At 69.6% G+C, this 56,262-nt stretch carries 56 protein-coding genes, 2 tRNA genes, 1 rRNA gene and 1 riboswitch; of the genes, 31 read left to right on the top strand and 28 right to left on the bottom strand.

Annotation, left to right across the window (positions count from 1 at the left end; genetic code table 11):
• Positions 1-105: 105 nt before the first annotated feature.
• Genes BLR04_RS36045 through BLR04_RS36035 form a run of 3 tightly spaced genes read right to left on the bottom strand, consistent with a single transcriptional unit; the run spans position 106 to position 3,307 of the window.
• The gene (locus BLR04_RS36045; RefSeq protein WP_090773662.1) at positions 106-453 is read right to left on the bottom strand and encodes a VOC family protein; all 348 of its coding nucleotides are present in this window, start codon (positions 451-453) and stop codon (positions 106-108) included.
• 4 nt (positions 454-457) lie between these two features.
• Positions 458-1,246, bottom strand: coding sequence for a helix-turn-helix domain-containing protein (locus BLR04_RS36040; protein ID WP_090773661.1), 789 nt, complete (start codon positions 1,244-1,246; stop codon positions 458-460).
• A gap of 3 nt (positions 1,247-1,249) precedes the next feature.
• The gene (locus tag BLR04_RS36035; RefSeq protein ID WP_090773660.1) at positions 1,250-3,307 is read right to left on the bottom strand and encodes a prolyl oligopeptidase family serine peptidase; all 2,058 of its coding nucleotides are present in this window, start codon (positions 3,305-3,307) and stop codon (positions 1,250-1,252) included.
• 281 nt (positions 3,308-3,588) lie between these two features.
• Here BLR04_RS36035 and BLR04_RS36030 point away from each other — a divergent pair, with 281 nt between their 5' ends.
• Together BLR04_RS36030 and BLR04_RS36025 are read left to right on the top strand one after the other, a co-directional pair.
• Entirely contained in the window at positions 3,589-4,095 is a 507-nt protein-coding gene (locus BLR04_RS36030; RefSeq protein WP_090773671.1) for an HNH endonuclease, read from the top strand.
• Positions 4,096-4,137: 42 nt separating this feature from the next.
• Entirely contained in the window at positions 4,138-4,971 is an 834-nt protein-coding gene (locus BLR04_RS36025) for a GNAT family N-acetyltransferase (protein ID WP_090773659.1), read from the top strand.
• On the opposite strand, the gene BLR04_RS42915 is transcribed toward BLR04_RS36025, so the two are convergent.
• Together BLR04_RS42915 and BLR04_RS41080 are read right to left on the bottom strand one after the other, a co-directional pair.
• Positions 4,929-5,327: an SbtR family transcriptional regulator gene (locus tag BLR04_RS42915; protein WP_425413470.1), complete on the bottom strand. Its 399-nt coding sequence runs from the start codon at positions 5,325-5,327 to the stop codon at positions 4,929-4,931. The two genes, BLR04_RS36025 and BLR04_RS42915, sit on opposite strands and share 43 nt — an antisense overlap.
• A gap of 4 nt (positions 5,328-5,331) precedes the next feature.
• Entirely contained in the window at positions 5,332-5,529 is a 198-nt protein-coding gene (locus BLR04_RS41080; protein WP_176903455.1) for a TetR/AcrR family transcriptional regulator, read from the bottom strand.
• 84 nt (positions 5,530-5,613) lie between these two features.
• Here BLR04_RS41080 and BLR04_RS36015 point away from each other — a divergent pair, with 84 nt between their 5' ends.
• Entirely contained in the window at positions 5,614-5,817 is a 204-nt protein-coding gene (locus BLR04_RS36015; protein ID WP_090773658.1) for an FmdB family zinc ribbon protein, read from the top strand.
• A gap of 726 nt (positions 5,818-6,543) precedes the next feature.
• Here BLR04_RS36015 and BLR04_RS36010 read toward each other — a convergent pair.
• The 4 genes from BLR04_RS36010 to BLR04_RS35995 all read right to left on the bottom strand — a co-directional run bounded on the left by BLR04_RS36010 (position 6,544) and on the right by BLR04_RS35995 (position 11,334).
• Positions 6,544-7,602 (bottom strand): serine hydrolase, encoded by a 1,059-nt coding sequence (locus BLR04_RS36010; RefSeq protein WP_090773657.1) that lies wholly within the window; start codon positions 7,600-7,602, stop codon positions 6,544-6,546.
• A 70-nt stretch (positions 7,603-7,672) separates the two neighbouring features.
• Complete coding sequence (locus BLR04_RS36005) at positions 7,673-8,173, bottom strand: helix-turn-helix transcriptional regulator (protein WP_176903454.1); 501 nt, start codon at positions 8,171-8,173, stop codon at positions 7,673-7,675.
• 197 nt (positions 8,174-8,370) lie between these two features.
• A complete protein-coding gene (gene ilvD, locus BLR04_RS36000) occupies positions 8,371-10,209 on the bottom strand; it encodes a dihydroxy-acid dehydratase (RefSeq protein ID WP_090773655.1) in 1,839 nt (612 codons plus the stop codon).
• A gap of 309 nt (positions 10,210-10,518) precedes the next feature.
• Positions 10,519-11,334 carry a thioesterase family protein gene (locus BLR04_RS35995; RefSeq protein ID WP_090773654.1) on the bottom strand — a complete coding sequence of 272 codons (816 nt, stop codon included), beginning with the start codon at positions 11,332-11,334 and terminating at the stop codon, positions 10,519-10,521.
• Between the two features lie 71 nt (positions 11,335-11,405).
• Here BLR04_RS35995 and BLR04_RS35990 point away from each other — a divergent pair, with 71 nt between their 5' ends.
• The gene (locus BLR04_RS35990; RefSeq protein ID WP_090773653.1) at positions 11,406-12,107 is read left to right on the top strand and encodes a TetR/AcrR family transcriptional regulator; all 702 of its coding nucleotides are present in this window, start codon (positions 11,406-11,408) and stop codon (positions 12,105-12,107) included.
• Between the two features lie 58 nt (positions 12,108-12,165).
• On the opposite strand, the gene BLR04_RS35985 is transcribed toward BLR04_RS35990, so the two are convergent.
• A complete protein-coding gene (locus BLR04_RS35985; protein WP_245740907.1) occupies positions 12,166-12,942 on the bottom strand; it encodes a nuclease-related domain-containing protein in 777 nt (258 codons plus the stop codon).
• 318 nt (positions 12,943-13,260) lie between these two features.
• On the opposite strand from BLR04_RS35985, the gene BLR04_RS35980 reads away from it, so the two are divergent.
• On the top strand, positions 13,261-13,545 hold the full coding sequence (locus tag BLR04_RS35980; protein ID WP_143022363.1) for a hypothetical protein: 285 nt from the start codon (positions 13,261-13,263) through the stop codon (positions 13,543-13,545).
• Positions 13,546-13,552: 7 nt separating this feature from the next.
• Complete coding sequence (locus BLR04_RS35975) at positions 13,553-13,915, top strand: DUF5130 family protein (RefSeq protein ID WP_090773650.1); 363 nt, start codon at positions 13,553-13,555, stop codon at positions 13,913-13,915.
• Here BLR04_RS35975 and BLR04_RS35970 read toward each other — a convergent pair.
• The 3 genes from BLR04_RS35970 to pepN all read right to left on the bottom strand — a co-directional run bounded on the left by BLR04_RS35970 (position 13,912) and on the right by pepN (position 19,006).
• Positions 13,912-14,862: a hypothetical protein gene (locus BLR04_RS35970; RefSeq protein ID WP_090773649.1), complete on the bottom strand. Its 951-nt coding sequence runs from the start codon at positions 14,860-14,862 to the stop codon at positions 13,912-13,914. The genes BLR04_RS35975 and BLR04_RS35970 overlap by 4 nt on opposite strands.
• Positions 14,863-14,917: 55 nt before the next feature.
• Positions 14,918-16,291: a serine/threonine-protein kinase gene (locus BLR04_RS35965; RefSeq protein WP_090773648.1), complete on the bottom strand. Its 1,374-nt coding sequence runs from the start codon at positions 16,289-16,291 to the stop codon at positions 14,918-14,920.
• A 177-nt stretch (positions 16,292-16,468) separates the two neighbouring features.
• On the bottom strand, positions 16,469-19,006 hold the full coding sequence (pepN, locus tag BLR04_RS35960; protein ID WP_090773647.1) for an aminopeptidase N: 2,538 nt from the start codon (positions 19,004-19,006) through the stop codon (positions 16,469-16,471).
• Between the two features lie 86 nt (positions 19,007-19,092).
• On the opposite strand from pepN, the gene BLR04_RS35955 reads away from it, so the two are divergent.
• Together BLR04_RS35955 and BLR04_RS35950 are read left to right on the top strand one after the other, a co-directional pair.
• Entirely contained in the window at positions 19,093-19,713 is a 621-nt protein-coding gene (locus BLR04_RS35955) for a mycothiol-dependent nitroreductase Rv2466c family protein (RefSeq protein ID WP_090773646.1), read from the top strand.
• 124 nt (positions 19,714-19,837) lie between these two features.
• On the top strand, positions 19,838-21,241 hold the full coding sequence (locus tag BLR04_RS35950; protein WP_090773645.1) for an aldehyde dehydrogenase family protein: 1,404 nt from the start codon (positions 19,838-19,840) through the stop codon (positions 21,239-21,241).
• Between the two features lie 43 nt (positions 21,242-21,284).
• On the opposite strand, the gene def is transcribed toward BLR04_RS35950, so the two are convergent.
• Entirely contained in the window at positions 21,285-21,770 is a 486-nt protein-coding gene (def, locus tag BLR04_RS35945) for a peptide deformylase (RefSeq protein ID WP_090773644.1), read from the bottom strand.
• A gap of 89 nt (positions 21,771-21,859) precedes the next feature.
• Between def and BLR04_RS35940 the strand changes: the two genes are divergently transcribed.
• Positions 21,860-22,327, top strand: a complete 468-nt coding sequence (locus tag BLR04_RS35940) for a ribose-5-phosphate isomerase (RefSeq protein WP_090773643.1) — start codon at positions 21,860-21,862, stop codon at positions 22,325-22,327.
• On the opposite strand, the gene BLR04_RS41075 is transcribed toward BLR04_RS35940, so the two are convergent.
• Complete coding sequence (locus BLR04_RS41075; protein ID WP_176903453.1) at positions 22,306-22,470, bottom strand: hypothetical protein; 165 nt, start codon at positions 22,468-22,470, stop codon at positions 22,306-22,308. The two genes, BLR04_RS35940 and BLR04_RS41075, sit on opposite strands and share 22 nt — an antisense overlap.
• A gap of 41 nt (positions 22,471-22,511) precedes the next feature.
• Positions 22,512-23,738, bottom strand: coding sequence for a GNAT family N-acetyltransferase (locus tag BLR04_RS35930; protein ID WP_090773641.1), 1,227 nt, complete (start codon positions 23,736-23,738; stop codon positions 22,512-22,514).
• Positions 23,739-23,856: 118 nt separating this feature from the next.
• Here BLR04_RS35930 and BLR04_RS35925 point away from each other — a divergent pair, with 118 nt between their 5' ends.
• Positions 23,857-24,972, top strand: a complete 1,116-nt coding sequence (locus tag BLR04_RS35925) for a PP2C family protein-serine/threonine phosphatase (protein ID WP_090773640.1) — start codon at positions 23,857-23,859, stop codon at positions 24,970-24,972.
• Positions 24,973-25,083: 111 nt separating this feature from the next.
• Here BLR04_RS35925 and BLR04_RS35920 read toward each other — a convergent pair whose 3' ends face one another.
• Positions 25,084-25,680, bottom strand: coding sequence for a response regulator transcription factor (locus tag BLR04_RS35920; protein WP_090773639.1), 597 nt, complete (start codon positions 25,678-25,680; stop codon positions 25,084-25,086).
• A gap of 142 nt (positions 25,681-25,822) precedes the next feature.
• Between BLR04_RS35920 and BLR04_RS35915 the strand changes: the two genes are divergently transcribed.
• Entirely contained in the window at positions 25,823-27,127 is a 1,305-nt protein-coding gene (locus tag BLR04_RS35915) for a M50 family metallopeptidase (protein WP_090773638.1), read from the top strand.
• 31 nt (positions 27,128-27,158) lie between these two features.
• Here the strand turns inward: BLR04_RS35915 and BLR04_RS35910 are convergent, their stop codons facing one another.
• The gene (locus BLR04_RS35910; RefSeq protein WP_176903452.1) at positions 27,159-30,497 is read right to left on the bottom strand and encodes a S8 family serine peptidase; all 3,339 of its coding nucleotides are present in this window, start codon (positions 30,495-30,497) and stop codon (positions 27,159-27,161) included.
• A gap of 91 nt (positions 30,498-30,588) precedes the next feature.
• Between BLR04_RS35910 and BLR04_RS35905 the strand changes: the two genes are divergently transcribed.
• A complete protein-coding gene (locus tag BLR04_RS35905) occupies positions 30,589-31,614 on the top strand; it encodes a TrmB family transcriptional regulator (protein WP_176903451.1) in 1,026 nt (341 codons plus the stop codon).
• 18 nt (positions 31,615-31,632) lie between these two features.
• On the opposite strand, the gene BLR04_RS35900 is transcribed toward BLR04_RS35905, so the two are convergent.
• Positions 31,633-32,349 carry a VOC family protein gene (locus BLR04_RS35900; RefSeq protein WP_090773635.1) on the bottom strand — a complete coding sequence of 239 codons (717 nt, stop codon included), beginning with the start codon at positions 32,347-32,349 and terminating at the stop codon, positions 31,633-31,635.
• A 359-nt stretch (positions 32,350-32,708) separates the two neighbouring features.
• Here BLR04_RS35900 and BLR04_RS35895 point away from each other — a divergent pair, with 359 nt between their 5' ends.
• The 4 genes from BLR04_RS35895 (at position 32,709) to BLR04_RS42910 (ending at position 35,198) form a co-directional block, all read left to right on the top strand.
• Positions 32,709-32,888 carry a hypothetical protein gene (locus tag BLR04_RS35895; protein ID WP_090773634.1) on the top strand — a complete coding sequence of 60 codons (180 nt, stop codon included), beginning with the start codon at positions 32,709-32,711 and terminating at the stop codon, positions 32,886-32,888.
• 298 nt (positions 32,889-33,186) lie between these two features.
• On the top strand, positions 33,187-34,002 hold the full coding sequence (locus BLR04_RS35890; protein ID WP_143022362.1) for an SMI1/KNR4 family protein: 816 nt from the start codon (positions 33,187-33,189) through the stop codon (positions 34,000-34,002).
• 194 nt (positions 34,003-34,196) lie between these two features.
• Positions 34,197-34,712 (top strand): SMI1/KNR4 family protein, encoded by a 516-nt coding sequence (locus BLR04_RS35885; protein ID WP_090773632.1) that lies wholly within the window; start codon positions 34,197-34,199, stop codon positions 34,710-34,712.
• Positions 34,713-34,811: 99 nt separating this feature from the next.
• Positions 34,812-35,198, top strand: coding sequence for a tyrosine-type recombinase/integrase (locus BLR04_RS42910; RefSeq protein ID WP_425413469.1), 387 nt, complete (start codon positions 34,812-34,814; stop codon positions 35,196-35,198).
• Positions 35,199-35,223: 25 nt separating this feature from the next.
• Here the strand turns inward: BLR04_RS42910 and BLR04_RS35875 are convergent, their stop codons facing one another.
• From BLR04_RS35875 to BLR04_RS35865, 3 genes are all read right to left on the bottom strand, one after another.
• The gene (locus tag BLR04_RS35875) at positions 35,224-36,180 is read right to left on the bottom strand and encodes a coiled-coil domain-containing protein (RefSeq protein WP_090773631.1); all 957 of its coding nucleotides are present in this window, start codon (positions 36,178-36,180) and stop codon (positions 35,224-35,226) included.
• Between the two features lie 5 nt (positions 36,181-36,185).
• Positions 36,186-36,328: riboswitch (cyclic di-AMP (ydaO/yuaA leader) on the bottom strand.
• 68 nt (positions 36,329-36,396) lie between these two features.
• Positions 36,397-37,476, bottom strand: a complete 1,080-nt coding sequence (gene galT / locus BLR04_RS35870) for a galactose-1-phosphate uridylyltransferase (RefSeq protein ID WP_090773630.1) — start codon at positions 37,474-37,476, stop codon at positions 36,397-36,399.
• Positions 37,473-38,252 (bottom strand): DeoR/GlpR family DNA-binding transcription regulator, encoded by a 780-nt coding sequence (locus BLR04_RS35865; RefSeq protein WP_090773629.1) that lies wholly within the window; start codon positions 38,250-38,252, stop codon positions 37,473-37,475. The genes galT and BLR04_RS35865 overlap by 4 nt, the downstream gene beginning before the upstream one ends.
• A gap of 138 nt (positions 38,253-38,390) precedes the next feature.
• On the opposite strand from BLR04_RS35865, the gene BLR04_RS42905 reads away from it, so the two are divergent.
• Complete coding sequence (locus BLR04_RS42905; protein ID WP_393502650.1) at positions 38,391-38,468, top strand: 50S ribosomal protein bL37; 78 nt, start codon at positions 38,391-38,393, stop codon at positions 38,466-38,468.
• A 35-nt stretch (positions 38,469-38,503) separates the two neighbouring features.
• Here BLR04_RS42905 and BLR04_RS35860 read toward each other — a convergent pair whose 3' ends face one another.
• The 4 genes from BLR04_RS35860 to BLR04_RS35850 form a co-directional block, all read right to left on the bottom strand.
• Positions 38,504-39,814, bottom strand: coding sequence for a TrpB-like pyridoxal phosphate-dependent enzyme (locus BLR04_RS35860; RefSeq protein WP_090773628.1), 1,311 nt, complete (start codon positions 39,812-39,814; stop codon positions 38,504-38,506).
• Between the two features lie 140 nt (positions 39,815-39,954).
• Entirely contained in the window at positions 39,955-40,581 is a 627-nt protein-coding gene (locus tag BLR04_RS35855; protein ID WP_090773627.1) for a nucleoside/nucleotide kinase family protein, read from the bottom strand.
• 70 nt (positions 40,582-40,651) lie between these two features.
• Positions 40,652-40,795, bottom strand: a complete 144-nt coding sequence (locus BLR04_RS41070; RefSeq protein WP_176903449.1) for a hypothetical protein — start codon at positions 40,793-40,795, stop codon at positions 40,652-40,654.
• 187 nt (positions 40,796-40,982) lie between these two features.
• A tRNA-Gly gene (locus BLR04_RS35850) sits at positions 40,983-41,056 on the bottom strand.
• Between the two features lie 89 nt (positions 41,057-41,145).
• Here BLR04_RS35850 and BLR04_RS35845 point away from each other — a divergent pair.
• The 4 genes from BLR04_RS35845 (at position 41,146) to BLR04_RS35830 (ending at position 43,058) form a co-directional block, all read left to right on the top strand.
• Positions 41,146-41,222: transfer RNA gene (locus BLR04_RS35845), tRNA-Pro, on the top strand.
• A gap of 220 nt (positions 41,223-41,442) precedes the next feature.
• Positions 41,443-41,682, top strand: coding sequence for a hypothetical protein (locus tag BLR04_RS35840; protein ID WP_090773626.1), 240 nt, complete (start codon positions 41,443-41,445; stop codon positions 41,680-41,682).
• Between the two features lie 324 nt (positions 41,683-42,006).
• Complete coding sequence (locus tag BLR04_RS35835) at positions 42,007-42,429, top strand: hypothetical protein (RefSeq protein ID WP_143022361.1); 423 nt, start codon at positions 42,007-42,009, stop codon at positions 42,427-42,429.
• On the top strand, positions 42,426-43,058 hold the full coding sequence (locus BLR04_RS35830; protein WP_090773624.1) for a hypothetical protein: 633 nt from the start codon (positions 42,426-42,428) through the stop codon (positions 43,056-43,058). Before BLR04_RS35835 ends, BLR04_RS35830 begins: the two co-directional genes overlap by 4 nt.
• Before the next feature lie 172 nt (positions 43,059-43,230).
• Here BLR04_RS35830 and BLR04_RS35825 read toward each other — a convergent pair whose 3' ends face one another.
• A complete protein-coding gene (locus BLR04_RS35825) occupies positions 43,231-43,815 on the bottom strand; it encodes a hypothetical protein (RefSeq protein ID WP_143022360.1) in 585 nt (194 codons plus the stop codon).
• Between the two features lie 13 nt (positions 43,816-43,828).
• On the opposite strand from BLR04_RS35825, the gene BLR04_RS40150 reads away from it, so the two are divergent.
• From BLR04_RS40150 to BLR04_RS35800, 3 genes are all read left to right on the top strand, one after another.
• Positions 43,829-44,491, top strand: a complete 663-nt coding sequence (locus BLR04_RS40150; RefSeq protein ID WP_143022359.1) for a hypothetical protein — start codon at positions 43,829-43,831, stop codon at positions 44,489-44,491.
• Positions 44,492-45,688: 1,197 nt separating this feature from the next.
• A complete protein-coding gene (locus BLR04_RS35805; protein WP_090773620.1) occupies positions 45,689-46,090 on the top strand; it encodes a DoxX family protein in 402 nt (133 codons plus the stop codon).
• Positions 46,091-46,129: 39 nt separating this feature from the next.
• Complete coding sequence (locus tag BLR04_RS35800) at positions 46,130-46,630, top strand: DinB family protein (RefSeq protein WP_090773619.1); 501 nt, start codon at positions 46,130-46,132, stop codon at positions 46,628-46,630.
• 15 nt (positions 46,631-46,645) lie between these two features.
• On the opposite strand, the gene BLR04_RS35795 is transcribed toward BLR04_RS35800, so the two are convergent.
• Positions 46,646-47,122, bottom strand: a complete 477-nt coding sequence (locus BLR04_RS35795) for an ATP-binding protein (RefSeq protein WP_090773618.1) — start codon at positions 47,120-47,122, stop codon at positions 46,646-46,648.
• Between the two features lie 232 nt (positions 47,123-47,354).
• Here BLR04_RS35795 and BLR04_RS35790 point away from each other — a divergent pair, with 232 nt between their 5' ends.
• The 7 genes from BLR04_RS35790 to BLR04_RS35760 form a co-directional block, all read left to right on the top strand.
• Complete coding sequence (locus BLR04_RS35790) at positions 47,355-48,221, top strand: helix-turn-helix domain-containing protein (RefSeq protein WP_090773617.1); 867 nt, start codon at positions 47,355-47,357, stop codon at positions 48,219-48,221.
• Between the two features lie 168 nt (positions 48,222-48,389).
• On the top strand, positions 48,390-49,769 hold the full coding sequence (gene tig, locus BLR04_RS35785) for a trigger factor (protein ID WP_090773616.1): 1,380 nt from the start codon (positions 48,390-48,392) through the stop codon (positions 49,767-49,769).
• Positions 49,770-50,157: 388 nt separating this feature from the next.
• Entirely contained in the window at positions 50,158-50,790 is a 633-nt protein-coding gene (locus BLR04_RS35780) for a ClpP family protease (protein ID WP_090773615.1), read from the top strand.
• A 12-nt stretch (positions 50,791-50,802) separates the two neighbouring features.
• Positions 50,803-51,426, top strand: coding sequence for an ATP-dependent Clp protease proteolytic subunit (locus BLR04_RS35775; RefSeq protein WP_090773614.1), 624 nt, complete (start codon positions 50,803-50,805; stop codon positions 51,424-51,426).
• 185 nt (positions 51,427-51,611) lie between these two features.
• The gene (gene clpX, locus BLR04_RS35770; protein WP_090773613.1) at positions 51,612-52,895 is read left to right on the top strand and encodes an ATP-dependent Clp protease ATP-binding subunit ClpX; all 1,284 of its coding nucleotides are present in this window, start codon (positions 51,612-51,614) and stop codon (positions 52,893-52,895) included.
• A gap of 139 nt (positions 52,896-53,034) precedes the next feature.
• On the top strand, positions 53,035-55,608 hold the full coding sequence (locus BLR04_RS35765) for a valine--tRNA ligase (RefSeq protein WP_176903448.1): 2,574 nt from the start codon (positions 53,035-53,037) through the stop codon (positions 55,606-55,608).
• A gap of 430 nt (positions 55,609-56,038) precedes the next feature.
• A 16S ribosomal RNA gene (locus BLR04_RS35760) occupies positions 56,039-56,262 on the top strand; the annotation flags it as partial.

The raw sequence follows: 56,262 nt of genomic DNA, 5'->3' as shown, positions 1-56,262 counted from the left end.
GTCGGCCGAACCCGTCGCCGGCCATCCTGCTGGGGGCGGGGGCTTCTCGCTACCGCGGACGCCGTACGAGCTGCCGCGTCCGCGGTGCCCCCAGGTCGCTGCCCGTCACGGGCGGTAGGTGCCGAAGAACCACGGGTTGCCCTGCGGGTCCTTGCAGGCGTACTCGCGGGAGCCGTACGGCTGGTCCGTGAGCTCCATGGTGATGACCGCGCCGGCGGCCTTCGCGCGGTCGTGGTGGGCGTCGACGTCGTCGACGGCGACGTAGATGCCGGGGCCGCCCGGCGTACCCCGTCCGATCATGATCATGTCGTCGCCGACGAGCAGCTCGGCGTGGTTGACGGCGCCCTGGTCGTCCTTCGACGTCTCCTGGACGCCGAACCCGAACGCGGCGGTGAGGAAGTCGAGTGCGGCCTGGCAGTCGTGATAGCGGGCGAGTGCGTAAACGGTGCGCATGACCTCAGGATGCCCCGCCCGAGCCCCCCGGTCTTGGACGAATCTGACCAGGGGTCGTGTCGCCGAGCGCCCGGAACTCCCGGTTCATGTGCGCCTGGTCGTAGAAGCCGCAGGCGGCGGCCACCCCAGCGATCGGCGCACCCGAGCTGAGCAGCCGCCGGGCTCGCCCGAACCTGATGACGCGGGCCGCCGTCTTCGGCGGCAGCCCGACCTGGTCGTGGAAGCGCGCCACGAGATGACGGTGGCTCCAGCCCAGCTCCGCGGCCAGCGCGGACGCGCTCACCCGCCCGCCCGACTCCAGCAGGCGCGCCCACGCCCACGGCACCTCGGGACGCAGCTCGGGAGCCGCGGCGAGGCGCTCGCGGAGCAGCCTGTCGGTCAACGCGAGCCTGTGCCGCCACGACGACGTGCCGGCCAGCCGTTCGACGAGCTCGTCCGCCGGCCCGAGCAGGTCGCCGGCCGGCAGCACCTCGTTGGTCAGGTGCCGCATCGGGACGCCGTACAGCCGCCGCGCGCCGAACGGCGTGAGCAGCACCTCCACGCCCTCGAGCGGCCCCGCCGTCCGCGTGACCGTGAACCGGTCGCCGAGCCCGCTCGTGAACGCCGTCACCCGCCGCCCGCCGGCCTCCATCGACGCGCCGAACGCCAGCACGAGCACCACCCCGGCGAAGGCCGGCTCCGACCGCGTCACCGGAACGGCGTAGTGCTCGCGGAACGCGTACAGCCGTGTCACGTACGGCCGCAGGGCAGCGCTGGGGGCGGCCTCCAGCAGGACCGGACCCAGCGCGCCCATGATCTACAGCCCGGTGTGCTCGGCCAGGAACGTCAGCTGGTCGGCCGACAGCTCCGCCGTACGGCTCACCGCCCGCGCTCCGTGCCCGACCTCGGCCTCGTTGCGCAGCAGCACCGGCCGGTCGGAGGTGGAGGCGTGCTGCAGCGCCGCGCACATCTTCCACGCGTGCAGCGGGTGCACCCGCGTGTCGGACTGGAACGTGGTGAACAGCGTCGCCGGGTAGGCCACAGACTCCTTGACGTGGTGGTACGGCGAGTAGCCCCGGAGCCAGCCGAACTGCTCGGGGTCGTCGGCCGAACCGTACTCGACGTTCCAGGTGGCGCCGAGGCCGAACTTCTCGTACCGGATCATGTCGAGCAACGGCGCGGAGCAGACCACGGCGGCGTACAGGTCGGGGCGCTGCGTCAGCGCGGCGCCCACCAGCAGGCCGCCGTTGGAGCCGCCCGAGATGCCGAGCTGCTGCGGCGTGGTGATCCCGGTGGCGATGAGGTGCTCGGCGGCAGAGTGGAAGTCGTCGAACACGTTCTGCTTGTGGGCGAGCATGCCGGCGCGGTGCCACTCCTCGCCCTCCTCGCCGCCGCCGCGCAGGTTGGCGATGGCGTAGACGCCGCCCGCCTCGACCCAGGCCAGGATCGACGCGGAGTAGCCCGGCGTCATGGACAGGCCGAAACCGCCGTACCCGTACAGGATGGTCGGGCGCGGGCCGGTGGTCTCGCCGACCGGAGAGATGATCAGCATCCGGACGTCGGTGCCGTCCTTGGACCGGTAGACCACCTGCTCGGTGCGCACCTCCGGCACCTCGACGGCGCCGGGCGAGGCAGCCCAGAGCGTGGTCTCGCCCGTGCGGGCGTCGTAACGCTGGATCGTGGGCGGCGTGGTGTTGTCGGTGTAGCTGAACCACGCCTCGTGCCCGCCCTCGGGACGCTCCGCGATGCCGCCGATCGAGCCGAGCCCGGGCGTCGGCACCTCGCCGAGGCGCTCGCCGCTCTCGAGGTCGTGGACGGTGATCTCGCTGATCGCGTGGCGGGTCCAGCCCACCAGCATGACCGGGCGCTCCAGGTCGTCGAGGATCGCGAAGTCGGACAGCACCGCCTCGGGGTCCTCCGGGATCAGGTCGCGCCACGCCTCGAACCCGGGCGTCGCCGGGTCGGTGACGCACACCCTGCCCCTCGGCGACTCACGGTCGGTGTGCACGTAGAGGCGGCCGTCGCGCCCGAACACCAGCCCGGTCTGCGCGTCCACGCCCTCCTGCACGACGCGCAGGTCAGGACGGTCGATCGGCGACGCGGTCAGGTCGGCGACCCACAGGTCGTTGCGCGGCGCGGTGCCCTCGTGCGCCGACACCTGCAGCCAGTGGCCGTCACGCGAGACGGAGACGCCGTAGTAGTTGGTCATCTTCAGGCCCGCGCCGAAGATCATCACGTCGTCCTCGGTCGAGGTGCCGACGCGGTGCAGGTAGACGCGGCGGTGGAACTGCGTCTCGTTCTCGGGCACCTCGGTGCTCGGCAGCCTGCGGACGTAGTAGAACGCCTCGCCGCCGGGCAGCCAGGCGACGGGGGAGTAGCGGCAGCGGTCGATCGGCCCCTCGACCCGCACCCCGGTGGCGACGTCCACGATGTAGAGGATCGACTCCTCGTCGCCGCCCACCGAGATCTGGTAGGCCAGCAGGCGGCCCTCCTTGTCGGGCTGCACCGCGTCGAGCGTGGTCACACCGGACGGGTCGATGGCCATCGGGTCGATCAGCGCCCGCTCCGTGCCGTCGGGCTCGACCACGTAGTAGACGGCGTGCTCCTGGTCGGGCGTGCGACGGGAGTAGAAGTAACGCCCGCCGCGCCAGGTCGGGACACCCACGGCCCCCGAACGCAGCAGCTCGGCGATGCGGCTCTTGAAGCGCTGCGTGCCCCGCCGCTCGGCGTACAACTCGGCCTGCGCGAGCAGCCATCCCTTGGTGTCGGGGCTGTCGGCGTCCTCGAGCCACCGGTACGGGTCGGGAACAGAAGTGTCATGCAGGACATCAGTGATGTTTTCGCGTCGTGCGCTCGGGTACGGCTCTCGCGTCATGCTGGAACCCTATGCCAACGGGGATGCGTAAAGCGCTGGTAGAGGGGGCATAAAACGTACCGTGCGTCCCTCCAGTCATCCCGGTGTGAGCTATTTGGGGTGGCGGGGACCACGGTGCAAGCGCCAAACTTGGTGACAGGACGGTGCCGTGGTGACCATCCGCTGGACCGTCCGGCGGAGGTCCATGTGACGGAAGCACGAGTGCCCCAGGAGGGGCCGACAGCCGGGACATGCCACTGCATGTCCCCTTTGATACCTGCGCGGCAGGGGGCGGCCCGATGATGCGCCAAGTCCTGCTGCTCAATGCCACCTACGAGCCGCTGACCACCCTCTCGCTCCACCGGGCCATCGTGCTGGTGCTGCGGGAGAAGGCCGATGTCGTCCACCGCGACGGGCGGGGCGCCGTCCTGCGCTCCGCGAGCCGCACGCTCGACGTGCCTTCGGTGATCAGGCTCCGCAGATACGTCCGCATCCCCTACCGATCCCGTATCCCGTTGACCAGGGCCGCCCTCATGCGGCGCGACGACTACCGTTGCGCCTACTGCGGGCAGAAGGCCGAGACGATCGACCACGTCATCCCACGATCCAGGGGAGGCCCCCACACGTGGGAGAACTGCGTGGCCTCGTGCGTCTCCTGCAACCACCGCAAGGCCGACAAGTACCTCGAAGAGCTCGGGTGGACGCTGCTCGTCAGCCCGGCAGTGCCACGGGGAGCCCACTGGCGGCTCATCGGGGCCTCGCTCATCGGTGACCCGCAATGGGCCCCCTACCTCGAGGCCGCGGCCTGACCGTTTGAGTGCGGGCCCACGTGCCTGACAGCATGAGCAGGCATGTGGGCCTTCACCTCTGTCGTCGAAGAATACGCGGCGGTCGCCGAGCCCTTTCTGCTCGGCGACCCCGTGCGCAACACCGTCCCGCTCACCGTCCTCGCCGACCTGCGGGCCGGTCTTCCGGTGAAGGACCCGCTCCTCGGATGGTGGACGTCCGGCGGGGAGCTCCGCGGGGCGGTCTTCCGTACGCCGCCGCATCCTGTGGGGCTGTTCGCCGTGCCGGTGGAGGCGGTGGCCCCTCTCGTGGAGGCGCTCGACGGTGACCTTCCTTCGGCCGTGGGCCCGCCGGAGGTCGCCGCCGAGGTCGTCCGCCTGCTCGGGCCGCCGTCGAGGACGGTCTCCGAACGGCTCTACCTCCTGGAGGAGCTCGCCGTCCCCGACGTGCCTGGCCGGGGACGGGCGGCCGTCCCCGGTGACTTCCCGCTGCTGGTCAGCTGGTACCACGCCTTCGGCCTGGAGGTGGACCGCGGCGACAGCGGCGACGTCGTCGAACGCGTCGCCCGCCGCTTGGCCGCCCGCGAGCTCTTCATCTGGGAGGACGACGGCGCCCCGGTCTCGTTGGCCGCCCTCTCCGCGCCCTGCGGTGGCGTCTGCCGCATCGGCCCCGTCTACACCCCCCCGTCCCGCCGCCGCCGAGGTTACGGCGCCGCAGTAACCGCGTACGCCAGCCAATACGGCGTTGACCACCACCACGCCCGGATAGTCCTCTTCACCGACCTGAACAACCCCACCAGCAACGCCATCTACCAATCCATCGGCTACCGCCCCGTCACCGACTACACCCACCTCACCTACACCAATCCCCGGCCACGCGACCGCGAAAGTACGGCCTGAGGGCGGCACGGAGTAGGGCGTGTCCGAGGGCACGCGGAGTGCGGGATACAGCCCGGCGGTCGGGCCGGTGCCGCCGTGCGCGGGCGGATGCCCTCCAGGGCGAGGGTGATCAGGCGCTCCGCCTCGTCCGCGCCCGTGTCCTGCGCGGCCAGGGAGATCGCGTTGACGAGGGTCAGCAGGTCGGCCATGGCCACGTCCGGGCGCACCGCGCCGACGTCCACCGCCCGACGACGCAGGGCTCGCCCGCCGCGGTGAGCATCGTGCTGCGGCCCTCGCTCGCTTCCGGCGGTGTGCGCAGGATCGACGCCGCCAGGCCACGGGTCGTCGTCGAGTACGCCGCGACCTCCCGGAGCCAGGTGCTCAGCGACTCGAGGGGTCAGGAACGGCGCGCAGCTCCTCGGCGCGGTCGCACAGGGCGTGGACGCGGTCCGTGAGGACCGCCTGCAGCAGCGACCAGCGTGACGGGAAGTGGCGGTGCAGGGCCGCCGAGCCCACGCCCGCGGCCCGGGCGACCTCAACACCGCACGGCCAGCAGAGCGAACGGCAGGTGCGGTGCAAGAGGCGACCTTTGGTCAGCGGGTGGGAACGGCGTGCGTGTCGGGGCGGTGTTGTCTGTGATGGGGGTGCGGTTACCCTGGTGGCATGCCGCGTTACGACTTCCGCTGCCGCGCGTGCGGCTCGACGTTCGAGGTTTCTCGCCCCATGTCGTCCTCCGACGACCCGGCGCCCTGCCCGGAGGGGCACGACGACACGGTGAAGCTGCTGTCCACCGTGTCCATGACGGGCAGCGCCGCAGCCCCGCGTGCAGGGGGCGGCTGCTGCGGCGGCGGCTGCTGCGCCTCCTGACCCCCAGGTTGCCGCGCTCCTGACCACCCGGGAGACGCCGTCAGTCTCCTGAAAGCGCGAGACGCCACCAGCGTCCTGAAAGGGCGCGTCAACGGCCTTGGCCGGTGGTGTTCGCCGTTACGCCACGATGGTGGGAGAGCTGGCCGGCGACCAGCGGAACCGCCTCGCCCTTTCTGATCTGCCTCGGCGCACCTTGAAAGGCGCCTCTGCCCTCCGCAAGGTGCCTCTGCCCTCCCTCGCAAGGTGCCTCCAGAGTCCCTGAGAGACGGCTCCAACCCGCCCCGAGGCAGGATGCCGAGGAGGCCGGTGACGATGAGCCACATGCGGTGGCCGCCCTCGTGACGGTTCCGCCAGCCGCTGGCGGCGGCTACCCGGCCTGCCTGCTTCTTGTCGGGCGGCTACCCGGCCTGCCCGCTCCTCGTCGGGCGGCTACCCGGCCTGCCCGCTCCTCGTCGGCGGACACCCCGGCCTGCGCCCGCTTCTTGGGCGGCCTCTGGCCGACGTCGCGCGGCTCCGGCGACCAGTTCCGGTGACCACCGCGGCGATCCCCGCTGGCAGGGGTGCCTTCGCCCACCCCCGAAGGGTGTTTCTGTCCCTTGTCCTGGGGCTGCGCCGACCTCTGAAAGGGGCCTCACTCACCCTTGCGAGGTGCCACTGCCCCCTCTTGCGAGGTGTCTGTGCCTCCCTGAGACGGCTCCACCCACCTGAAAAGGCGCCGCCCTCTCCCTAAGGAACGCCCATCGCGGTGGTGGGAAAGGCTCCTCCGCCAGGGGCCCCGGCTGCGGCGTAGAAGACACGTCCGTCCGTTGGGGCGGCCGGACGTGGGGTGGGGCCAAGGCGGGTCCAAGGGGGTGGGAAGGCTTGGGGGGCGACGAGGCGGCGGGACACCGCGCGCCGTACGCCCACGTCGACGATCTTCTCCTGGGCCAGCGACCGCACCGCCAGCCGGGCGAGCCGGCCGACGGTGTCGACGCCCGTGCGCATGTCGGGGCTGCGTTCCGACAGGACGGCGACCAGGAGTTGGTGCCCGCGCACCTCGACCCGCCCCACGCTGTTGACGGTCCAGCGCCCGTCGTGCATCGCGGTGGGCAGCCACCCGTTCTTGACCGCCACCTCACCCGCCCGTACGGCGTTGCCGACACCCCACGCCTGTGACGGCACGACCGACGACATGAGCCCCAGCGCGTAGCGCCGGTCGCGGGGCGGCAGCGGACCCCACGGGTCGGTGAGCCGCTCCAGCACCGTCACCTGGTCGGACGGCAGGCTCATGGTCCACCCCCAGGACGTGCCGGGACCCGGCCGGGTACGGCGCACGCCCAGCCGCCGCAGGGCCAGCGCCAGCCCCTTGCGCCCGCCGATCGCCTCGTACAGGTCACGCGCGGAACCGTTGTCGCTGTAGCGGATCATCCGCGAGGCCAGCCGCCGCTCACGACCGGTGAGCCGCTTGCCGCGTCTGTCCAGCAGGAACGCCAGCAGGATGTCGACCTTCGCCACGCTCGCCAGCATGAACGGCGCCCGCTCGTGGAAGGCGTACCTGATGCCGGTGGTGCGGTCGTACAGGGCCAGGGCCGCCCGGCCGGGGCGGTGGCGCAGGTAGCGGCCGAGCGCCCGGTCGAGCGCGCGCTGCTGGGACGCGGGCAGCGCGCCGTGCGCGCGCTGCTGGGACGTGGGCAGCGCGCCGTGCGCGGAGGAGGGCCGCGGGCGCGCCGTCGAGCCCGGCGGCCCGGCACAGCCGGGCAACACGACCAGCAGGGCGGCGATCAGCGTGAGCTCCCGGACGCGCATGTGCGGGAGCCTGCCAGCCGCCGCACCAACGGCCGGGGTCACCTCCGGTCAAAGCTCGGCCAGATCGGCCTTACGCCGCCGCGGTCGTGCGGCGCTTGCGCCGCTGGAACGGCAGGAACCGGTCGGCTAGATGTGGACGGGACGGCATGAGCGTCGGCTCGACCGCGATGATCCGGTCGAACCGGAACGCCCGGATCGCCCGGCGCATGCGGCACACGCCCACGAGGTACCAGTATTCGCGGTGGACCAGGCAGGTCACCGGCTCGACGTCGCGCGCGGTGACCGCGCCTGAGGCGTCGCGGTAGTGGAGCCGGATCATGAGCCGGCTGGTGATGGCGTCGGCGATGAGCCGCGCCCGGGAGGCGACGTCGGTGGGCAGCGGCTCGGTGAGGGTCGTGAGGGTGGCGGCGATGACGTCGTCGTCGAGTTCCAGATGCTGGAGCGCGTGCTGCAGGCCGCGTCTCGCGGTGGCGGCCTGGGGGCCGGTTCCGAGGTGGGCGAGGGAGAGGGCGAGGGCGGCGATCTCGGCGGTCGTCAGCGGGCGAGTGTCGTGCTTCACGACTGTCGTCATACCCAAACTTTACCCAGGCCGACCGACATTTTTCGAAAACGTGTGCGGACGATCAAGGGGCGGAGCAAAGCCCGTACGGCAGGCGGGAACCCAGCCATCGGCCGTCATTCTTCGGAAGCGATGTGCGGACGATCAAGAGCCGCGCGAAGCCCGTACGGCAGGCGGGAACCCCAGTCGCCTGCCGTACGGGACGAAGATCAGCGGGACAGCTGCGACAGGTCGCGGGAGGCGCCCGTCGAGGCCGACGTCGTCATCGCGGCGTAGGCCTGCAGCGCCACGCTCACCGGCCGGTTGCGGTCGCGCGGACGGTATCCGCCCAGCTCGGTGAGGATCCGCTCGCGCCGCGCGGCCAGCTCGGCCTCGGGCACCCGCAGCTCCATCGACCGGTTCGGGATGTCGATGTCGATGATGTCGCCGTCCTCGACCAGCGCAATCGTGCCGCCCTCTGCGGCCTCGGGCGAGGCGTGGCCGATCGACAGGCCGGAGGTGCCGCCGGAGAAGCGTCCGTCGGTGACGAGGGCGCACACCTTGCCGAGGCCCTTGCCCTTGAGGAACGACGTCGGGTAGAGCATCTCCTGCATGCCGGGGCCGCCCTTCGGGCCCTCGTAGCGGATGACAACGACGTCGCCCGCCTTGACGCGCCCGCCGAGGATGCCCTCGACCGCCTGCTCCTGCGACTCGAACACCACCGCGGGCCCGCTGAACTTCCAGATCGACTCGTCGACACCGGCCGTCTTCACCACCGCGCCGTCGCGCGAGATGTTGCCGTACAGGACCGCGAGGCCGCCGTCGGCGGTGTAGGCGTGTTCGATGTCGCGGATGCAGCCCGCCTCGCGGTCGAGGTCGAGGGTGTCCCAGCGGTTGTCCTGCGAGTAGGCCTTCACCGTACGGACGTTGCCGGGCGCGGCGTGCCACAGCTCTACGGCCTCGGGCAGCACCGACGGGGAGCGGACGTCCCAGGAGGCCAGCAGGTCGCCGAGCGTGCCGCCGTTGACCGTGTGCGTGTCGCGGTGCAGCAGCCCCGCGCGGTCGAGCTCGCCCAGGATGGCCGGGATGCCGCCGGCGCGGTGGACGTCCTCGACGTGGTACTTGTTCGTCGCGGGAGCGACCTTGCACAGGCAAGCCACCCGCTGCGAGATCTCGTTGATCTCCTTGAGCCCGAAGTCGACGCGCGCCTCGCGGGCGGCGGCCAGGATGTGCAGGATCGTGTTGGTCGAGCCGCCCATCGCGACGTCGAGCGCCATCGCGTTCTCGAACGCATCGCGGGTCGCGATCGAGCGCGGCAGCACCGACTCGTCGCCGTCCTCGTAGTAGCGGCGGGTGATCTCGACGAGCTGGCGGCCGGCGTCCTCGAACAGCGTCTTGCGGGCCTTGTGGGTGGCGAGGATCGTGCCGTTGCCGGGCAGCGCCAGGCCGATGGCCTCGGCGAGGCAGTTCATCGAGTTGGCGGTGAACATGCCCGAGCAGGAGCCGCAGGTCGGGCAGGCGCTCTCCTCCATCTCCAGCAACTCGGCGTCGGAGACCGAGTCGTCGGCGGAGGCGATCATCGGGTCGATGAGGTCGAGCTTCTTGCCGGGCGTCTTGCCGGCCTCCATGGGGCCGCCGGAGACGAAGATCGTCGGGATGTTCAGCCGGAACGCCGCGAGCAGCATGCCTGGCGTGATCTTGTCGCAGTTGGACACGCAGATCAGGGCGTCGGCGCAGTGGGCCTCGACCATGTACTCGACAGCGTCGGCGATCAGCTCGCGCGAGGGCAGGGAGTAGAGCATGCCGCCGTGGCCCATGGCGATGCCGTCGTCGACCGCGATCGTGTTGAACTCGCGGGGGATCGCCCCCGCCTCGCGGATCGCCGCAGACACCACGTCGCCGACCTCGCGCAGGTGCACGTGACCCGGGACGAACTGGGTGAAGCTGTTGGCCACCGCGATGATCGGCTTGCCGAAGTCGCTCCCGGCTACGCCGGTCGCCCGGAGCAGGGCCCGGGCACCGGCCATGTTCCTGCCGTGGGTGACTGTACGTGACCTGAGGGCGGGCATTGGGCATCTCCCATCGCTAGCGAGTCTTCACATGGTACGACCACTGCCCGGCAAGTGAGACGCGCGTCCACGTTTCGGACGGCGGTTGCCGGTACGTGCCCGGAGCTCATGGGGTAGGGAGATCCGATGGGCCTCGGACCGCCATGTCGACGGTCGGCCCGGGCCGGCACCTTGCCTCCACGATAGTCCGCTCAGCGGGCGCGATAATCCGCCCCCGCGCTTGTTCGCGGACAGGTGACGTGAGGGCTGCCGGCCGGGTGTGCGGACCCAGGTCCCGTGCCCGTCCCCTGGACGGGGGGTCTGGAAGCCCTATCGGTCGGTGGGCAGGCGGACGGCGGCCAGCTGGGTGGCCTGGGCGACGAGGCGGCCCTTGGAGTCCCAGACGTGGGCCGTCTCGTCCATGCGGTCGCCGCCGATGTCGGTGGCCGACAGCCGGACCCGGATCGGCCCGGGGGCGGGCAGCCTGCGGACGTACCCGGTCAGCTGGATCGTGGGCGCCCACCCGCGCAGGCCCAGCGCGATCGAGACGGAAGGCCCGGGGTCGAGCGCGACGAGGAGGCTCAGCGGGTCCCAGTCGGAGCCGTCGGCCAGTCGCTGCCACGTCGCGACGACGCCTTCCCTGGACGGTCGCCCGACGGTGAAGCCCACGTGCCCCGGGTGGATGTGCTCGTCCAGGACGCCCATCAGCGGCACCGGCATGCCGATGCCCGGGGGATCGACGGGGACCGGGACGCATTCCTGCTCCGGCGGGATCTCGACCGGCTCGTGATTCGACCACCAGGGCTCGGAGTCGTCCAGCCGGCCGAGCGTGACGTGCGCCTCGACGCACGTACGGCCTTCCTGCGTCAGTACGGCCCTGGCCTGAGCGAGGGTCCTGCCGATCCGCAGGATCTCGACCGAGACGGCCGCCGCGCCGGGCTCGGGCGGAGTGACGAACGAGGCGCTGACCGAGGTCACGTGCGGATGCTCGACCCCGGCCGGGCTCTCGCACACGGCCTTGGCCAGGACGGCCAGCAGGTAGCCGCCGTGCAGCCGGGTGCCGACGCTCCACTGCGCGTCGAGCTCGGCCCCGAAGGTGCCGTACGTCCGGGCCACCAAAGCGGTCGCCTCACGAAAAGTCCCCATATTTAGCGCCTCATCCTTCCATCCGGCGCTCAGATTGACACCGTTAACCTGACGGTGTCAACCTTGGCGGCGTGACCACGAGACGCGTACGGGCCAGGCGCGGCGAAGGAGCGATGCTGCGCGAGGAGCTCCTGCGGGCGGCGGACGACCTGCTGGCCGAGTCGGGCACGGAGGACGCCCTGACGATCCGGGCGGTCGCCGCCAGGGCAGGAGTGTCCACGCCCGCCGTTTACATGCACTTCGCCGACAAGGAGGCGCTGGTCGAGGCGGTCTGCATGCGCGTGTGGGGCGAGCTGCAGCGCATCTTCAGCCAGAGCAGGGAGGGCGACCCGTTCCTCGCGCTGGGCGGGTGCGCACGCGCGTACATGCGCTTCGCCCTCGATCATCCGGTGCAGTACCGGGTGCTGATGATGCGCCCGTCAGCTGCGCAGGCGGTGCCGCCCGCGGCCGCAGCCGAGGCGTTCGGCTACATGGTGGACGCCGTCGAGGCGTGCATGAGGACGGGCGTGTTCGAGGGCGACGCCACCGAGATCGCGCTCGGTCTGTGGTCGGCGCTGCACGGCAGTGTCGCGTTGGTGCTCGCGCAACCGTCGCTGCCGTGGCCCGAGCACGAGGCCCTGATCGACCGCGCGGTGCGGGTGGCCGGGTTCGGCACGGTGCTCTATTCGCGGCTGCCGGGCGAGCTGCCACCGAGCGAGGACCTGGCCGCCCACGCCGACGCCTTCGGCGCCGCGCTGACGACCAGGCCGGAGCGGGATCAGCCCTCGCCGTGACGTGCGCGGGCAGCCCCCGAGGGGCAGTCCTCGCCGTCACGCGGGGGCGGCCCGAGGGTCAGTCCTCGCCGTAGCGGGCGGGCAGGACCTGGGCGCTGATCTCGTAGAGCTGGTTGATCTCGCTGTCGGTCAGCGCGCGTTCGCGCTTGGTGATCCACTTGCGTGCGCGGTCGCCCTGGTAGACGTCCACGCCGCGAATGGTCATGATCTTCCACGGCACCGCGGGACCGTAGATCGCCAAGGAGGGCACGACCGAGATCTCGCGGCCGAACGCCTTGCTGATCAGCTCGCTCGCCTGCGTCGCCTCCCACATGGCCTCGGTGAGCCGGGTTTTCATGTCGAAGGGGCCGTGGTAGAGCTTCTTGCCCATCTGCACGCGTACGGGCAGACGGCGGTCCCACTTCTCGGAGTCGACCGCGTACACGCCCGTCGGGCCCACCACGAGATGGTCGATCTGGGCCTCGCTGCCCGGGATCGCCCTGGCGTGCAGCGTGCGGTAGCCGTTGCGCTCCAGGCTGCGCAGCTGCGCCTCGGTACGGCGCTCGGCCACGGAGGCGCGCCGCCACGCCGGAACCGAGGAGTTGGAGCGGGAACGGTAGATCGCCTCGGCGATGGCCGCGAACACCCCGGCGGTCGCGCCGATGCGCCAGTCGGCCGCGAGGAACCCCACCACGACGCCGGCGGCGACGGCGATGATCGCGCGGTTGCGCAGACGTCGGAAGCGTGGCTGCTGCATCAGGCCGGACACGGACGCCCGTTCGACCGGCGCGTACGTGGAGGTGGGCGCCGAGGGCTTGGCGGCGGCGGTCTGCTCGCTCTCAGGTCGGTCGCTCACCCAGATAGGTGACGCTGTGTGACCGTCTTCTCGCTGGTTGTCGGAGTCCACGTCACTCACCGTAGCTTGGAGATCAAAGCGATTCCTAGTGTTGCGGCGTCCATAGTTTTATGGCCGGGCTCATCGTGTTCCGCCCTCGTTTTCGGGGTATGTCTAAAGTTCTTCCTCTCTAGAGAAGCCCTGAGACGGCGCACGACCGCACGTGCCGACACGTCAGGGATCCTAACCGCTGGAGGGCGTCCCGATCATGAACGGCGCGAACGTCCGCCGGCCGTTGCGGATCTGGCCTGCTCCCCGCGCGCGGTCTACGGTCGAGTGGTGAACAGCGCAGCGCAGACCCTGCTTCTGCTCATCGGGACGTCCATGGGGTTGTTCGTCCTGATCAGCCTTCTCGTCCTGATGCCGGGCGGCACTCCACGGCGCATCAGCTCCGGCCCCGTCTGGATCGGCGGGCCCGGCCGGAGCGAGCGCGGCGTGAGCACGTCCGACCCGGTGCTGACCGACCGGGTGCCGCGCTGGGCCGAGACGTCCGCGACCGACTGGGTGGCCGCCGCCGAGACGGCCGAGCCGGGCCGCACCGGCGGCGCCTCGGCGGAATGGTGAGGCGACCGTGCGGCCACTGACCCCGGCCCAGGCCGACGACATCAGGCAGGCCCTGCTCACCGCGGAGCGGCGCAGCGGGCTGCGCTTCGCGTTGTTCATCGGAGAGCCCGCAGACGGGCGGCGGCACTTCGCCGAACGCCTGCACGCCGCGCTGGGCGAGGAGGCCGCGGACGCCGTGCTGGTGTTCGTCGACCACAACGGCCGCGGCCTCGAGATCGTCACCGGGGAGAACGCGCGGCGCAGGCTGACCGACGCCGCCTGCCGGCTGGCCGCCATGTCGATGGCCACGGCGTTCGGCGCCGGCGACCTCGTCGGCGGCCTCCTGTACGGCATCGCCGACCTCGGCGAACACGCGGCGGCCCGCCGCTAGCCGCGCCGCAGCAGCTGGACGATGTGCTCGCTGACCCCGCGCAGCAGGGTCGCCGGCCGGATCTCCGCGCCTGCCGCCGCCGAGAACAGCGACGCCAGCCCCGGCAGCGGGAACCCGTCGTCCTCCAGCGCGGCCGTGCCGATCGGATGCTTGGCGAGCGCCGCCCGGCTGCGCTCCCACGCCTCCAGCACCTCCTCCGGCGACGGCACCCCGAACCCGTGCCCCACCGGCGCGGCGTGCCGCAGCCGGACGAGCGGCGTCTCGGCGAAGGCCAGCGCCGTCCGCGCCGCCGCCTGAAGGTCGGAGCGGGCGTCGGGCTTGATCCAGTCCATGGCCGTGCACGGGTTGCGGCAGGAGGCGACGCAGACGGCGAGTGCCCCCGCCACCTGGCTGTGCTGCCGGTCGAAGTACGCCCGCCACCCCTCGCCGGGCTCGATCGACACCCGCAGCGTCCGGTTGGTCGCCGACTGCTCCGCCTTCGTGTGGTCGCACTCCCGGTCGCCGATCACCCCGAACCTGCTCCCGGTCGCGCTCAGCCCTTCGGGCCAGCGGGCCGGATCGCCGGCATGACCGAGGTACGGCTCGAACGCCAGCAGCGGCAGGTATTCGGAGGCGATGTGCACCGCCGCGATCATGGGGCTCAGCTCGCGGCGGTGCCACCGTGCGGCGATGACCTCCAGCAGCAGCCCGTAGGCGGGACGCAGTGACTCGAGGGCGCCGCGCGGCTGTTCGCGCGGGGTCTGCGGCATGTGGCAGGCCCGCGCGCGCCGGCGCAGGTCGGCGGGGACCACCCTGGCCGCGGCCGCGAAGTCCTCGGCGTCGAGCGAGAGCAGCCGGTGCCCGAACTCGCAGACCTCGGCCACCTCGGCATCTGACGTCAGCGCACCGAGGTCGGAGAAGGCGTACCGGCGGGCGAGGGCCACAAGTAGGTCACGAGCGGAGTCCATCGAACGACTTTCTCACGACCGGCGCGCGATCACGGACATCGCGGCGGGAGCCCGTTCACGGGCAGGGCGAACGGACGCACTGGAGCTCACTCTGCGGCGGGACGGAGGTGGGCTCGGCCGTCGGCTCGTCGGGGTTGGGCGACGGCGGGGGCGAGGGCTGCTGCGTGGGCTCGGGATCGGGCGCGGGCTCGGACGTCGTGGGTGAGGGCTGCGGCGTCGTCGTCACCGGGGGAGTGGCGGGCACGCTCACGGTGGGCGTCGGGGTCGGCGTGCCCTCGGTGGCCCGGGGCGAGGACGAGCGCTTGGCCGCCGGCGGCGACTGCCGCCGGACGGGGACGGACGCGGTCGGCGAGGGCTCGCGGGTGGTGCCGGAGACGGCCGGCGGGTTCGTGACGTCGGCGCCGGTCGTCGGTTCGGCCGGCCGCAGCCAGACGGATCCCGCCACGGCCGCGGACACCGCCACCGCCGCCGCCATGGTCAGCGCCGCCCGCATCGTCCGCCGCCGGCGCGGCGCGGGAAGGGTCGGCTCAGCCGACGCGACCGTGGTGAGCCCCGGGTCGCCCGGTGCGGCAGGCACGTGGTGCGTGAGCGAGCCGGCGCCGTCGGGCGCCGCCAGCGCACGGCGCGCGGCCTCGGCCATCGCGGGGGCGCTCGGCCAGCGGGTCGCCGGGGTCTTCTCCAGCGCCCGCTCCACCACCTGGCGCGGCCCTCCCGGCACGTCGCCCGGCAGTCGCGGGACCGGGGCGTTGAGATGCTTGAAGATGATCTGTACGGGAGTGTCGCCCTGGTACGGCAGCTGCCCGGTCAGGCACTCGTACGCCACCACCCCGAGGGCGTAGACGTCGACCGCGGGGGTGACCTCGCTGGAGGCGGCCATCTCGGGGGCGCAGTAGCCGGCAGAGCAGAGCATCGTGCCGGTCGCCGTCAGGTTGGCGGCCGAGGCCGAGTGGGCGATGCCGAAGTCGGTGAGCGCGACGTGCCCGTCGGGCCGGACCATGAGGTTGGCCGGTTTGACGTCGCGGTGCACGATGCCCTGCGCGTGGGCGGCGGACAGGGCGTCGGCCACCTCGGCGACCAGGCGCATGGTCGTCGCGACGTCGAGCGGGCCGCGGCGCAGGACGCGGTCGAGCGACTCGCCGCGTACGTGCTCCATGACGAGGAAGGTGACCGGGCGGCCCCCGATCTCGCAGGTGCCGTAGTCGTAGACGTCGACCACGCCTGGATGGCGGAGCGTGGCCATGGCCCTGGCCTCGTTCTTGAAGCGCCGGGTGAAGGCGGCGTCGTCGGTGAGCGCGGGCATGAGCACCTTGACCGCCACCGTGCGCCCGAGGACCGTGTCGTCGGCACGCCACACCTCGCCCATGCCGCCGCCGCCGAGGCGGTCTCCGAGCACGTAGCGATCGATGAGGATGGTCCCCGCGCCTAGCACGTTTCGAGGCTAACACCGGGGCTCAGCCCGCACGGGCAAGTCGGCTCAGCCTGTGGATACGGGGATTCCCGGCAGGCCGGGCCCGTCGGACGAAGCGCGGCGAACGGTGTCGAAAGCGGTGTTGCGCCACGAAAGCCGAAGGCCCCCGCACGGGCGGGGGCCTTCGAAAGGTGAGCGTCAGACGGAGGCGGCGTCCCGCTCGCGGTTGCGCAGCGCGCGGGCGACGCCGTCGGCGCCCTCCAGGATGAGACGGCGCAGCGCCTGCGGCACGTCGTCACCGGCGACGAAGGCGTGCGCGGCGTCGACCGTCTCCTGCTCGATGAGCAGCGCGGGGAAGCACCCGACCGCGAACGTCGAGGCCTGGTCGAACGTCCACTCCTTGTAGATGCGCCCCACCTCGGAGAAGTACTTCTCGCGGTACGGCGCCGCCAGCTCGGCGTGGTGCGGGTCCTGGAAGCCGGCGATCGTGTTGCGGGCGATGTGGTTGGCCAGCTTCCCGCCCACGATCGACTCCCAGGCCGCGGCCTTGGCCTCGGGCGTCGGGATCGCCGCCCGGCACATCGCGGCCGAGCGCTCGCCCTTCGCCGTGGGGTCGCGCTCGAGCTCGGCGGCGATGTCGGCCTCGCCCAGCCTGCCGCCGGAGACGAGCGCGTGCACCAGGGCCCAGCGCAGATCGGCGTCGACGGTCAGGCCCTGCGGCGCGGTGGTGCCGTCGAGGATGCCCTGCAGCAGCGTGAGGTCCTCGTCGGAGGTGGCCGTCGGCGCGAACGCCTGGAGGAACGCCAGCTGGTGGTCGGAGCCGGGCTCGGCCGCGGTGAACAGCTCCCGCAGCTCACCGGCCAGCAGCGCCTGGCCCTCGGGCACCCAGGCCGGGTCGGCGTACTGCTGCACCGCCTGGCGGGCCTGGCGCAGGATCGCCTGCAGGACCGTGATGTCGCTGACCGACCCGGCGCCGGAGATGACGAGCTTGACGTAGTCGCGCGTGGACATCTCGCCGTCGCGCGTCATGTCCCAGGCCGCCGACCAGCACAGGGCCCGCGGCAGCGGGTCGGTGAACGCCGTGATGCCGCCGTCGACCAGCGTGCGCAGCGAGTTCTCGTCCAGCCGGATCTTGGCGTAGGTCAGGTCGTCGTCGTTGAGCAGCACCAGGTCGGGCTGCTCCTCGCCGACCAGCTCGGCCACCTTCGTCCGCGCGCCGACCACGTCGAGCTCGACCCTCTTGGTACGGGTGAGCGCGCCGTCGACGAGCGAGTACAGGCCGACGGCGACCCGGTGGGAGCGCAGCGTCGGGTAGTCGGCCGGGGCCTCCTGCAGCACCTCGAACGAGGTGAAGCGGCCGTCGGCCACCTCGAACGACGGGCGCAGCGTGTTGACCCAGGCGGTCTCGAGCCACTCCTTCGACCAGGACGAAAGGTCGCGGCCGGAGGTGCGCTCGAGGGCGGTGAGCAGGTCCTTCAGCTCGGTGTTGCCCCAGGCGTGCTCGCCGAAGTAGTCGCGTACGCCGGCCAGGAAGTTGTCGAGGCCGACGTAGGCCACGAGCTGCTTGAGCACCGAGGCGCCCTTGGCGTACGTGATGCCGTCGAAGTTGACCTCGACCGCCTGCATGTCGGGGATGTCGGCGGCGATCGGGTGGGTGGAGGGCAGCTGGTCCTGGCGGTAGGCCCAGGCCTTCTCGACGTTGGCGAACGTCGTCCAGGCTCCCTTGCCCCAGCGCGTGGCCTCGGCCTGGGCGAGCACGGACATGTAGGTGGCGAACGACTCGTTCAGCCACAGGTCGTCCCACCAGCGCATGGTGACGAGGTCGCCGAACCACATGTGGGCCATCTCGTGCAGGATCGTCTCGGCGCGCCGCTCGACCACCGCGTCGGTGACGCGGGAGCGGAAGACGTAGTCCTCGAGGAACGTCACGCAGCCCGCGTTCTCCATGGCGCCGGCGTTGAACTCGGGCACGAAGAGCTGGTCGTACTTGCCGAACGGGTAGCGGACGCCGAACACCTTGTGGAAGAAGTCGAACCCCTGCCGGGTGACCTCGAAGATGTTGTCGGCGTCGAGGTGCTCGGCCAGCGAGGCCCGGCAGTAGACGCCCAGCGGGATGCCGTCGTGCTCGGAGGTCACCTTGTGGTACGGACCCGCCACGAGCGCGGTGATGTACGTCGACATGACCGCCGTGGACGGGAACGTCCAGCGCTTGGCGCCGGCGCCCGCGGCCTCGGTGGCGGAGGCGGCGGCGTTGGAGACGACCTCCCAGTCGTCCGGCGCCACCGCCGTGAGCTGGAACGTGGCCTTGAGGTCGGGCTGGTCGAAACAGGCGTACATGCGGTGGGCGTCGGCCGTCTCGAACTGGGTGTGCAGGTAGACCTTCTGGTCGACCGGGTCGACGAAGCGGTGCAGGCCCTCGCCGGTGCGCATGTAGCTGCAGGCAGCCTCCACGCGCAGCTCGTTGGACGCGGCGAGCGAGGGTAGCGGGAAGCGTCCGGCCTCGGCGTCGTAGGCCGACACGTCGAGGTCGTCGCCGTTCAGCGTGACCTTGTGGACGTCGGCGCCGTGCAGGTCGATGAAGGTGGACGCGCCCGGCGTGGCGGTGGTGAAGCGGACCGTCGTGATGCTCTCGAAGCGCTCGTCTCCCTTCGTCAGGTCGAGGGCGACGTCGTACGACTCGACCTTCAGCAGACGGGCGCGCTCGCGCGCTTCGTCGCGGGTCAGATTGCCTGCCAAGATGCGCTCCTTTTTACCACTTCGTCGGGGTTGTCCGTATTTTGGCATGGGAATAGGCTCAGAACCACTTAAGGTTAGGGCCTTACATGACTGAGAAGATTCCCGTGGACCTCTGGTTCGACCCCGCCTGTCCCTTCGCGTGGATCACCTCCCGGTGGCTGCTCGAGGTGGAGAAGGTCCGTCCCATCGAGCCGCGGTGGCGACAGATGTCCCTCTACTTCCTGAACAAGGACAAAGACGTCCCCGCCGACTACCTCGAGCGCGCCGCCAAGGGCATGGGCTCGGTCCGGGTCATCAGGGCCGCCGCCGACAAGCACGGCGAGGAGTACGTCGGCCGCCTCTACACCGCCATCGGCACCCGCCTGCACAACGAGGGCATGAGCAAGGAGCCCGAGCGGCTGCGCGAGGTCATCGAGGGCGCGCTCACCGACGTCGGTCTCGAGGCCGACCTCGCCGACGCCATGTACTCCGAGGCGTACGACGACGCGATCCGCGCCTCCCACGAGGAGGGCATCGGCCTCGTCGGCCAGGAGGTCGGCACGCCGATCATCCGGGTCGGCGCCAACGCCTTCTTCGGTCCCGTCATCACGAAGATCATCCGTGGCGAGGACGCGGGCAAGCTCTGGGACGGCGTCCTCGCGGTCACCGCGTTCGACGACTTCTTCGAGATCAAGCGCTCCCGGACGAAGCGGCCGACCTTCGAGTGATTTATCCCCTTCGGGGGTAAATAGGGGATTTTCTCTGTGGGGATGAGTCGTAAGGGGGAAAAAGGCTCATCCCCATGACCAGACCCCTCGCCTTGTCTGCCACCCGGCTGTCAAGATGAGGGGCATGCGTCAGCTGTACATCGGCGGCTCCTGGACCGCTTCGGCATCGGACGAACCCATCGACGTCGTGAACCCGGCAACCGAGGCGGTCATCGACCACGTGCCGGCGGGCCATCCCGCCGATGTCCGAGCGGCGGTCGAGGCCGCCGCACGCGCGTTCCCCGCCTGGTCGGGCACCGCCCCGGCGGAACGCGCAAAACTCCTGGGTGACGCGGCCGAGCTCCTGAGACAGCGGGCCGACGACATGGCGAAGACCATCGCCACCGACATGGGCTCCCCGCTCGGGTTCGCGCTCAAGGTGCAGACCCTCATGCCGGCCACCGTCCTCGCCTCCTACGCGCAACTGGCCGAGAGCCATCCCCGCGAGAGCCGGGTCGGCAACTCCCTGGTGGTGAAGGAGCCGGTCGGCGTGGTCGCGGCGATCACGCCGTGGAACTATCCGCTGCACCAGATCATCTGCAAGGTCGCCCCCGCGCTGGCCGCCGGCTGCACCGTGGTGCTCAAGCCCAGCGAGGTCGCGCCGCTGGCGGCGTACGCGCTGGCCGAGATCTTCGACGAGGTGGGCCTGCCGCCGGGCGTGTTCAACCTGGTCAGCGGGCGTGGGCCGGTCGTCGGCGAGGCCCTGGCCGCCCATCCCGACGTCGACATGATCTCCTTCACCGGCTCGACGGCCGCGGGCCGCCGGGTGGCCGCGCTGGCCGCCGAGACGGTCAAGCGGGTGGCGCTGGAGCTCGGCGGCAAGTCGGCCAACCTGATCCTGCCCGACGCCGACCTGGAGCTCGCCGTCAAGGTGGGCGTCGCCAACTGCTTCGTCAACGCCGGGCAGACCTGCTCGGCCTGGACCCGCATGCTCGTCCACCGCGACAGCTACGACGACGCCGTGCGTATGGCCGTCGAGCTGGCGCGCGGCTACCGGGTGGGCGACCCGTTCGACGAGTCCACCAGGATCGGCCCGCTGGTGTCGGCGGCGCAGCGCGACCGGGTGGTCCGCTACATCAACCGCGGCCAGGAGGAGGGCGCCAGGCTGGTGGCCGGGGGCACCGAGCGGCCGCACGAACGCGGCTTCTACGTCGAGCCCACGGTGTTCGCGGCGGTGGAGCCCGGCATGACGATCGAGCAGGAAGAGATCTTCGGGCCGGTGCTGTCGCTGATCCCGTACACGAGCGAGGAACAGGCGGTGCGCATCGCCAACGGCACGAAGTACGGCCTGGCCGGCGCCGTCTGGGCGGGCACCGAGGAACGCGCGCTGGCGGTGGCCCGCCGGCTGCGCACCGGCCAGGTGGCGATCAACGGCGGCCGGTTCGACCCGCTCGCGCCCTTCGGCGGCTACAAGCAGTCGGGGGTGGGCCGCGAGCTCGGCCCGTACGGGCTGGAGGAGTACCTGGAGGTCAAGGCGCTGCAGCTCTAGCGCCCGCGCGGCGGGTGTGGGGCCCGCCGCGCCGCGGCGCGCCCTAGGCGCGGAGCATGATGCTGCGGGCCGTGTCCTTCGGCAGGCGGTCGACGTACAGCTTGCCGTCGAGGTGCTCGGTCTCGTGCTGGAAGCAGCGCGCCAGCGAGCCGCGCGCCTTGATGCGCACCGGCCGCCGCAGCCTGTCGACGCCTTCCACGGTCACGCCCGCCGCGCGGCCCACCGTGGCGTAGATCGGCAGGCGCGTGCTGCGGTCGGGCACTGACAGGCAGCCCTCCTCGTCGAGCACCTCCTCGGGGTCGTCGACGGTCAGGACAGGATTGATGACGTGTCCTTTGCGTCCGCTGATGTCGTAGACGAACAGCCGGCGCGACACGCCGATCTGCGGACCGGCCAGGCCCACGCCGTTGACCGCGTACATGGCCTCGAACATCTCGTCGATCAGCCGGCGCAGCTCACGGTCGAAGTCGGTCACCGGTGGGGCGGGCGTGCGCAGGACCGGGTCGCCGAGGACGCGGATCTCTCGCATGGCTCTCTGCTTTCGTAAGGACTGGAGGCGGATAGTGGTCCTTACTCTAGCCAGCGAACCGCACTTCCGGGCTGTGGAAGACTGGAGAGGTGCGTGTCTACATCGGTGCCGACCATGCCGGCTATGAGCTCAAGAACCACCTCGTGACCTGGCTGAAGGACCACGGCCACGAGGTGATGGACTGCGGTCCTTCCGTCTACGACCCGGAGGACGACTATCCGGCGTTCGTGCTGCGGGCGGCCGAGGGCGTCGCGGGTGACCCGGGCAGCCTCGGCGTGGTCATCGGCGGATCGGGCAACGGCGAGCAGATCGCCGCCAACAAGGTGCGCGGCATCCGCGCGGCCCTGGCCTGGAGCGAGGAGACCGCCCGGCTGGGCCGTGAGCACAACAACGCCAACGTCGTCGGCATCGGTGCCCGCATGCACTCGGCGGAGGAAGCCACCCGCTTCGTCGAGGTCTTCCTGAGCACACCGTTCTCCGGCGGCGAGCGCCACAGCCGGCGGATCGCGCAGCTCACCAGCTACGAGACGATCGGTCAGCTGCCCTCGCTGCCCTGACCCTTGCGCCGGGCGTCACGCCGCGGCTGCTCGTCGCGCAGGGGCCGCCGGTCGGCGGCCTCCTGCTGTTCCTTCGACGGCCGGGAGACGTCGCGGGCGCGCATGGCGACGACCGCGGTGATCTGAAGACTCTGCAGCGCCATGCCCTCGACAGTACGCCGGGGTCCGCCGATGCGGGAGTCGGTCAGAATCCCGAACCGCACCACGGTTTCGGGCTCCACGACATGGCGACGGCCAGCGCCCGCAGCGCGCCGGGGGAGTGCTCGCGCAGCAGCCCCGCCGCCAGGTGCTCGTCCAGCTGCCCGTCGCCGAGGTACGCCGACCCCAGCGCGGCCACCGGCAGCGTGACGTCGGGGGCGTCGTCGACCGGCTCGCACGTCGCGCCCGACGGGCCGCCGGTGAGGCGGTGCCGTCCCGCGTTCCACGGGCACACGTCGTCCTCGACCTCGATCACCAGGTCGACCGGCGTCGTGTACGCCCGCGACGCCAGCGCGCGGTCGACGTCGACCAGGCGTACCCACAGCTCGTCCTGCACGGCGACGCGCAGCCGGCGCTGGTCGGCGAGCAGCGCGATGATCGGGTCGTCCACCGGACGGCCGTGCGCCACCACCTGGGAGACCAGGTCGCGGTCGAGCAGGCTGCGCCACAACAGCGCGTAGGCGGCCGGGTCGGTCGCCTCCACCCCGCGCAGCCGCAGCTCGCCGTCGGCGATGCCGTCGGTCCACTTCTGCTGGACGCGGAACAGCGCGTAGCCGCGCACACCGCCGTCGTCCTCGGCCAGCAGCCCGCGCAGCGGGCCGGCCCCGTGCTGGTCGAAGTCCTCGTCGCCCAGCACGCTGTCCCAGAAGGCCGCGTTGTGGTCGTAGCGGCCGGGTCGGCGGGCTACGACGGAGGCGAAGAGCTTCTCGATGTCGGAGCGGACGTCGGCGGGCTTGACGACCCTGATCCGCAGCGCGGGATCCTGCGGCCAGTCGCGCACGAACGCCGAGCCGGGCTTGTCGATGCGGAACGACAGGTGGCTGCTGGCCCTGCCGTACCCGTAGCGGCCGTAGATGGAGGACTCGGAGGCGTAGAGCGCGGCGACGTGCTCGCCGCGGTCGCGCAGGTCGGCGAGCTGCGCGCGCATGAGGGACGACAGCACGCCGCGCCGCCGGTGGGAGGGCAGCACGCCGACCCAGGTGACGCCCGCGACGGGCACGCGCGCGCCGGGGACCGTCATCGTGAAGCCGAAGGAGGAGGTGTGCCCGATCATCTCCTCGCCGTCGAAGGCGGCGAGGGAGCGGTCGAACTCGGTCTGGGCCTTGTAGCGAGCCGACTGCCCGGGGGCCGGCGTCCAGCTGAAGGCCTCTTCCGCCACGCGGTTGATGGAGGGCCACGCCGATTCGTCAATCTGACGGATGGGGTACGTCATCTACTCACCGTAGGAGCGGGGCCGCGGCAGGGCTACTGAATATCCGCGGCTCAGCGATCAAGGCCTTGGTCAAGTCGGCTGCCCAAAGCCGGGCCAGACCGATACAGTCAGGCGCATCATGAGTTCCCGCACGGCGCCGCTGATCCCGCCCCGGGTCCGCGCCGTGCTGGTGCGGGTTCCCTTCCTGGTCACCATCGTCCGGTTCGTCAGGCGGACGCTGCTGGCGCGCGACAGCAACCTGCTGACCTTCCTGATCGTGCTGGCGCTGGTCATCGGCGTCCTCGCGGCGGAGGTCTCGACGGCGTTGTTCTCGCCGTCGCTGCTCATCCTCGTCACCCTGATCGGCGGGCTCCAGCTGCGGCTGCGCAGCCTCGTCAAGCTGCTGGTGGGCGTGGGCGTCTCGCTCGGCTGGGTCGCCTTCACCCTGGGCGGCGACCGGATCGGGCTGGGGCTGACCGTCACGATCGTGTTCACCAGCGTGCTCGCCGTGCTGATGGCCCGTACGCGAGGCAAGCTCGGGGTGCAGGGCCTGCGCGGCGACGCGATGCTGCTGGAGCTGCGCGACCGGCTCCGCAGCCAGGGCGAGCTGCCCCCGCTGCCGAAGGACTGGGGCGGCAAGGTGGTGCTCAAGCAGGCGGGCGGCTCCTCGTTCGGCGGCGACTTCCTCGTCTCCATGCGCGACGGCGACATCGTCGAGATCGCCCTGGTCGACGTTTCCGGCAAGGGCGTCGACGCCGGCACCCGGGCGCTGCTGCTGTCGGGCACCTTCGGCGGGCTGCTGGGCTCGGTCACCGACTTCCTGCCCGCGTGCAACGCCTACCTGCACCGGCAGCGCGGCGACGAGGGCTTCGTGACGGCGGTGCACGTACGCCTCAACCTTGCGACCGGCGACTACACGATCACCTCGGCCGGGCATCCGCCCGTGGTGAAGTTCGACGCCGGCACGGGCAACTGGCAGACCGCGACCGCCAAGGGCGTGGTGCTCGGCGTGGTGCCCGACCTGCACTGCGAGCCCGACAGCGGCACCCTGCACAAGGGCGACGCGCTGCTGCTCTACACCGACGGCCTGATCGAGCAGCCCGGACGCGACATCGACGCCGGGCTCGACCGGTTGCTCGGAGAGGCAGAGCGGCTGCTGCCGTCAGGGTTCCGCGACGGCGCCCGCGCGCTGGTCAACACCATGGCCTCGGGGCACAACGACGACTGCGCGCTGGTGCTCATCTGGCGTCCGTGACATTCCACACGGGTCAGGTCGTGACGGCGGTCACTGGCCGAGGGCCGGGCGGGCTGCGATCCTCTGGACAGTCGGGCCCCGGTGGAGCGGCGCGGCCTCACCGGGGCCCCGTCACAGCCAGCCGCTGTCACTGGCGATGCGCACGGCGTCGAGCCGGTTGCGCGCGCCGGTCTTGCACATGATCCGCGACAGATGGTTGCGCACGGTGCCGACCGACAGGAAGAGCTCGTCGGCGATCTCGGTGGAACGCGCGCCGCCCGCGGCGATCCGCAGCACGTCGAGCTCGCGCCTGGTCAGCGGGTTGGTCGCGCACTTGAGCGCGGCCACCGCCATCTCCGCCTCGATGGCCTGGTGGCCGGCGGCGACCTGGCGCACGCCCTCGACGAGGCGCTCGGGCGCGACGCACAGGCTCATGAACCCGAGCACCGGCCCGGCGAGCAGCTCGCGTACCTGCGCCGGAGTGGGATGGGACGACAGGACGAGCACCCCGCACCGGGGCACGTGCTCGGCGAGCAGCGCCGCCACGGGCGGACCCGGCAGGTCGAGGTCGACGACGGCCACGTGCGCCCTGGAGGCCAGCGCCGCGTGGACCACCTCGTCGGCGTGGCCGACCTCGGAGACGACGCTCACGCCCGGCTCGGCCTCCAGGGTGGCGAGCAGGCCACGGCGCACCAAGGGCAGGTGTTCGGCGATCAGTGTCCGGATCAAGACGTTCCCCTCTGTCGTCTCCCAGGGTGATCGTGTGGTTGCTCAGTGTCAATGCCTGCTCAAACCGGTCAGCCGTGCGGCCGCCGGAGTTCGACTACTCTGGGGCTGTCGGTCGTTCGCCGTCTTCCTGGAGCGCGCCTAGATGAACTGGCTTTACGTCGTGGGGATCGTCGTCTTCCTCATCGGCCTGATGTTCTCCATCGCGCTGCACGAGATCGGCCACCTCATACCCGCCAAGCTGTTCGGCGTACGCGTGACCCAGTACATGGTGGGCTTCGGCTCCACCGCCTGGTCGCGGCGCAAAGGCGAGACCGAGTACGGCATCAAGTGGATCCCGCTCGGCGGCTACATCCGCATGATCGGCATGCTGCCACCGCGCCCGGGCGACGATCCGGGCAAGCTGAGGAGCACCGCGACCGGGCCGTTCCAGGGCCTCATCGAGTCGGCCCGCGACGCCGCCCAGGAAGAGGTGCGTCCGGGTGACGAAGACCGCGTCTTCTACCGCAAGAAGTGGTGGCAGAAGGTCATCATCATGTCCGGTGGACCGCTGATGAACTTCGTGCTCGCCTTCGTGTTCTTCAGCATCCTGCTGGTCGGCATCGGCCTGCCCACATGGGCGCCCATCGTCTCGCCCGACACCAACACCTGCGTCATCCCGGTCACCGAGCAGCGCGCGCAGTGCAAGCCCGGCGACCAGCCGACCCCCGCCGCGCAGGCCGGTCTCAAGCCCGGCGACAAGCTCGTCTCCTTCGGCGGCCAGAAGATCACCTCGTGGGAGGACGCCACCCGGCTGATCCGCTCCCACGGCCCTGGTGCGGTGCAGCTCGGCATCGTCCGCGACGGCAAGCCCATGGCGCTCGACGTCACGCTCATCGCCCAGGACCGCCCCAACCTCGAGAACCCCAACAAGATCGACAAGAATGTCGGGTTCCTCGGCGTGCTGCCGACCCAGGTCATGCAGAAGCAGACGATCGGCCAGGTCGTCGGCTACATGGGCGAGCTGACGGGCAGGGTGGCGAGTTCGCTGCTCAACCTGCCGGAGAAGATGGTCGGCGTCTGGCACGCGGCCTTCTCCGGCGAGGCGCGCGACCCCGAGGGGCCGGTGGGCGTGGTCGGCGCGGGCCGGATGGGCGGCGAGATCCTCGCCTCCGACCTGTCCACCGAGAACAAGATCGCGATCTTCGTCAACCTGCTGGCCGGCTTCAACCTGGCGATCGGCATGTTCAACCTCATCCCGCTGCTCCCGCTCGACGGCGGCCACATCGCGGGCGGCCTGTGGGAGGGCATCAAGCGGGCGTACGCCAAGATCATGCGGCGGCCCGAGCCCGGATACGTCGACATCGCCAAGGTGCTGCCGCTGACGTACGCCATCGCCCTCGTCATGGTGGTCATGGCCGGTCTGCTCGTCTACGCCGACCTGGTCAACCCGCTCACCCTCACGAACTGACCCCGCCGCGGCGGCGGGGTCTGCCCGTCGCTCAGCTGATCTCGTAGGCCCTGATCGCCGTCTGGGTGACGGCGTTGCCACCGGTGTCGGCGGCCTCGACGCGCAACGAGGCGAACTTTCCGCGCGCGCTCGCCGGGTGCCGGGTCTCCGCCGTCCAGGAGCCCTTGCCCGACCGGTGCACCCGCGTGGGCAGCCAGGTGCGGCCGTCGTCGTAGGAGATCTGCACGGTCAGCTCGGTCACCTTCAGGTCGGGCGAGCCGTCCTGACGCTGGATCCCCAGCGGGATGCGCATGCGGCCCACGCCGGCGCGGTTGCGGTCGTCCAGGTCGGGGTTCATCGTGACGACCATCAGCGGCAGCGCCTGCTGCCCGTCGCCTTCCGGGCTCTTCGACCGGAACCGCCACTCGGCGCTGACCTGCGTGTACGGCTTCGTCATGGCCGCGCCGGCGGTCATGGTGAGCCGGTACCCGGCCTCCTCGCGCTCGGTCGGCACGTCGAAGAGCCCGTACCAGAGCTCCTCCATCTCCTTGCCGTCGCGGTAGAGCTTGTACTGCGCCGGGGAGGAGATCACGACGCGGTCCGGCCTGCCGTCCTCGATCACCCCGGCGGAGACCTCCATCCGGTTCTCCTGGCGGTAGGAGTAGCCGCCGCCGACGGTGAGCCCGACCCCGACGACACCAAGGTTCCACCGGTCGGTCGTCCTGCCCGCGCGGTGGACGGCGGTCTGGCCGAAGACGGCGCCGTCGACGTTGTCCCACTCGTCGCGCGGCACCTGCCTGTACTGGATGAACGTCGGCAGCCACCCGGTGTCGCCGGGCGTGTAGTACTCGGTGCGGTGGAAGGGCAGCGTGAACCGCGACAGCATGCCGTACGGCTGCCACGGCAGATCCTTGCCGTAGAGCGCCGGCAGGGCCCACTGCTCGCCCTGCATGCCGTCCTTCTGAGCGCCGTACGTCGCCGCGACCTCGGCGAGGTCCTGGCGGCGCGGGCGGTAGCCGGGGTCGGCCGGGATGCGCGGCTCGGCCTTCATCAGGTGGTAGACGTACGGGCTGTCGTCGTAGGTGCCGTCGCCCTTGGGCCTGGCCCACTGCGTCCACCTGGCGAAGGCGAACTTCTTGCTCACCGTACGGCCCGTCGGGACGGCCTTGACGCCCACGAGCCGGTCGCCGCCGAGCAGGCCGGTCAGGTCGACGTCCACGCCGAGCGGCGACCGGCACTCGGGGATCACCCCGCAGTCGACGAGTTGCAGCAGGCTGAGCATGCCGACGGCGAGCCGTGCCGACGGCTCCTGCGGGCGGACGTCCACCGGCTCGGCCTTGCGGGCGTCGGAGGCGAAGACGCGGTCGGCGTCGAGCGTGAACTCGGGGTCGGCGGCCATCACCGTGGTGCCGTCGTGGTCCAGCATGAGGGTGACGACCGTGTAGCGGTGGCCCTTGTCCAGCCGCAGGTCCAGCGCGCCGTCGGCGATGTCGTAGTTGACCTGCTTCGTGGTGTCGAGGTCGATCACCCCGGCGAAGGCGGCCTGGGCGGGCTTCCCGTCGGTGCCGGTGAAGGTCAGCCCGAGCGCGCGCTTCTCCGGCACGACCCGCATGCCGATGGCGGTGCGCACGGACGTCTCGCCACCGGTGGCGATCACCGCGCCGCTGTACGTGCCGGGCGCGGCGGCCTCGGCGGTCACCTCGACCTGCGCGGTGCCGTGCGCGGGCACCTCCAGCGTGGTGGCGCCGAGCCGGAACGGCGTCACCGCCGCGCCCTCGCCGTCCTTGGCGGTCACGCTCAGCTCCAGGCGGACGGCGGCGTCGCCGTCGTTGCGGTAGGTGAGCGTGCGCCTGGCGGACGTCGCGGGCAGCTCGATCTGTCCCATGCCGATCGTGGTCGGCTCGGTGGTGACCTGCTGCGCGACGGCGCGGGCGACGTCCACCCGGCCGGCACCCTGCACGTAGGCGCCCAGCTCGGCGCCGGGCGCGGTGGAGGTCGTCAGCGCCGCCTTGATCCGGTCGGCCTTCCAGTCGGGGTGCAGGCCCGCGACGATCGCCGCCGCCCCCGCCACGTGCGGGGTGGCCATGGAGGTGCCGTCCATCGTCGTGTACGACGGGTTGGCGTCGTCCACCGGCCGGCCGGTGCCCTCGGCCCTGGCCGCGACGATGCCCACGCCCGGCGCGAGCAGGTCCGGCTTGACCCCGGCGTCGGCGGCGCGCGGCCCGGTGCTGCTGAACGCGGCGACGGCGTCGTGGTCGCGGAACGAGGCGCCGACCGTCAGCGCGCGGTCCGCGACGCCGGGCGTGGTGAGCGACCCGGGGCCGTTGCCGCCGTAGTTGCCGGCCGCGACGACGAACAGCGTGCCGTAGTCCTCCGTCAGGGTCTCGAGGGCCCGCTCCACCGGGTCGTCACCGGGCAGGTCGGGGCCGCCGAGGCTGAGGTTGGCGACCCGGGCGCCGTGCTGCGCGGCCCAGGTCATGCCCTCGATGATGGCGGAGTCCTGGCAGGTGCCGCTCTGGTCGCAGATCTTGCCGATCAGGAGCTTCGCGCCGGGTGCTACGCCCTTGAACCGGCCGCCCGAGGCGGCGCCGGAACCGGCGATCGTGGAGGCGACGTGCGTGCCGTGGCCGTGCAGGTCGCGGGCGTCGGCCTCGGCGGTGAAGTTCGCGGACCCGGTCACCAGGCCCTTCAGGTCGGCATGGCCGGGGTCGTAGCCGGTGTCGAGCACCGCGACGGTGACGTCCTCGCCGGTGTGGCCGGCCTCCCACGCGCGGGGGGCGCCGATGTGCGGGACGCTGACGTCGAGCGACAGCCTGGCCTTGCCGTCCAGCCAGATCTTCTCCGGCCCGGACGCCGCCGCAGCCGGTTCGGTGAGTGACTTCCAGAGCGCGCCCGCTCCGTCGCGCGGCTCGCTGCGCGCGACGCCGTTGACGGCGGGAAGCGGACGGCCGCCCGCGAGGCGCGGCGCGGCGGCGCCGGCGGGATAGGTCACGATCAGCGGGAGCGCCGGGCTCGCGGCGTCGTCGTAGCCGAGGGCGGCGAGCTGGGTGACGTTGAACAGCCGGGGGTCCAGCCTGCCCGCGGCGAGGAGAGGCATCGCGTCCGAGGGGACGATGCTGAGCCCGTCCTGGCTCCGGCGGTGGATAAAGTTGATCTTCTCCCTGCCGGGGCCGGGCTTGACGCTGAGCTGGTCCTGGCCGTTGGGGAACGGCCGGAGGGTGACCTGGTCGCCCGTGACCAGGGTGATCGTCCTGGGCGTCTTGTCCGGCTGGGCGGACGCCGGGGTGGCTGGGGTGGGGGCTGGGGTGGGGGCTGGGGTCGCCTGGGCCGGTGCGGTGGTCGCGGCCAGGGCCGCCAGCACCACACCGACAAGGGCGGTTCTGTGTTGCACGACCCCGATTTGTATGGGTGCGCGTACCTCGGCGACAAGGAAAGTCGGTGGCCTGTTGCGGCGCGCGCCGGTTGCGGCCAGGATCGCAGGCATGCGTGACGACGCCCCGGCGGTGATGGAAGTGGTGGGCATCACCGCGTTCGAAGAGCGGGTCTACCGTGCGGTGCTGGCCTCGCCCGGCATCACGCTGCAGGAGCTCGTCAGGAGAAGCCAGGAGAGTTCGGGACGTGTCCAGGCCTCGCTCACCAGGCTCCGCGCCAAGGGCCTCGTCACCCGCCTGTCGGGCCGGTCGCCTCGCTGGACGGCGACGAACCCGGGCACCGCGCTGCGTTCGCTGGCCAGGGGCGTGCTGGGCGACCTGAACCGGCTCGCCGACACCGCCGACGCGATGGAGGCCGCCTTTCGCGCGATCGGCCAGGACCCGGAGGGCGGTGGCCAGTTCGAGGTGCTGGCCGGGCCCGATGAGCTCGCCCGATGGTACGTCCGGCTGCAGCAGGAGGCAGAGGAGGAGGTCCTGATCTTCGACCGGCCGCCGTACGTGCTGGACTACCGCAACCCGCTGCAGGGCGACCGCCTCCGCGAGGGCGTCCGCTATCGCACCGTCTACGCGCCCGAGGCGTTCCAGCACCCGGGGGCGCTCGACGAGCTGGAGCGCATGCTCAGCTCAGGCGAGGAGGCGCGGGTCCTCGCGGGGCTGCCGTTCAAGATGGTGCTCATCGACCGGCGGCAGGCGATCATGCCGCTGCACCTCGACCCGCCGCTGAACCGCAGCGTGCTGATCAGAGGGTCGACCATGGTGGTGGCCCTGGCCGAGCTGTTCGAGCGGCTGTGGGCGGAGGCCGTTCCGATGTACCCGCAGCCGGCGTCCGGTGACGTCGCGCCTGACCCGGCCGATCAGGCCGGCGAGGACGAGGGAGCGGGGCCGGTGGAGCTCGGGCAGGAGGATCGCCGGCTGCTGGCGCTGCTGTCGGCCGGGCTCAAGGACGACGCCATCGCCCGGCAGCTCGGCCTCAGCCCGCGCAGCCTCCGCCGCCGCCTGCGTCCCCTCATGGACGAGCTCAAGGCCGACACCCGCTTCCAGGCAGGCGTCGAGGCCTGCCGCCGCGGCCTGGTGTGACCGCGGGAACACGCCGGTCTAGCGCGGGGCCATGACGCAGAACTCGTTGCCGTCGGGATCGGCCATGGCCACCGAGCCCGGTTCGCCGTGGGTGAAGTCGATGCGCTTCGCCCCCAGGGAGACGAGCCGGTCGACCTCGGTCTGCTGATCACCGTCGGGCGCGAGGTCGTAATGCAGCCGGTTCTTCCCCGTCTTCGGCGCGAAGGGAGGACCGCCCCAGGTGATCTTCGGCCCGCCGTGCGGCGAGCGGATCGCGGTCTCCTGGTCCTGGTCCCAGACCAGTGGCCAGTCGAGCGCAGCGCTCCAGAAGTACCCGACCTCCTGCGATCCGTCGGACGCGAGCGCTCCGACGAACCCGCACTCGGCGAGGAACTTGTTGTCCGACTCGATGACGCAGAACTCGTTGCCCTCGGGGTCCGCGAGCACGACGTGACGAACTTCCGGGCCCTGGCCGACGTCGCAGTGCCGGCCACCGAGCTCGAGAGCCCTCGCCACCGTCTGCTGCTGGTCGTCGAGGGACGTGCTGGTCAGATCGAAGTGCATCTGGTTCATGCGCGTCTTCGGCTCATCGGTCGCCAGGAAGCGGATGCGGAACCCGGTGTCGTCGTTCGGCAGGATCGCGACGCCGCCACCGGAGTCGTCGGTGGACTCCCAGCCGAGGAGGCCGGCCCAGAAGCTCGCGAGCCGAGCGGGATCGTGCGCGTCCCAGCAGAGCGCATGAAGCTGACTGGTCATCCGCATCTCCGATCGACATAGCCGGGCACGCCCTTCGCACCCATGGAGAAGCCCACCGAAGGCCCACCAGAAAGGTAATGGGGAGTGCTCGGCGGTCGCCACGCAATTAACCGGGCATCGGGGTCACCCCCGGCGAGGCGGACCTGTCTGGACAGCCCGAGGTGCGCTCGGTAGCGTGCAGCGAGACGATCAAGCTGCGGACGTGCCGGGTACGCGCCCGCGTCGTGTGGTCGGCGCGGTGCTGTCCCGCTGGGGCCTGGCTTCGACGACGAGCCACACGGCACCTCTTCCCCCGGCCCGACGTGATCAGCGCTGGTGCAAGGGCCGTGGAGATGAGCACAGGACGCGAAGGGGAAGCCGTGAAGGCGAAGAGCGTGACGGAGGGCATCATCTGGGTGGCGGTGGCGACGAGTCTCGTCGGCGCGCTCGTTGTCCTTCTCTTCCAGCACAGCCCGGTCAAAGCCGTGTTCCTGGCAGGCGCGGCGATGATGTTCGCGCTGATCAACAGCTCGGTCCGGAGCAGATCCTCCAGTTCCTAGCACCCCGTCCGCCGATGCGGACAGCGGTGCGAGGGCCACGCGGATGGCTCACGTGCGTCGGGCGACCTTGCCGGCCAGACGGCCTGCGGGCTCAGTACATCGAGATCTGGTAAGCATTTGGTCGTGACCTGGGGCAACGCGTGAACCACCTGGATGACCTGGCGTTGGTCGTCTCGGTGGTTCTCGGCATTTCGCGGCCGATCGCGATGTCATGTGCCCAGACTGTGCCCTCAGGCCACGCCTGCAGCTCGGTCTCGCACAAGCTGTGGCGCCGCTTCCCAAGCCCTACTATTCCTGAATGCCACGAGCGTTTGATCTTCACTCCGAGCTAGCGGCTGGAACCCTGGACCGGCGGGGAGCATGGGAGTTCATCCGGCGTTTCGCCGCGGCGTGGTCGGCCCCCATCCGAGACGGCGACGGTTATGACGGTTCCGAGCTCGCCGCTGCTGAGGAACGCCTCGGTTTCCGTCTCCCCACCGCTCTGAGAGAAGCGTACGCACTCTTCGGGCTACGCAAGGATCTCTGCGGCAGCATGCACCGGCTACAGCCGTTGGAGGATCTCGGAGTCTGGGAGCCATGGAACCTGCTCTCGTATCACGTGGAGAACCAAGGCGTGTGGCAATGCGGGGTTCGGCTTGCCGATCTCCACTTGGACGACCCACCCGTGGTGCACCTTCCCCACTGTGGCTGCGAGGATCACGGCATCCGCGGGCTCGAGTGGATGGAACGGGTCTCCCTGGACTGCGTCGAACTCGTCCTGACCGAATCGCTCTATAACACATATGAAGCCGAATGCGACCTGGGCATGTCGGGTGAGCTTCTCCGGGACGAGGTTCCCCTTGTGGACCGGATGTTCCGGTCTCTCCCCTTCCCCGCCTATCCACGTGAGCCATCACCCTGTGTGCCGGGCACGCGATGGTACGCGGACGACGACCTGCTGATCTGCCTCAGCCCCTATTCGAACGGCGGAGAATTACCTCCAGGCGTTGAGCGGGCCAATGCGTGGTGGCACCGCCCAGGCAGTGTCGCGGACATCAACATCCGCGCACGGACGCCCAAGGCCTTGGAGAATGCCCGTAAGCACCTTCCCCGTTCCTGGTTCGACTGGCGCTGACCCGTGGGGCTTAGTCACTCACATGGCTGCTTACGGCGCATTGGGAACGCATTCGGAATGATCAGAGGCTACGAGGGTCTCGCACGAGATCCGGTAGGGCTCGGTGCATCCACACTCCACCACGACCTCACCTTGATCAACCTGTTGCGTAGGAAGTGATCGCAGAACTGACGCCAAACGAATACCGTCGGCGCATGCTCGATCCCTCAACGGTCTTCGACCCCTCCGGCCCGTTTGAGGACCCTCTTACAGACGAGGTCCTGCGAGCGGTGGAGGCACAGCTTGGACACCGACTGCCCACCGCGTACGTCGACCTGGCACGTCGACACAACGGAGGTACGTTTGCCCATGACGCCCACCCCGCGCCCAGTCGAACCAGCTGGGCCGAAGACCACATTGGCGTGGTCTCGCTGGCTTCGATCGGTCGAACTGCGGACTTCAGTCTGTGCGGCGAGTTTGGGAGTGCGTTTTGGGTGGCGGAATGGGGCTACCCCGACATCGGTCTCTACATCGCAGATTGTCCTTCGGCCGGCCATGACATGATCGCCCTCGACTACCGCTCACCTGGCAAGCCAACCCTCGTCCATGTTGACCAGGAGTGGGGTTACCGAATCACGGTCCTCGCCTCCGATTTCGAAACCTTTGTTGCAGGGCTTGTCCATGAGTCTGAGTACGACGCGGACGACGCGGCGCCGGATCCGCAACTTTGAAGCGCCGATTCAGGTTCGTTCACCTGGTATGGCTCTCGACTTGGCTCCCTTCGGCCTCACAGCCAATCACGGCTGCTGAAGGAAGCGTCGGTTGATGCTGTGCGCTGCCAATGCGCCTCAACGCCAGGGAAGCAGGCTCTCCCCTGGGCAGCAACACACTGCTCGGCTGATTTTCACGACCCCTCAAAAACGGTGATCGCCCCAAACGATTCAACCGCTTCGCCTGGAAGTCCGCTCTGGCGAAGGTGGAAATCCCACATGCTGCGGCATCACTTCGCCTCGGTGCCCCTGGAGGACGGTGTGTCCATCAAGGCTGTTGCCGAGTTCCTCGGGCACGCCGATCCAAGGTCACTCTGCGGACGTACACGCACCTCATGCCTTCAGGTGAGGACCGTATGCGCGCGGCTGTTGAAAAGGCTTGGTCCAAGAGGCCGGCTGTTCGCTCACGTGCCCTGGATGTGCCCTGAGCCACCTTGTCGGGGCTGAAGACGCAGGTAGGCGACGTGCGGGCTCAGTACATCGAGATGTGCACGTGGTCGTAGTGGTTCTCGGTGATGCTGCCGCGATCCTCCATCGCGCGCCAGCCCGAGCCCATGTTGATGCGCTGCTTCCAGATCACGTACTTGACCCCGAGCTTGTCCTTGTTCTGCAGGGCCCAGGCCGCGATGCGGTCGCCCAGGGCGTTGTGGGCGCCGGTGGGCAGCGAGCCGCCCGCACTCATCATGAAGTCGCAGGCCCGTCCGAGCGGGTGCTCGCCGCTGGAGCCAGAGCGGAAGCAGCCCACCGTGAACGGCAGCGCGAAGTTCTTCTCCAGCTGTGCCCGCATCAGCCGCGTCCGGGGCGTGACGTTGTCGGACCCGGAGGGCAGCTCGGGCGCCCAGGAGCCGTCGGAGTTGCGTCCGGTCGCGTACGGCACCAGGTCGGCGAGCTTCTTGCGGATGTCGGCGATGACCTTCTTGGCCTCGTCGCGCTGCTCGGCGACCTCGACGGTGTCCTCGCCGATCTCCTTGACCAGCGCGGACGCGTCCTCGCTGGCCTGCTTGCGGTCGTCGCGGGCCTTGGCCACGTTCAGCACGACGGCCTGCTGCTCGGCGGCGAGCTGTTGGATCAGGGCCGCCTTGGAGGCGCTGGTCGGCAGCACCATGCCGAAGACGGACGGGTCGCCGTTCTGGTAGCGCAGGCGGGCGATCTCGCCCACCCGATCCTCGGCGAGGGCGAGTTTCTGCTCGGCGGTCGCCAGCCGCTCCTTGGCCTTCACGGCGGCGTCCTTGGCCTCGGCGAGCGCGACCCGCTGGAGGTTGTACGTCTCGATGAGCTTGTCGACCTTGGAGTTGAGCCGCTTGAGCTCGGCCCGGAGCTGGGCTTCGGTCGGTTTGGGCGCCGCCGCCGCCGGGGTCGCAGGCAGGGCGACCAGAGCGGCGGCGGTGATGAGACCAAGGGCGAAAGACGCGGGGGACGAAGCCGCCACGGGGGTGTTCCTCTCCCTCTGCCGGCCGGGTTAGCTGACGGGTTCGGGCGTAGGAGGCGCGTCCCTACCACCGAAGTGGATTCACCCCAGAGGTACGTTGGGTCCCCGGCTCCTGGGCGACGCGCCCAGGATTAGGCCTGCGACGACCGTTACGGTCGGTGCATATGGGGATATTAGTGGTAGATCACGAGTAATGCGACCCTAACTAGAGATCTATTAGTGATCGATCTGTGATCGAATCATGCGAGCCGCGTCCTCCGGCCGGATGTCGTTCACGAAGGCGCCCATCGCCGACTCCGATCCCGCCAGATACTTCAGCTTGTTGGCCGCCCGCCTGATGCTGAACAGCTCCAGGTGCAGGTAGGCCAGGTCGCGCCCCTCCCGCACGGGCGCCTGGTGCCAGGCCGAGATGTACGGCATCACGAGGTCGAACAGCCCGTCGAACGCCCGCAGCACCGACGTGTACAGCGGCGCGAACGCGGCACGCTCCTCGTCGGTGAGCGCCGGCAGGTCGGGCACCTGGCGGTGCGGGTAGAAGTGCACCTCGAACGGCCAGCGCGCGGCGGCCGGCACGAACGCCGTCCACAGCTCGTTGGCGGCGACCACGCGCGTCCCCTCCTGCCGCTCGGCGGCCAGCACGTCGGCGAACAGGTTGCCCGGCCCCTGATAGCGGCTCGCGGCGCCGAGCTGCGTCTTGGTCCGCGGGGTGACGTACGGGTAGGCGTAGATCTGACCGTGCGGATGGGAGATCGTGATGCCGATCTCCTCGCCCCGGTTCTCGAAGCAGAACACCTGCTCCACGCCCTCGATCGCGGACAGCTCGGCGGTACGGTCGGCCCAGGCCTCCATGACCAGCCGCACCTGCTCGTCCGACAGCTTGGAGAAGGAGGACGAGTGGTCGGAGGTGAAGCACACCACCTCGCACCGCCCCACGCCAGGACGAACCTCGCTCAGCCCGCCCACAGGCGGATAAGTCCCGAAATTCGTGGAGAAAGAGGGGAAGCGGTTCTCGAACACCACCACGTCGTAGTCGTGCGACGGGATCTCCGTCGCGTGCGTGTCGGTCGACGGGCACAGCGGGCACTCGGCCGCGCCGCCGGTCGGCAGGAACGTCCGCGTCTGCCGGTGGCCGGCGATCGCGACCCACTCCTCGGTCAGCGGGTCGTAGCGCAGCTCCGAGGCCACCGGCCGGGGACCGAGCTCCCGAGAGTCGATCGCGCTTCGATCGGCGTCGTCGCGCCTGTCGAAGTAGATCAGCTCTCGGCCGTCGGCCAGGTGGGTGATGGTGCGCTTCACGACGTGCCCTCCGCGATGATCAGTTCTCCGGCCCGTTCGGCCAGCTCGGTGCGTGCGTCCTCGGCCAGCTTCGCGTCGCTGATGACCACGTCGGCCTCGTTCAGTTCGGCGATGGTGCTGATGCCGACGGTGTTCCACTTGGTGTGGTCGGCGGGGATGACCAGCCGGTGGGCGGCCGCCACCAGCTCCCTGTCGGTCTCCGACTCCAGCAGGTTGGGAGTGGTGAACCCGGCCCGCACGCTCATCCCGTGCACGCCCAGGAAGAGCGTGTCGACGTGCAGCCGGCGGATCGCGGCCACGGCCACCGGCCCCACCAGCGCGTCCGACGGCGTGCGTACGCCGCCCGTCAGCACCACCGTGCGGTCGGGACGCGGATTGCGGTGGAACACCTCGGCGACGGGGATCGAGTTGGTGATCACCGTCAGCTCGGGCACGCCGATCAGGTGGTGGGCCAGCGCCCAGATGGTGGTGCCTGCCGACAGTGCCACGGCCGTGCCAGGCCGTACGAGCTTGGCGGCCTCCCTGGCGATGGCCTCTTTCTCCTGCTGCTGGAGTGCCGACTTCGCGGTGAACCCCGGCTCCTCCGTCGAGCCGGGGCCGAGGGCGGTCGCGCCGCCGTGGACCTTCTCCACCAGCCCGCGTTCGGCCAGCACCTCGAGGTCGCGGCGGATGGTCATGTCGGAGACGCCGAGCTCGCGAACGAGATCGGCCACGCGGACACCCCCGTGGCTGCGTACGCGTTCGAGGATCGCCTGCTGCCGCTGCTGTGCGAGCACACCCGCTCCTTCCAACAGATTCCACCAAATTATGACACGTAAGTGTTGAGGAATGTTAGTTCGGAGCCAAGTGCTTGCGCAGGTCAACGGGGGAGGGAGACGGTGGTGATCCGTGTTGCGACATCCGGAGGCGTAGTCATGGCGAAACGCTCGCGCAAGGGCAAGGCACGCAAGAAGAAGAAGGCGAACCACGGCAAGCGTCCCACGGCCAGGTGACGCGGGAGGGGGCGGCCCCGCGGCCGCCCCCTCTCTCAGCCGGGCAGTTCGGTGAGCGCCTGCTCGATGCGCTCTTGGGGCAACGTGTGGTCCTCCAACTGCCCTGCCAGGTGACGGTCGTACGCGGAGAGGTCGAAATGCCCGTGGCCGCACAGCGCGGTCAGGATGACCTTCTCCTCACCGGTCTCCTTGCAGCGCAGCGCCTCCGCGATGGTCTCGGCCAGCGCGTGCGTGGGCTCAGGGGCGGGCAGGATCCCCTCGGTCCTCGCGAAACGGACACCGGCCTCGAAACACTCCGTCTGCGAACGGGTGACCGCCTCGAACAGGCCCAGCTCGTACATGTGCGACAGCAGCGGCGCCATGCCGTGGTAGCGCAGGCCGCCCGCGTGGATCGGGTCCGGCACGAACGAGTGGCCCAGCGTGTGCATCTTGAGCAACGGCGTCCGCCCCGCCGTGTCGCCGAAGTCGTACGCGTACACCCCCTTGGTGAACGACGGGCACGCCGTCGGCTCCACCGCGCGGAACACCGTGTCGATCCGTCCCGCGAGCTTCTCGCGCAAGAACGGGAAGGTGAGCCCGGCGAAGTTCGAGCCGCCGCCCGTGCAGCCGATGACCAGGTCAGGCATCTCCGGGAGTTGCGTGAGCGCCTCCTCGCCGATGACCGTCTGGTGCATGAGCACATGATTGAGGACGGACCCGAGCGCGTACCTGGCCTCGGGCGTGGCGGCGGCCACCTCGACGGCCTCGCTGATGGCGATGCCCAGGCTGCCCGGCGAGTCGGGGTCGTCGGCCAGCGCCTTGCTGCCCGCGCCCGTCATGGGCGATGGACTCGCGTACACCGTGGCGCCGTACACCTGCATGAGCGACCGCCGGTACGGCTTCTGGTCGTAGGACGCCCGCACCATCCAGATCCGGCAGTCGAGCCCGAACTGAGCGCACGCGAACGCCAGCGACGATCCCCACTGCCCCGCCCCCGTCTCGGTGGTGAGCAGCCGCACGCCCTCCCGCGCGTTGTAGTAGGCCTGCGGCACGGCTGTGTTCGGCTTGTGCGAGCCGGCGGGGGAGACGCCCTCGTACTTGTAGTAGATCCTGGCGGGAGTGCCGAGCGACTTCTCCAGGCGGCGCGCCCTGAACAGCGGGGTCGGCCGCCACAGGCGGTAGACGTCCAGCACCTCCTGAGGGATCGGGACGAACCGCTCGGTGCTCACCTCCTGCCCGATGAGTTCCATCGGGAAGAGCGGAGCCAGATCGTCGGGGCCCACGGGCTGCCGCGTGCCCGGGTGCAGTGGCGGAGGTGGCGGTGTGGGCAGGTCAGGAACGATGTTGTACCAGTTACTGGGTGTCACCGCTTCAGTCTGCGCCGGTTACCGCCTCGGTACCAGAGCAACGTACCGAACCGGATGGTGAGATCTTGCTGGTCAGAGCCGCGTTCGGTATCAGACCGGCGGGTCAGGCCTTCGACCCGTCAGGATGCGGCTCCGGCCGGTCAGCGCACCAGCACCGCCGGACGGTCCGGATGGTCGGCCCGTACCACCACGTCGGCCGACTCCTGCGGACGGACCTCGTGCTCATACCGTTCGTACGCGGGCAGCCGCCAGCGTTCATCCTCGGGCGTACCGCGCTCCAGCGCGCCCCTCGACAGCCACACGTGCACGCTCACGTCGAACGCCAGCCACCGCCCGAGCAGCAACGTCCCGTCGACCAGCACCACCCCACCGGTCGGCACCTCCTCGTACGGCATCCGGTACGCCCGGTCGATCCTGCTGTCCCACAGCGCCGGCAGCACCCGCCCCGACCCGCCGGGTTCGAGCGGGTCGAGCACCTCCCTGGTGAGCGCGTCGGTGTCGAGCCATTCGTCGTAGAAGACCTGGGGGTCGGTCCGTCCGTACTCCAGCCGCAGCGACGCCGGACGCAGGAAGTCGCCCGCGGACACCCGCAGCGCCGCCCGCCCACGCACCCGCAGTGGCGCGACGAGCGCATCGGCCAGCTCCTCCGGACGGGCGGCGGGCGCGCCGTCGACGGCCACCCGCGTCCACGTGCCGGCCGGTCGCGCGGCGATCAGCTCGGCCAGCTCCTCGACGAGGGCCTCACGGGAGATCGGTCGCGCACGCATCAACCGACAGCCTACGGCCGATCTTCACCCGAACACCCAGCAGGGACGTCGCACCAAGCCGCAGGCGGAATCAGTCGTTACCGTGATCGCCCGGGAGCCCCGCGCCCCCGCTCCCGCAGAACATCTTGTAGAGCTCGACACTCATCACGACGAACAGGGCAACTCCGCCGACCAGAATCGCGAAGACGAAGAGCCCGAACGGATGGAAGATCACTGGACCTCCTGTCGTCACGCCGATCATAGGTGTGCGGTGGCACAGGGTCACCACCGTGCACGGACCTTCTTCGGATCTCGCGCACTCGCGTGGGAAACGAGGGCCGAAGGGGCCCGAACCATGGACAAGATCGGATAACAGTAAGGCCCAGGCGCGGGATCAACTCCCTGACCTGGGCCTTCGTGTGTGGAGCGGACGACGGGAATCGAACCCGCGTAGCTAGTTTGGAAGACTAGGGCTCTACCATTGAGCTACGTCCGCGCGAACCGGTCGAACTCTGGTCTAGACTTCATCCGGTCGTCAGGGCGTAAGCGTACCGGAGTCGCGGAGCGCATGCGTACACGACGAGGCGGGGCGTGGCGCAGCTTGGTAGCGCGCTTGCTTTGGGAGCAAGAAGTCGCAGGTTCAAATCCTGTCGCCCCGACCAGTTCGAAAGGCCTCTCCCGATTTCGGAAGGGGCCTTTTGCATGACTGAGTGAGTGACAACCCCTCCAACACGCGGTCCATGGCCACGGCGCCGGCCTTGAGTACGGGCCAGATCTGGCTGCCGGATGAGAAGTCTGGCCGAGTGTGCCCCAAGGGGGGTCGTAACTCCCGAAAAGCCAGGCGGAGGCGTAGTCGAGGGAGTCGAGCAGAAGAAAGTTCACGTGGCGGTCGCCCCCGAGGTTGTCTCCGCCCGTCCCGAGCGGATACCGGGAGGCGTCGAAGAGGTGATGGCGTTCGAGCTCGGCAAGCCGGACGAGCTGCTTCTCCGTTACGGCTACGGCGCCTGCGACACCGTTCATGGGGCACGCGCTTACGAAACGGACCACGTGGTGGTGGTCGACGTGAAGTTGGAGGACATCAACTCCGGCGAGCCTTCCCGGCGATACTCAGGTCGGCCATGACCACGATCACCCTCGCCCGTCCGCTGGGCGATCGTCTCGTGCTCGACTCCGGTACGGGAGCGCCGGTGCTACCGGGTCTGAACAGGCGATGAAGACCCGGTGCATGACCGGAGCCCGACACCGCTCTCATGGTGATCGTCCACTACGCCCCGGACGACAGAGTTGAGCTGGTGGAGAGCAGGTGTTGTTCATCGGCGTGCAGCATGACCTGCCGGTTCATGGTGAGGTGATTGCCGATCTGGCCGCGAAGGGCCCGCGCGACTCGACTGAGCGCTGTGCCATCCCCCATGGGGACGGTGCCGACGGCCGCGGTAACTTCCCGCAATGCCTTCCACCCAAGTCGACTGGCCATCGACCGCAGCAGCGGGTTTTCCCTTCCCCGGGCGTGTACCGGTCCGCCGCCTCGCGGACGAGCTCTCGGCCATCCTCTTCACCCCCGGTCTGTCCGTGGACGAGGCCACCGGTTGGCTGGACACCGTCACCCGCGCCTTCGCCGACGCCGAACCAGGACCCGTGCCGCCCTGGGCGTTCAACACCTTCACCACGCTGCAGTCCCTCCACCTGCACCTGGTCCTGGGCCTCGCCGACCGCGGCACGCCACCTCACGCCGAGGCCGTCACCACCCGCATCGGGACCATCCTGCGCGCCCCCTTCCCCTGGCTGGCACAGCCCTCACTGCTTCCTGGGTGGCGGAACGCGTCCGACCCCTTGTCGTCGCCCGTGGTGAACGACAAGATCGCGCCGTGACTCACTACGAGCAGGTGGCCGACGCCCTGCAGAACACCACCTGGATCACCTGGTGTACGGGCGTCACTCTGGACGACGTCCTCGCCCGCTACAACGGAAGCGGTCACCAGGTGACCACCGCCACGCTCGGGAAGGCCCACGAGGACGCGTCCTTCTGCCTCGAAGAGAACGTCCCTCTGCTCTTCGCCGCTGAGCTCGGACATGGCGTCGTCCTCCTGGAGCCCGCGCTGCCTTTCCTGGAGACCGGCGCGCAAGAGCACCTCTCGCAGGCGGGCGTGTGCCTGGACGTCGGCTGGAGCGACTTCGGCCCGCCCTTCGTCACGTACAGGGAGAAGGGACGTGTCGTGGTGAGCTTCGACGGCATTGACTGGGAGGACGACGCCACGCCCGACGAGGAGACGGTGGAACGGTGGATGAGCACCACCCCTGGCGGGCTGGAGGCGTGGCAGCGGAACTACGGTACGGCGTCCCTGATGACGGCGGAGGCCATCATGGGCGCACCTATGGACGAGCAGTGGCTGGCACGCGAACACACCTGCATAACCCCGAGACGGGACGACTCTGAGCGCCCTCCTGGACGCTCGGTGACCCTGGCAGAGGTGCTCGAGGCGACAGGTCGCCTCGACTGACGCCGCGCCCTCCCCTCAGTCCGTGACCTCGTACTCGACCGCCATCGCCACGATCCATAGCCTCCGGTGAACCAGGAAACCCTCGAACCCATCGGTTCGAGGGTTTCCGGTGTCCTGAGACATCACTGGCACGCCGGCTCCCGGCCTCGTGCGGGGAGCCGGCGTTGACTAGCTACGGAGTCGGACGGTGGGCTCCGGGCATGGTGTCGTCGTCGGGGCCCTCATCGTCGCCGTAGCCGTGTTCACCGTCGGCCGGGGCCGAGTGATCGTGGCCGCTGGAGCCGAAGAGCGACTCCAGGGGCCCGGGCGGGACGTAGGGCTCGAACGACGGCGTCCAGGCGCCGGTCTCCTGCGGCTCCGCACCGAGATCGGCCACCGGCGGGTTGGTCGAGGGCTGCGGGGTCCCCTGTCCGTACGGTGCGACGGGAGGAGCGCTGTCCTGCTCGGCGGCGGCCGCCTCGATGGCTTCCATGAGCTGTCGCCTCCACTCGTCGCCTCCGCCCGGCTCGGGAGCGCTGGGCTCCGGAACGGGCGTCGGAACGGCGGGTTCCACGTATCCGTCCGCGGCCAGGAGGGGTCCACGGCGTGACCGCACCACGAGTACCGCGGCCAGGGCCAGCAGCGCCACCACGAGCACAACGGCCGAGGTGGCCATCGCCGGGGTGGAGAAGCCCGACAGCGGGGTGCTGACCGCGGCGTTGAGGTGCGTGGAGATACCCGCGGGGGGCGAGGTGCTGGCTATCGGTGCGGCAGCCACGTCCTCCACGTCGGTGGGCTCAGGCGTGGGCGTCTCCGCCGGCGTGGGCGAGGGCGAACTGCTGCTCGTGGCCGACGGGGACGCCGAGGCCGAGGCCGACGCGCTGTCGGTGGGTGACGGCGACTCGGACGCAGAGGCGCTGTCCGTGGGTGACGGCGACTCGGAGGCCGAGGCGCTGTCAGTAGGTGACGGCGATTCGGTCGCGGTGTCGGTGGGGGAAGGCGACTCCGATGCTGTGGGGCTCTCCGTGGGGGACTCGGTCTCCGTGGGGGTCGGGGTGGCAGAAGGCGATTCGGATGCCGTGGGCGTCGCCGTGGCGGAAGGAGACTCGGTGGGGGTCGCCGACTCGGACGTCGTGGGCGTGGGAGTGGCGGAGGCCGACTCCGACGTGGTCGGGGTCGGGGTCGGGGTCGGGGACGGCGACTCGGAGGTGGTCGGGGTGGCGGTGGGGGATGTCGACTCGGACGTGGTCGGGGTGGGCGTGGGGGAGGGCGCCTCGGAGGTGGGCGTGGCGGTCGGTGAGGTGGGCTCTGACGTCGGCGTGGCCGACGGTGTGCCCGAAGGGGACGTCGGAGTGGCGGTCGGCGTGCCGGAGGTCGGGGGAGCGGTCGTGGGCGTGTCCGACGGCTGGGTCGGGCGAGGCGACGGGCCGCCGTGCTGGTGGGACCCGTCCTGATGAGACCCGCCTTGGCCGTGCCCTCCTTGGCCGTGCCCGCCTTGCTGGGACCCGTCCTGCTGGGACCCGTTCTGGTGAGACCCGTCCTGGTTGGATCCACCCTGCCCAGGCCCACCCTGCTGGGGGCCGTCCGGTTGATGGCCGTTCTGGTGCGAGCCGTCCTGGTCGGGGCTCACGGGGTTGTGCGGCTTGTCCGGTGAGCCAGGGCCGTTCCCGTGGAAGCCGTGGCCCTTCCCGTGGGAGCCCTGGCCGCCCTGGTCGCCGTGCCCCTTGGGGTTCGTCGGGTTGCCGTGGAAGGGCCCTTGGGGACCGCGCCATGGCTGCTGGTCCGAATCAGGACCGCCCCAGGGCTGGTGCCCCTGGCCGGACCCCTGCTGATGTCCGTAACCGGACCCTTGCTGGTGTCCGGAGTCGGGACCGGGCCACTGCTGATGCCCGTACCCCTGCTGATGACCTGAGTCAGGGCCGGGCCATCGCGGTTGACCGTCGTGGCCGCCGAACTGGCCGCCGGAGTGGCCGAAGGGCGTCCGGTCGTCGATGCCTCCAGAGGTGACCTGCGCAGCGGTGGGCGCACGGCCCAGCTGCACGTGGTGGACGTGGGCGCCGGATCTTGCGTCGGAGGTTCCGTCGACGGCCTGTTCCTGGGACCGGCCGAGACCGGACTGCGCCTCGGTGGTTCGATACCAGGAGGCCAAGACATAGGCCGCGTCGATGAACTTCGGGATCTCTGGCGTCATGGAAGTTGGGGACCTCCCGGACGAGACCGGATTTGCCCGTACAAGCCCTGACAAAGATGATGATGAAGGACTTATATGGCTAAACCGGAAGCCTGTGGTGAAGCGAGAGTACCCGGATGTTTCCGCAGGTCAAGTACCCCTAAAGCGGCAACCAAGGGCGGCGCGGAGAGTAAAAGCCCAGGTCAGGGGCGCTGTCCCATTTATCCCATAGTAAGAGATAAGTAAAAAGATCTACCAAACTCCGTCGCCGCCGCCCGTCCCCATGATTCTCAAGAAGATCGACCACCCGTACGGCGATCAACTCGACCAGCGACGATCAAAGAGGCCGCGCCGCCAAGGCGCGGAACGGCGAGGGTGTGCCTGAGTACACCCACACAAGGCACCTAGCCCAATTTCCGCTGATCACGAATCTCCCTACCGTACGAAGAAGATCGGAATCGAAAAGGGAGGCGATCAGGCCATGACCACTACTCGACCGACCACTTCACCCGTACGGAACATCGCCCTGTGGGTGCTCCAGATCGCGGTGGCCGGATACTTCCTCATGTCCGCCATGGCCAAGTTCACGAACGTGGAGCCCGCTGCCTCGACGTTCGAGGCGATCGGTTTCGGTGACTGGTTCCGGCACCTGACCGGCGTGCTGGAGGTGGCCGGAGCCGTGGCGCTGGTCGTGCCCCCGCTGGCGGGTCTGGCCGGCCTGGCGCTCGCCGTGCTGATGGTGTTCGCGACGCTGACCGAGGCGTTCGTCTCCAAGGGCGGGGTGGTGACTCCGCTGGTCCTGCTGGTGCTCTGCGCACTCATCGCGTGGAGCCGCCGCTCGGCGACGGCGCGCCTTCGGCCAAGGATCTCGGCGGGACGCTGATCCCGTACTTGTCGGTGGCGAGGGATAGGGTCGGGCCTCATGACTGATACTCGTGTCCCCCCGCCGCTCACCGGTGATGAGTTGACCGTTCTGAACAACTGGCTCGAATGGCATCGCGCGACCTTGGCCGTCAAGTGCGAAGGCCTGTCGGACGACCAGCTTCGCCTGCGCTCCGCCGAGCCTTCCATCATGTCCCTGCTGGGCCTGGTCAGGCACATGGCCCACGTCGAGCGCAGTTGGTTCCGCGTCGTGCTGAACGGCGAGGACATCCCCAAGCTGTGGGGCAAAGAGCTCGACAACGACAACGACTTCAAGCAGGTCGATTCCGCCAAGGTGCAGGAGGCCTTCGACGTCTGGCAGGAAGAGATCGAGCACGCCCGCCGCATCTCGTCCGCCAAGCCGCTCGACGCCGTGGGTGAGCGTCACGGCGGTGAGTGTTCCCACCGCTGGATCCTCGTCCACATGATCGAGGAGTACGCCCGTCACAACGGGCACGCCGACCTGCTCCGCGAGCGCATCGACGGCGTCACGGGAGAGTGAGCGCCCGGCGCCAGATCAGAAGCCGGCGTTGAAGAGCGCCCAGACGGCCTTGCCGCCGGTCGCGAGCGGGTCCCAGCCCCAGCACTGGCTGTACGTCTCGACGATGTAGAGGCCGCGGCCGTTCTCGGAGATGAAATCCGGCTCCTTGCGGCGGGGCACCTCGTCGCTGGGGTCGGCCACGGCCAGCAGTACGTGCGGCGCGACCCGCATGAGCAGCAGCTGGATCTCGCGGTGGCCGGAGGCGTACATCGCGTACCTGACGGCGTTCGTCACCAGTTCCGAGACCACGAGCGCGGCGTCGTCGCTGAGGTCCGCAAGGCCCCAGTCGCGCAGCGTCGTACGGGTCACGTCCCTGGCGGTCTTCACCGAGTCCGCCTGGAAGGGCAGCGGGCACGCGGTCGTGTACGGTTTGTCGCCCTGGAGCAGATGGTCGAAACCCACCTCACGGGTGATCTGCAGGCAAGCGGCAGTGGCCAGAGGATCCTCCACCATGCCGCCGGTACCTCCCTGTTCGACCTTGCTTAGTGCATGTTTGGCCCAATATGCACTAAACCATCATGGGTCACGACCGGCGTTGCTGCAAGACCCAAATGCACGTGCAGGTGAATGTGCAGGAGCAAACACTGATTCAGGTCATGAGGCTGTGATTCGGACACCAGGTTGAGACCTTGTCATACCCCGCAATCAGGTGTCACTGTGTGTGCGGACCTTGATAGGAGGCAAAGTGACGCAGAACCAGCCGGGTTCCGGGCCGACGGCGCTGCGCATCCTCCTGGGCTCCCAGTTGCGCAAGCTCAGGGAAGCAAGGAACGTCACTCGCGAGGAGGCGGGCCACCTCATCCGGGGCTCCGAATCGAAGATCAGCCGGATGGAGCTGGGCCGGGTGGGGTTCAAGGAACGCGACGTCGCTGACCTGCTGACCCTTTACGGAGTCATCGACCAGCAGGCCCGCGCCGCCGTGCTCGACCTGGTCGCCACCGCCAACGAGCCCGGCTGGTGGCACCGGTTCAACGACGTCCTGCCGACATGGTTCCAGGCGTACGTCGGCCTTGAAGAGGCCGCCATCAGGATCAGGACCTACGAGGTCCAGTTCGTGCCGGGGCTGCTGCAGACCAAGGAGTACGCACGCGCTGTCGTGACCGCCGGCGGGGCGGGCATCGGGGCGGAGGAGATCGCCAGAAGGGTCGACCTCCGCCTGGAGCGCCAGAGGATCTTGGACCGGCCGGACGGGCCGGTGTTCTGGGCCGTGATCGACGAGGCCGCCCTGCGGCGGCCCATCGGCGGCGTCGAGGTGATGAGAGCGCAGATCGAGCACCTCATCGACCTCATGCGCCAGGAACGCATCACCATTCAGGTCATGCCGTTCAGCTACGGCGGGCACAGCGCTGAGGGCGGGGCGTTCAGCATCCTGCGCTTCCCCGACAGGGATCTGCCCGACGTCGTGTACGTCGAACAGCTCGCCAGCGCGCTCTACCTGGACAAACGTGAGGATGCTGACCGGTACTCCGAGGTGATGGAACGGCTCTGCGCGGTGAGCACGACTCCTGACGAGACGATCGATCTGCTACGAGCGATCGCCTACGAGTTCTGACGGCGGCGACGTCGTTGTTGGGTGTGCATCTGCCCTAGACTGACCATCGGCGTTGGTTCCCGCCGTGGCGGAGCATGCCCAACACCGCTCATGTGGGCGCGGCGCGTGAGCCGCTCTTCCGAAGGACGCGCCCGCGACCACTCGTAGCTTGATCAAGGAGACCATTCCGTGAAGACCGCTGTCGAGGAGCTCAGCCCGACCCGGGTCAAGCTGACTGTCGAGGTGCCGTTCGAAGAGCTGCGCCCCAGCATGGATGCGGCGTACAAGAAGGTCGCGCAGCAGGTGCGCGTCCCCGGGTTCCGGCCTGGCAAGGTTCCGGCCCGCATCATCGAGCAGCGCTTCGGCCGGGCGGTGGTGCTGGAGGAGACCCTCAACGAGGCGGTGCCGAAGCTGTACGGCCAGGCCGTCGACGAGGTCGACGTGTTCCCGGTCAGCCAGCCCGACATCGAGGTCACGAAGATCGAGGACGGCGAGCAGATCGAGTTCACCGCCGAGGTCGACGTCCGGCCCAACTTCGAGGTGCCCGACTACCAGGGCATCGAGGTCACGGTCGACTCCGCCGAGGTCTCCGACGATGACGTCAACACCCAGCTCGACGCGCTGCGCCAGCGTTTCGCCACGCTGACCGGTGTCGAGCGGCCCGCCGCCAACGGCGACTTCGTCGTGATGGACCTGCGCGCCGAGATCGACGGCCAGAACATCGAGGAGCAGCAGGCCAGCGAGGTCTCCTACGAGGTCGGCGCCGGCTCCGTGCTGCAGGGCCTCGACGCCGCGCTCGAGGGCATGTCCGCGGGCGAGGAAAAGAGCTTCCGCACCGAGCTCGTCGGCGGCGAGAACGCCGGCGAGGAGGCCGACGTCATCATCAACGTCAAGTCGGTCAAGGAGAAGGTCCTGCCGGAGCTGGACGACGAGTTCGCCCAGCTGGCCAGCGAGTTCGACACGCTCGACGAGCTCAAGAACAGCATCCGCGAGCAGGCTCGCCGCAACAAGCTCGTCGACCAGGTCGTCCAGGCCCGCGAGAAGGCCCTCGACGCCGTCCTCGAGCAGATCGACATCCCGCTGCCCGACAGCGCGCTCAAGGTCGAGGTCGACGCTCGCAAGCACAACCTCGACCACCAGGTGGCCGAGAGCGGCCTGAGCCGCGACGCCTTCTTCCGTCTCTACCAGACGACGGAGGAGGAGCGCTTCGCCGAGTTCGAGACCACCTCCGCCCGCGCGATCAAGATCGGCTTCGTGCTCGACAAGATCGTCAAGGCCGAGGAGCTGGGCGTCTCCGAGCAGGAGCTGACCAACTTCGTGGTCCGCCGCGCGATGGAGATGGGCGTCCAGCCCAACGAGCTGGCCCAGCACCTCGCCGACAACGACCAGCTCACGCTGGCCATGGTCGAGATCGTCCGCGACAAGGCCAAGGCCGTGCTGGGTGACGCCGCGAAGGTCGTCGACGCCGACGGCAACGAGGTCGACCTCAAGGCCATCTACGCCGAGATCAACGGTGAAGAGGTCGTCGAGGAAGAGGCCCCCGCCGCCGAGGACAAGCCCGAGGCCTGACGGGTCTGACCCGCCTCAGCTGAAAGCCCCCGGACCGACCCGGTCCGGGGGCTTCTGCGTTCTCGGCGGCCGCACATCCCCGGCGGACGGCGTGGCACCTCTCAACGGCCCTGTGGTGGCTCCCAGGCCAACAGGGGGTTGCCGTAAGGCATCCGGAGCCGTATGGCACTTCCCGCTCCGCCCGTCCCTCTCCGCCCGTCCCAGTGCCTTCCGCGCGAACCACGCCTTCGGTACGGAAGGCGCGCCACGCCCGGCGGCGCGGCGAAGACGGAGCACTCCGACATGCGCCGTCAGCGAACAGTCCCGGCGACCGGGCATGAGCTGTGGGCGACGCGCGTTAAGGTCACAAGCAAAGCCAATCGATTACGACGCATCGGAAGGTGACGCTGTGACCAGCCCGCCGACCTTCTATCAGCCCGAGTCTCGAGGCCGTGAGAACGGCTCCGCCTTCCGGCTTGAAGACCAGCTCTACCAGCGCCTGCTCCGCGAGCGGATCATCGTGCTGGGGCAGGAGGTCAACGACGAGATCGCCAACCGGATCTGCGCCGAGCTGCTGCTTCTGGCGGCCGACGACCCTGAGCGCGACATCTCGCTGTACATCAACTCACCGGGGGGTTCGGTGAGTGCCGGTATGGCGATTTACGACATGATGGAATACGTGCCTAACGACGTATCGACCGTGGTCATGGGCCTGGCCGCCTCGATGGGCCAGTTCCTGCTCACCGCGGGGGCGAGGGGCAAGCGTTACGCGCTGCCGCACGCCCGCGTCATGATGCACCAGCCCTCGGGCGGCATCGGCGGCACCGCGGCCGACATCGCCATCCAGGCCGAGCAGATGCTCTACGTGAAGAAGACCCTTGCGGAGCGGATCTCGTTCCACACGGGGCAGCCGCTGGAGCAGATCGAGGCCGACTCCGACCGCGACCGGTGGTTCACGGCCGAAGAGGCCAAGGACTACGGCTTTATCGACCACGTCGTCCGCAGTGCACGTCAGGTGCCTTCGGCTGGCCCGGTTTCCTAAGGGGGAGCAACCGTGAACACCCAGAGCCGCTACGTGCTCCCGCAGTTCACCGAGCGCACGTCGACCGGGGCCAAGACCATGGACCCGTACACGAAGCTGTTCGAGGACCGCATCATCTTCCTCGGCGTGCAGATCGACGACGCGTCGGCCAACGACGTCATGTCGCAGCTGCTGACGCTCGAGTCGCTCGACCCCGACCGTGACATCAGCATCTACATCAACTCGCCCGGCGGTTCCTTCACCGCCATGACGGCGATCTACGACACGATGCAGTTCGTCCGGCCGGAGATCCAGACCGTCTGCCTCGGGCAGGCCGCCTCCGCCGCGGCCGTGCTGCTGGCCGGCGGCACCTCAGGCAAGCGGTTCGCGCTGCCCAACGCCCGGGTGCTGATCCACCAGCCGTCCACCGAGGGCGGCGGCCAGGGAAGCGACATCGAGATCCAGGCCCGCGAGATCCTCCGCATGCGTTCGCTGCTGGAGGACATCGTGGCCAAGCACACCGGAAAGACCTCCGCCGAAGTCCGCAAGGACATCGAACGCGACAAAATTCTCAACGCGGACGAGGCCAAGGCGTATGGTCTGATCGATGACATCATCCCGTCCAGGAAGAAACGCGCTCAGGCCGTGGCTTCCTAAGACGAGACGTGACGCACCGGGGCGCTGCCCTGCAGGGCACGTTCCGGTGCGACTCGCCGCTAGGGGGCTCACTGAGGGCCCAGAAGACGGTAACGTCGAAACCTGAGCGGTTCGGCCTAGTCCGGAGAATGTCCGGAGACACTGCTCGCATGAGCAGGGCGGTCCCACGCAAAGGAGTATCTGGGGTGGCACGCATCGGCGACGGGGGAGACCTGCTGAAGTGCTCGTTCTGCGGAAAGAGCCAGAAGCAAGTCAAGAAGCTCATTGCCGGTCCAGGCGTCTACATCTGCGATGAGTGCATTGATCTCTGCAACGAGATCATCGAAGAGGAGCTCTCCGAGTCCTCAGAGCTCAAGTGGGACAACCTGCCCAAGCCGAGAGAGATCTTCGAGTTCCTCGACGCCTACGTCATCGGTCAGGACAAGGCTAAGAAGGCGCTCTCGGTGGCGGTGTACAACCACTACAAGCGGGTGCAGTCCGGAGACCGGGGCAGAGACGACGGTCTTGAGCTGGCCAAGAGCAACATCCTGCTGCTCGGCCCCACCGGCTCGGGCAAGACCCTGCTGGCACAGACCCTGGCGAGGATGCTCAACGTCCCCTTCGCCATCGCCGACGCCACCGCACTCACGGAGGCGGGCTACGTCGGCGAGGATGTCGAGAACATCCTCCTCAAGCTCATCCAGGCCGCCGACTACGACGTCAAGAAGGCCGAGACCGGCATCATCTACATCGACGAGGTCGACAAGATCGCCCGCAAGAGCGAGAACCCGTCGATCACGCGCGACGTATCCGGTGAGGGCGTACAGCAGGCGCTGCTGAAGATACTGGAGGGCACCACCGCATCGGTGCCTCCGCAGGGTGGTCGCAAGCATCCGCACCAGGAGTTCATCCAGATCGACACGACCAACGTGTTGTTCATCTGCGGTGGTGCGTTCGCCGGCCTCGAGCAGATCATCGAGTCGCGCGTCGGCAAGAAGGGCATCGGCTTCAACGCCATCATCCGGTCGAAGGAAGAGGTCGACTCGGCCGACATCTTCGGCGACGTGATGCCAGAAGACCTGCTGAAGTTCGGCATGATCCCCGAGTTCGTCGGCCGCCTGCCGGTCATCACCTCGGTGCACAACCTCGACCGCGAAGCGCTCATCCAGATCCTCACCGAGCCGCGCAACGCCCTCGTCAAGCAGTACCGCAAGCTCCTTGAGCTCGACGGCGTCGAGCTCGAGTTCACCGACGGCGCCCTGGAGGCGATCGCCGACCAGGCGATCCTGCGCGGCACCGGCGCGCGCGGCCTGCGCGCCATCCTGGAGGAAGTGCTCCAGTCCGTCATGTACGAAGTGCCGTCCCGGCAAGACGTCGCCCGCGTGGTCATCACCCGCGAGTCGGTCATCGAGCACGCCATCCCGACGCTCGTGCCTCGCGACCAGCTGGCCGCCAAGCAGCAGCGCACGCCACGCGAGAAGTCGGCCTGACCGACGCTTCTCCCGGCACACCGAGCGCCCCGTGGCACCCCGCCACGCGGGCGCTTCCGTGTTTTCCGGCCGGCGCTGATCCCGCTGCGCCGGCGTTCCTGGCATCGAGGGCGCTATCCAGTTGCCCGCCTCCCTAGAATTGGTCACTGTGACAACGCCAGAGCTGCCTACGCAATACACACCGGCCGACGTCGAGACCCGCAGCTACGAGCGCTGGGTATCCGAAGGCTACTTCCGCGCCGACCCGGGCAGCTCGCGTGAGCCGTACAGCATCGTCCTTCCACCGCCCAACGTGACGGGTGTCCTTCACATCGGGCACGCGCTCGACCACTCGATCCAGGACGCGCTGACGCGCCGCGCCCGCATGCAGGGGCGCGAGACGCTCTGGCTGCCCGGCATGGACCACGCCGGCATCGCCACCCAGAACGTCGTCGAGCGCGAGCTGGCCAAGGAAGGCAAGTCCCGCCACGACCTCGGCCGCGAGGCGTTCGTCGAGCGCGTCTGGGAGTGGAAGGACGAGTCCGGAGGCCGCATCCTCGGCCAGATGCGCAAGCTCGGCGACGGCGTCGACTGGTCACGTGAGCGGTTCACGATGGACCCGGGCCTCTCGCGCGCCGTCCAGACCATCTTCAAGAAGCTGTTCGACGACGGGCTCATCTACCGCGCCGAGCGCATCATCAACTGGTGCCCGCGCTGCCTGACCGCGCTGTCCGACATCGAGGTCGAACACACCGAGGATGAAGGCGAGCTCGTCTCCATCCGCTACTCCGACGAGATCGTGGTCGCCACCACGCGCGCTGAGACGATGCTCGGCGACACCGCCGTCGCCGTCCACCCGTCAGACGAACGGTACGCGCACCTGGTCGGCACGATGGTCGAGGTGCCGCTCACCGGCCGCATGATCCCGGTGGTCGCCGACGAGCACGTCGACCCGTCGTTCGGCACGGGCGCGGTCAAGGTCACCCCGGCCCACGACCCCAACGACTTCGAGATCGGCCGACGTCACTCGCTGCCGTCCATCACGATCATGGACGAACGCGGCGTCGTCACCGCGCACGGCCCGTTCCAGGGGCTCGACCGGTTCGAGGCCCGGCCCGCCGTGGTCGCGGCGCTGCGCGCCGAAGGACGCATCGTCGCCGAGAAACGCCCTTACGTGCACTCTGTCGGCCACTGCTCGCGCTGCAAGACCGTTGTCGAGCCGAGGTTGTCGCTGCAGTGGTTCGTGAACGTCGGGCCGCTGGCCAAGGAGGCGGGCGACGCCGTCCGTGACGGCCGTACCCGCATCCACCCGCCGGAGCTGGCCAAGCGCTACTTCGACTGGGTCGACGACATGCACGACTGGTGCATCTCCCGACAGCTGTGGTGGGGGCACCGCATCCCGGTCTGGTACGGCCCGGACGGCGAGGTCGTGTGCGTCGGGCCCGACGAGGAGCCGCCCGCCGGCTACACCCAGGACCCGGACGTCCTCGACACCTGGTTCTCCTCGGCCCTGTGGCCGTTCTCGACCCTGGGCTGGCCCGACTCGACACGCGAGCTCGCGCGCTTCTACCCGACCTCGGTGCTCGTCACCGGCTACGACATCCTGTTCTTCTGGGTCGCCCGGATGATGATGTTCGGCCTGTACGCGATGGACGGCGTGCCGCCGTTCCAGGTCGTCTCGCTGCACGGCATGGTCCGCGACCAGTACGGCAAGAAGATGTCCAAGTCGTTCGGCAACGTGGTCGACCCGCTCGACTGGGTCGAACGTTTCGGCGCCGACGCCACGCGCTTCACCCTGCTGCGCGGCGCCAACCCCGGCGCCGACGTCGCGGTGAGCGAGGAGTGGGCGGCCGGCTCCCGCAACTTCTGCAACAAGATCTGGAACGCCACCAGATTCGCGTTGATGAACGGCGCCGCCGTGGGGTCTCTGGAGGGCGCCGAACTGACGGCCGCCGATCGGTGGATCCTGTCGCGTCTGCAGTCCGTCATCGCGGCGGCTGACGCGGCCTTCGAGGAGTTCGAGTTCGCGAAGGCGTCCGACCTGCTGTACCACTTCGCGTGGGACGAGGTCTGCGACTGGTACCTGGAGCTGGCGAAGATCCAGCTGGGTGAGGGCCTGGAGCACACGAGGCTCGTGCTCGGCCATGTGCTCGACACGCTGCTGCGCCTGATGCATCCGCTGGTGCCGTTCGTGACGGAAGAGCTGTGGCGGGCCGTCACCGGCAAGGAATCGGTTGTCGTGGCGCAATGGCCGGTGGTCGACGCGCGCTATGCCGACGCAGCCGCGGAGAGCGAGATCGAGGCGCTCCAGGAGCTGGTCACTGAGGTCCGGCGGTTCCGTTCCGACCAGGGGCTCAAACCCGGCCAGAAGGTGGCCGCCCGGCTCGCGTTGGCCGGTACGTCCCTGGCCGGCCACGAAAGCGCGATCAGGTCGCTCCTGCGGTTGACCGACCCCTCGGAGGCGTTCAACGCCACGGCTCGGCTCACCGTGGGCGGGGTGACCGTGGAGATCGACACCGCGGGTGCCATCGACGTCGCGGCCGAACGCAAGCGCCTGGAGAAAGACCTGGCCGCCGCGCGCAAGGAAGCCGCTCAGGTGGCGGCGAAGCTCGGTAACGAGCAGTTCATGGCCAAGGCCCCGCAGGATGTGGTCGTCAAGGTCCGTAGCCGCGCTGAGCAGGCGGCTGCCGACATCGCACGTCTCGAAGCACAGCTCGCCGCGCTGGGAGTTTGAACTTCCGGCCAACGGGGAAGGTCCATTCGTTGCCGAAGATGGACCTTCCCCCTCGCTGGGGCTGCTAGAGTTTTCACTGCAGGGCCGAACGGCGCTGCAAACCCCCTCACAAACGAATCTGATTCTCGGGCGCCTCCAGCCAGCTGGTTGGACAAGAGCCGAAAGTCGGAGTAAGTTAGAAGGGTTGCTCCGAAAGGAGCAAGTCCGGAAGCTCCCGGATCGGGCGGTTTGACAAGAACCAAACGATCTGATAAACTGAAGGAGCCGAAATGTGCGCCTCGCGCAGCTGACTCCGCAAGGAGTTGGATGACGATGAACGCGTCCGTTTCTTGAGAACTCAACAGTGTGTTAAAAGCCAGTGCATGATTTTTCATGCAACACCTCGTCAAATGATTTTTGACGGTTTTGCTTGGACGAAGTTTCCAAACATTTTTTGGAGAGTTTGATCCTGGCTCAGGACGAACGCTGGCGGCGTGCTTAACACATGCAAGTCGAGCGGAAAGGCCCTTCGGGGTACTCGAGCGGCGAACGGGTGAGTAACACGTGAGCAACCTGCCCCCGACTCTGGGATAAGCCCGGGAAACTGGGTCTAATACCGGATATGACCACCGTCCGCATGGGCTGGTGGTGGAAAGTTTTTCGGTTGGGGATGGG

This window comes from Nonomuraea maritima, from assembly GCF_900100395.1.
GTDB lineage: Bacteria > Actinomycetota > Actinomycetes > Streptosporangiales > Streptosporangiaceae > Nonomuraea > Nonomuraea maritima.
This window is presented reverse-complemented; position numbering and strand designations above follow the sequence as displayed.

Bases quoted from the DNA above. Each gene is read 5' to 3' on its own strand.
- BLR04_RS36045 (WP_090773662.1), bottom strand. From the start codon at position 453: ATGCGCACCGTTTACGCACTCGCCCGCTATCACGACTGCCAGGCCGCA.
- BLR04_RS36040 (WP_090773661.1), bottom strand. From the start codon at position 1,246: ATGGGCGCGCTGGGTCCGGTCCTGCTGGAGGCCGCCCCCAGCGCTGCC.
- BLR04_RS36035 (WP_090773660.1), bottom strand. From the start codon at position 3,307: ATGACGCGAGAGCCGTACCCGAGCGCACGACGCGAAAACATCACTGAT.
- BLR04_RS36030 (WP_090773671.1), top strand. From the start codon at position 3,589: ATGCGCCAAGTCCTGCTGCTCAATGCCACCTACGAGCCGCTGACCACC.
- BLR04_RS36025 (WP_090773659.1), top strand. From the start codon at position 4,138: ATGTGGGCCTTCACCTCTGTCGTCGAAGAATACGCGGCGGTCGCCGAG.
- BLR04_RS36015 (WP_090773658.1), top strand. From the start codon at position 5,614: ATGCCGCGTTACGACTTCCGCTGCCGCGCGTGCGGCTCGACGTTCGAG.
- BLR04_RS36010 (WP_090773657.1), bottom strand. From the start codon at position 7,602: ATGCGCGTCCGGGAGCTCACGCTGATCGCCGCCCTGCTGGTCGTGTTG.
- BLR04_RS36005 (WP_176903454.1), bottom strand. From the start codon at position 8,173: ATGACGACAGTCGTGAAGCACGACACTCGCCCGCTGACGACCGCCGAG.
- ilvD (WP_090773655.1), bottom strand. From the start codon at position 10,209: ATGCCCGCCCTCAGGTCACGTACAGTCACCCACGGCAGGAACATGGCC.
- BLR04_RS35995 (WP_090773654.1), bottom strand. From the start codon at position 11,334: ATGGGGACTTTTCGTGAGGCGACCGCTTTGGTGGCCCGGACGTACGGC.
- BLR04_RS35970 (WP_090773649.1), bottom strand. From the start codon at position 14,862: ATGGACTCCGCTCGTGACCTACTTGTGGCCCTCGCCCGCCGGTACGCC.
- BLR04_RS35955 (WP_090773646.1), top strand. From the start codon at position 19,093: ATGACTGAGAAGATTCCCGTGGACCTCTGGTTCGACCCCGCCTGTCCC.
- BLR04_RS35950 (WP_090773645.1), top strand. From the start codon at position 19,838: ATGCGTCAGCTGTACATCGGCGGCTCCTGGACCGCTTCGGCATCGGAC.
- def (WP_090773644.1), bottom strand. From the start codon at position 21,770: ATGCGAGAGATCCGCGTCCTCGGCGACCCGGTCCTGCGCACGCCCGCC.
- BLR04_RS41075 (WP_176903453.1), bottom strand. From the start codon at position 22,470: ATGGCGCTGCAGAGTCTTCAGATCACCGCGGTCGTCGCCATGCGCGCC.
- BLR04_RS35930 (WP_090773641.1), bottom strand. From the start codon at position 23,738: ATGACGTACCCCATCCGTCAGATTGACGAATCGGCGTGGCCCTCCATC.
- BLR04_RS35925 (WP_090773640.1), top strand. From the start codon at position 23,857: ATGAGTTCCCGCACGGCGCCGCTGATCCCGCCCCGGGTCCGCGCCGTG.
- BLR04_RS35915 (WP_090773638.1), top strand. From the start codon at position 25,823: ATGAACTGGCTTTACGTCGTGGGGATCGTCGTCTTCCTCATCGGCCTG.
- BLR04_RS35905 (WP_176903451.1), top strand. From the start codon at position 30,589: ATGCGTGACGACGCCCCGGCGGTGATGGAAGTGGTGGGCATCACCGCG.
- BLR04_RS35900 (WP_090773635.1), bottom strand. From the start codon at position 32,349: ATGACCAGTCAGCTTCATGCGCTCTGCTGGGACGCGCACGATCCCGCT.
- BLR04_RS35890 (WP_143022362.1), top strand. From the start codon at position 33,187: ATGCCACGAGCGTTTGATCTTCACTCCGAGCTAGCGGCTGGAACCCTG.
- BLR04_RS35885 (WP_090773632.1), top strand. From the start codon at position 34,197: ATGCTCGATCCCTCAACGGTCTTCGACCCCTCCGGCCCGTTTGAGGAC.
- BLR04_RS42905 (WP_393502650.1), top strand. From the start codon at position 38,391: ATGGCGAAACGCTCGCGCAAGGGCAAGGCACGCAAGAAGAAGAAGGCG.
- BLR04_RS35855 (WP_090773627.1), bottom strand. From the start codon at position 40,581: ATGCGTGCGCGACCGATCTCCCGTGAGGCCCTCGTCGAGGAGCTGGCC.
- BLR04_RS35835 (WP_143022361.1), top strand. From the start codon at position 42,007: ATGCCTTCCACCCAAGTCGACTGGCCATCGACCGCAGCAGCGGGTTTT.
- BLR04_RS35805 (WP_090773620.1), top strand. From the start codon at position 45,689: ATGACCACTACTCGACCGACCACTTCACCCGTACGGAACATCGCCCTG.
- BLR04_RS35800 (WP_090773619.1), top strand. From the start codon at position 46,130: ATGACTGATACTCGTGTCCCCCCGCCGCTCACCGGTGATGAGTTGACC.
- BLR04_RS35795 (WP_090773618.1), bottom strand. From the start codon at position 47,122: ATGGTGGAGGATCCTCTGGCCACTGCCGCTTGCCTGCAGATCACCCGT.